Raw genomic sequence first — 57,671 nt, forward strand, 5'->3', positions numbered from 1 at the left:
TTTTTAAATTTTTCATGATTTAATTATACCATGAGAGGTGCTTTTTTGTCTCTTTTTAGCATTTTCTTTTCAAATAAAAAGCGAGTGAGATACATATTAATGATATCGCGCAACTGGCTCAGCTGCTTTGGCCGGATGAAGATAAACGCGTTTTACAAAAGGAAATGCAGCACTATCAATCAGATAGCACAGCTGAATTGTTTGTATGTGAGGCAGGCAATCAATTAGTCGGTTTTGCACATGTTCAGTTGCGCTATGATTACGTTGAGGGAACATCCACTTCCCCCTGCGGATATTTAGAAGGCATTTATGTCAAAGAAAGTCACCGTCAATTCGGCATTGGTAAAAAACTTTTAGAAGTATGTGAAGATTGGTCCCGTTTTATGAACGCCACGGAATTCGGGAGTGATGTAGAACTTGATAACGAAACCAGTGCTCACTTTCACGAAAGTTTAGGTTTTAAGGAAGTCAATCGAATCATCTGTTATGCGAAAAAATTGTGATGTATAAATATACATTTGGCCCTTAAAAGCAAGTTGTCCATATATATGAAAATCTGCTTTCTTCTGTTACCGAAGAGTAATGTTTCTGTAATATTCGACACCTGTGTGTTATAATAAAGTGCGGAAACCACGCACAATCGGTGGCACTCCTCGTATTTACCTTCATGAGAAAAGAGGTGAATCAAAATGTATAGAAAAAGAAGCCGGTCGCTTATTGGACGCTTTATTCTATTAGTCGTGGGATTGTTACTCGCTTTTTCAACATTATCGGTATCCTCAGCTTTTGCCGCTCCTGCCCGATCAATCAGCAGAGGGAATACGACTGAAAAAGTTGTCGCCTTAACCTTTGACGATGGAGCAGATGGGACAAATATTACGCCTATTCTCAATACCTTGTCCTCTCACAATGTAAAAGCTACTTTCTTTTTGACTGGACAAGGAACTGCCAATCACCCTCAACGGATTAGAGATATTGTGAACCGTGGACACGACATCGGGAACCACTCCTACTCCCATCCTGACTTTACTAAAATTTCGTCTTCTGAAATAAGAAGTCAGCTACAGAGAACGGAAAGCCTCATTCAATCAGTCACAGGTCGAACAACGAAACCTTTCTTCAGACCACCATACGGCGCTTATAACTCTACCGTTTTAAACTATGTTGGAGATGCAGGCTACACTTATTCATTCATGTGGACGATTGACACCGTTGACTGGACTGGTAATTCCTCATCTGACATTGTTAATAGAGTCATGAGAAACATTACTCCAGGTGCTATCATTCTTATGCATACTGGTGCAGGTGCTTCAGGAACACCTCAAGCTATAGGCACTATGATTACCCGTTTGAAAAATTCAGGCTACCGATTTGTTACTCTATCTCAATTGATGAATCTTTCTCCTACTCCAACCGGTAGACAATACACTGTCCGGTCCGGTGACACCCTCTATTCTATCGCTTTAAGACATGGAACCACCGTGCAGAGATTAGCTTCTGCTAATGGCATCATTAATCCGAATCTTATTCGAGTCGGTCAAGTGCTTATTATCCCAGGAACTTCGTCTTCGCCAGCTCCTTCACCTTCGCCGTCGCCATCACCAACCCCTTCCGCTCAGACCTATGTTGTCCGAGCAGGAGATACGCTCTATTCAATCGCCCGACGCTATAATACAACTGTTCAACGATTAGTTTCACTAAACTCTCTCTCCAACCCGAATCTCATTCGCGTGGGTCAACGATTAACCATTAGTCGTACCACATCGACACCGACACCACCGCCTACAACCACTCAACGCTATACTGTCAGATCAGGGGACACTCTTTATTCAATTGCTCGACGGTACAATACAACTGTTCAACGACTCGTGTCCGCTAACCGTCTTTCCAATCCCAATCTCATTCGTGTAGGTCAAGTACTCTTTATCCGATAGTTCAAAAATAAAATCGATAAAGAGAGCCTGATTTATAGACTTTCTTTATCGATTTATTTTTTATATTGAAGAATCTTGTAAAACAGTAAGAGCTAGATTAGCAAAAAACTCACTGGCTACTTTAATGGCTCCTTCGTCCAGTGTAAACTTGGGGTCATGCCATTGATACGGACTATTACTCCCCATCCAGACAAAAAATCCGGGAATCGTTTGCTGATAGTAGGCAAAATCCTCCCCACCCGCTACAGGCTGAGCTTCTACAACTGAATAACCTAACTCTTCAGTCGTCTGCTTTACACTCTTTTCAAATCGAGAGTCATTATAGACCGTCGGCATTCTTTCGTCCCAATCTATATCCACTTCTCCTCCTTGACTCTCTGAAAGTAAACGTGCTTGTTTTCTCATTTCTTCCTTTATTTTATCCCTTGCTTCCGGTTGAAAGGTGCGTACTGTCCCTTCAACCATGACAGACCCTGGAATAACGTTCCACGTCCTTCCACCTCTGATATGAGTGATGCTAATCACTGCATTATGGAACAAATCAATCTTACGGGATATAATCGACTGAACACTTAGGACAAACTGGCTGGCAATTATGATAGGATCAATCGCTTCATGAGGGATGCCGGCATGACCTCCTATTCCTTTGAAAGTAAATTTAAATCGATCGACACTGGCCATGAGAGTGCCACTTTTGATACCAATGGTTCCAACTGGCAAGTCTGGTTTATTGTGCATACCAAATATGGCTGAAACACCTTCTAATACCCCTTTTTCAGTTAGCCATTCCGCCCCTTCAGCTATTTCTTCTGCTGGCTGAAAAATCAGGCGAACCGTTCCGTTTATCTTGTCTTTATTTTCATTCAATAAACGAGCTGCGCCAAAAATAGAAGCCGTATGAAAGTCATGACCACACGCATGCATTTTCCCTTTGACCGTTGATTTAAAAGGGACTTCCGCTTCTTCTTCAATAGGCAAGGCGTCAATATCCGCTCTTAAAGCAATGGTAGGACCTGGTTTATCTCCTTTCACTTCTGCAACGATACCTGTCTCTAAATCATAGGGTAAAACAGATAGCCCCTCTGTCTCTAACCATTTTTTTTTCCGCGCTGTTGTTTCGTACTCTTCAAAAGCTGTTTCTGGATACGCATGTAAGATACGCCTTTTTTCTATTAGTTCACTGATTAGTTCTTCATTTGCTTTTAACATAGACTCATCATTCCATTTCTTATTCTTATTCTTATTCTTAATAAAGTTTAACCGTTTTTCACTAACGTCTGGCAGTGAATGGATTTTCTGTTCAATTCCTACATACACAAATATAACTTAAACAGTAGTGAAAAGAAAAGGACATGCCCAAAAGTTGGTCGATACAATTCGTACGCCCTCTTTATTGGTGACTTGTGACTACCTTTTGCAAATGAGATTACTTTATGCTTTATCACACAACAGAGATGGGTTAATCACACATACCAACCTGTCTGTTTTTAAAACTTTTAATATTAAGTGTTTACAACTCATTTTTTTATGATAAATTAAACAGCAATTAGAAAATGAATAGAAATACATAAGCTTTGAAAAGAAAAAGTAGCTATACATTGTTTCTCAGAGAGTGTGCGGGTGGTGAGAGCACATGAACAAATTATAGTGAACACACCTTTAAGCTAATCGGCGAAACGTTAAGGAGTAGTTGGATTCGGGAAAAGCACCCGTTACAGTGCAAAAGTATGATAGTACTTTTTGAGGTTGTTACTGTGAAGTATCAGCAAATTGAGGTGGAACCACGTGAGGAAACTCCCGTCCTTTTAGCCATATGGCTAGAGGACGGGAGTTTTTTTGTATTTAAAGCTATGGCATTTCACATTTTAGGAGGAAAAACAATGAAAAATAGAAAACGTTTATGGTGGATAGCTGTTTTAATGTTAGGGACTTTCTTTTTAAAGGGGTGCGGTACTGAAGCAAGTACTCCTGCCGCTGATCAAACCAATCGTTTAGAGGATATTCTAGAAAGAGGCTATATTGAAGTCGCTACAGAACCTTACTTTGCCCCTAATCAATTCATTGATCCGAGTAAAGACGGGGACGAACAGTATGTCGGGAGTGATATCGAATTATCTCAGTATATTGCAGATGAATTGGGTGTGGAATTAAGAGTTGTGCCTTTAGAATTTTCAGCTGTATTGAGCAGTATTACCGAAGGAAAATATGATTTAGCTATATCTGCTTTAGCCTATACACCTGCCAGAGCAGAAGCCATGTTGTTGTCTGATGGCTATTATTTTTCAGAAAACTCACCTGGTTATGGCTTATTAATCCGAGAAGAACATCTAGAAGACATCTATGGACCTGAAGATTTAGATGACAAAACGGTAGTAGTCCAAAGCGGGTCTATTCAAGAGGCTTTAGCGATGGAACAAATTCCAGAGTATCAGGAGATGAAGCGAGTCTCTTCTACAAATGACGGCATGCTGATGGTGCAAGAAAACAAAGCGGATGCAGCCGTGATATCTGTATCAATGGCCCAGTTAAACATTGATGCGAATAAGAACAGTGGATTAACTATTGTAGAAGATTTTGAATTTGAAGTAGATGACGAGCTGGGTGGTACTCGAATAGGCATGTCATTAGGTGAAGAAGAACTGGCTGAAAAAATCAATACCATCATCGATGACGTTGTCAGTTCTGGGATTTATGAAGAATGGTATGAAGAGTATGCAGAATACGCAAAAAGTTTAGGTTTATAAACATTTATAAAATGAGGTGGCACTTTTGGGAAATACAATTTTTGAATTATGGTCAAAGTACGGTTATGTCTATATAGATGGCCTAATAGGCACACTGGCATTGTCTGCCATCACTGTAAGTGTCGTAACAGTGGTTGGGACTATACTAGCTATAATGAAATTATCTCGGATTAAAGTACTGGATTTATTGACAACGGCATACATTAGCCTGATTAGAGGAACACCGATTTTATTACAGCTCTACTTCTTCTGGCTTGTTCTCCCGCGACTATTGCCGATTACTATTAGTGATACGGCCTCTATTATTTTTGCTTTAATCATTCATGCCAGTGCCTATATCGCAGAAGTGATTAGAGCAGGCATTCAGGCGGTGGACAAAGGACAGATTGAAGCAGCAAGAAGTCTGGGACTGTCCCAATTCAATACGACTAGGAAAATTATTCTTCCTCAAGCGGTCAAGAATATCCTTCCTGCATTAGGCAATGAATACATCTCGACTTTAAAACAAACGTCTTTAGCTTCTGTCTTCTTTGTTCAGGAGTTGATGACCTCTTATCGAACCGTTCAATCGGCCACATTTTTAGCCGTTCCTTCTTTAATTATCGTTGGCGTTATTTATTTAATGGTCACAACTGTTTTTGCTAAAGATATTGATGTGTTTGAAAGGAGATTGGATTTAAATGAACGGTAATAGCCTGATTGAAGTCAAGAACCTCAATAAATCCTTTGGTGACTTCCCTGTTTTAAAGAATATCAATGAAACGATCAACGAAGGAGAAGTTGTCTCCATCATCGGGCCCTCAGGAAGTGGGAAGAGTACCTTTTTAAGGTGTTTGAACTTATTAGAACAGCCCTCAAGCGGAAAAGTTCTTTTTGAAGGAGTGAATCTGACGGACAAAAGAGTCCATTTGGATAAGCATAGGCAAAAAATAGGCATGGTTTTTCAACTGTTTAATATGTTTACGCATCTAAAAGTCATTGACAATATTACATTAACTCCGATATTACAGAAAAAAGTTCCGAAGAAAGAAGCAGAGAAAAAAGCCTGTGAGTTACTTGAACGGGTCGGACTTCTAGACAAAAAAGACAGTTACCCAGGCACCTTATCTGGGGGCCAAAAACAAAGATTAGCTATCGTCCGTGCCCTAGCTATGGAACCAAAAGTCATGCTGTTTGATGAGCCAACAAGTGCCTTAGATCCGGAAATGGTGAAAGAAGTTCTGGATGTCATTAAAGATTTAGCTGATAGGGGGATGACTATTGTTATCGTCACTCATGAAATGAATTTCGCCAAAGAAGTCAGCGACCGCGTGCTCTTCATGGCAGACGGTGTTATTCAAGAGAAAGGATCAGCAAGGGATTTCTTTAACAACCCTACTCATCCTCGAACAATCGAATTTTTAAGCAAGGTCTTATAAAAAGAAAGAGGTAGAAAAATGTCTGAATTAAAAGCGATTGAAGCTATTTTAAAAAAGAGAAAAAACCTTATATTAGGTGTCAGTGAAAAAATATGGAACTACGCTGAATTATCTTACGAAGAGTACCAATCTGCGAAACTCCTATCATCAGTCCTTGAGAAAGAAAATTTTACGATTGATAGGGGGGTAGCGGATATTCCTACTGCCTTTACAGCTCGTTTTACTTCAGGAAAAGGCACACCCGTTTTCGGTTTTCTCGGAGAATATGATGCCTTGGATGGTCTGAGCCAGGAAGCCGGTAATCCCAAACAAGCCCCTATTGAAAAGGGTCAAAGTGGACATGGGTGTGGCCATAATGCCTTAGGTTCGGCTTCTCTCGGTGCAGCCTTAGCTGTAAAAGATTATTTAGTTAAAAACAATTTAGATGGAACGGTTCTGTTTTTTGGTTGTCCCGGAGAAGAAGGTGCTGGTTCAAAACAATTCATGGCAAGAGCAGGCGTCTTTGATGATGTTGATTTTGTCTACACCTGGCATCCCAGCACGACTAACGAAGTACAGTCCCATCGTTCAGTTGCCATCATGGGAGCTAATTTTCACTTTAAAGGAATCAGTTCTCACGCTGGCTCAGCTCCTCATTTAGGCAGAAGTGCATTGGATGCAGCTGAACTCATGAGTGTAGGGAGTAACTACTTAAGAGAGCACATGATTAATCAGGCTCGCATCCACTATGCCTACTCTGATGTCGGAGGTTCGGCACCCAATGTCGTTCAGGACCGGAGTACTGTAAAATATGAAGTTCGTGCACCGAAAATGACTCAAGTTTATGACTTATTCGACCGAGTGGTGAATGTAGCCAAAGGGGCTGCCTTAATGACAGAAACCGAAATGGATTATGAGATTACGATGGCTTTCTCTGACTATATTCCAAATAATGCTTTAGCAGAGGTAGCCTATGAAGCTCTCAACGAGGTCGGTGCTCCTGAATGGAGTGAAGAAGACTATCAGTTAGCCAGTCAATACCTTTCTAGCTATAACGAGGCTACTTTAAATCAGATAAAAGAAAAAATAGCTGAGGAATACGGTGAAGAAAAGGTGGAGGCCGTTTTAAAAAGACCTCTGGATTCCATGGTTCGTCCTTATACTGGACATATTGTTCAGTATGAATCGGGATCCACTGATGTAGGAGATGTCAGTTATACTGTTCCGACTATTAACTTCCTCATTGCGACAGCCTGTATTGGAAATATTGGACACACGTGGCAGATGACAGGGCAAGCGTGTAGTCCCATTGCCCATAAAGGCTTGATGACAGCGGCAAAGGTTATGGCTTTAGCTGCTATTAAAACGATGCAGAGACCGGAGACGATTCAAAAAGCTAAGAAGAGTGTCCTTCAGCAAAATGGAGGATCGTATCAGTGTCCTCTCCCCGATGATGTCAAACCGCCAATCGGAACGTATTAAAAATTTTAGAGCCTTTTAGCAAGCTAAAAATTTACTTTTAATTTTTATGAGTGATAAAATATAGGCATTAAGTAGACGGAGGGTGTAACAATGACGGATCATATGGAAAAAAGTCAGCCGAAACAAGACTATCTCATAGAAGACGAGTCCAAGAACGTGGAAGACCCTATCTTAACAGAGAACGATGACTATAAGCCTGCAGATAAACTAAAAGGCAAAGTCGCACTGATTACGGGTGCAGACAGCGGGATTGGTCAGGCAGTCGCCATTGCTTTTGCTAAAGAGGGCGCCAAGGTCGCTTTTATTGATATAGCTGATAAAGAAGATGCCGAATACACTCAAAAGCGTATAAAGGAATTAGGAAGCGACGTTCTCTTTTTCCAAGGGGATGCGGGTGATGAAGAAGTCGCCAAACAGGTCGTGAAGGACGTTGTTGATAAATGGGGTCAGATTGATATTCTTGTTAATAATGCCGCAGAACGGCATACTCAAGAATCCATTAAAGGAATAACGGTAGACTCTTTAGACCGAACATTTAGAACCAATATCTTCAGTTTCTTCTATTTTGTAAAAGCCGCATTAGATCACTTGTCAGAAGGAGCCAGCATCATTAATACCTCTTCTGACACAGCATATGAGGGCGCTCCAGATGGTTTAGATTACGCCGCTACAAATGGGGCAATTGTTTCTTTCACGCGTTCTCTTGCTCAAAACAAAGAAATCTTAGATAAAAAAATCCGAGTCAATAGTGTGTCTCCTGGCCCGATATGGACTCCTTTTGTCCCAGCTGTTGAACCAGGTGCTACAAAAGAGTCTTTCGGAGAAGGGTCTCCATTGGAAAGACCGGGAGAGGCTTACGAATTGGCTCCAGCCTATGTGTATCTCGCAAGCGAAGATTCCAGTTATGTTACCGGCCAAGTCATTCATGTCAATGGTGGCGGAGTCGTCAGCACTTAAATTTAGATAGAATAAAAGGACTTTGCTAGTTTATTAGCGAAGTCCTTTTGTTTAACTTAACAAGGTGTATTCTAAGCAGTCTAACAAGGGGGTATTAACAGCTTTCTCAACGGTTAGCAGGGCTTTCTCACATTTTTTTCTAGCTTTATTTAACCATTCTAAAGCTTTTTCTTTATCCTTGTCTTTATACCAAGCAAGAGTAGCCTGAATACGGTAACTATCTGTCTGACTGGATTGTATATAATTTGAAAAGAAGGGATTGTTTAATGCTTCATCAATAACAAAGGCATTATTTTCTTCGTCCTCACCAAGGAGTAAGTGGCAAAAAACATACTCTCGAATAATTTCAATCTGATACGGTCCAACGATGTCTTCTTTCTCGTCCCATAAAGGTTGTAAAAGACCCTTTGCTTCTTTTAAATATCCTTTTTCAAGATAACTATTTATTTCTATTAATTTCCCGTATACATTGGATTGCTCCGTTAGAGGAGCGTGTGGATTATAAATAATCTCTTCTTTATCAAATTCTCTATACGTTGCGCCCGTTGTAAATTTACCTGTCCATTCTAACTGCTGCATCAGTTGATCTCTTACTATGCTATTGGCGCGAATTTTCTTAATCGTCATACCGTCATTAAATCCTGACGGAATCCCATTAATAGCACAACTTATGAAACCCATCATGGCAAAAATAATGAGAATAGAGGATGGCCACCACCAGACATAAATAATGATAGCCAAACCAGCGGTTAAGGCATTCGCTAAAACCCCACCTATGAGATAGAAAAAATAAGGGGGATGAGGGGTGTCTTGAGGTGGCAGCATCAAACACTGGCCTCCTGTTCCAGCTATGGATATGTGAGTCCAAGTCAGTTTGTCATCTTTTTTCAATATAGTCCATTTAAATAGTCGGAAAAATAAAAACCGGTAACCGGATAATTTGCCTGCGATTAAATGACCGCATTCGTGGATGACTATTTGCCCGATAAAGGAAACAATCAGGGCAATAAAGAGAGATAATATATTTAATAGAGTGAAGGACGAGGTTCTTACCTCTTCTTCTCCAAGAGTCACTCCTTCTCTAAAGCCAATGACAAATACGCCTACTGCTAAAATGAATAGAATAAGAGCATAAAGAAGTCCTGTTTTGTTATTTTTTTTTTCCATACTTGTCCCCTTCTAGTTTAGACGCGCCCTTTTTCTTTAATCATAGCTTTTGTTATCTAAATTTCAAGCTATATTCATCTATTTCTTTAAAAATCTGGTATAGTTAAGCTAAAGTATGGATGAAAAAGGACTGTCGAATAATGAATAAATTTCAAGAAATATATTTAGATATCGAATCAGAGATATTGAATCAAAAGTATAAGCCAGGAGATTTGCTGCCTAGTGAAAATAAGCTCGCTCATATGTATAATGTTTCGCGTGAAACAATTCGAAAGGCCTTGACCCTTCTCCTAGAAAGCGGGTATATACAGAAACAGCAAGGAAAAGGCTCCATTGTTTTAGATATTAAGCGTTTTGACTTTCCTATTTCAGGTTTGACGAGTTACAAAGAACTGCAAGAAGCTCAAAACATCGAAAGTGAAACGATTTTAATTGAAAATAAAGTAATCACTATTCCCGAATACATTGCTGATTTCGTTAAAGTGTCTAAAGACACACGCGTTCATTGCGTCATTCGTGCACGTAAGGTAGAAGGTGAAGTCATTATTCTGGATAAGGACTATTTGTTTACGTCGGTTATAGATACTATCCCCAATAAAGAAGCCGAGCACTCTCTTTATCACTATATAGAAAAAAAATTAGGACTGACCATTGGTTTTGCCCGAAAAGAATTCATAGTCGAACACGCGACAAAAGAAGATAAAGAATGGATGGATCTACACGGAGACACTCATGTAGTCGTGACCCGTAGTGAAGTGCATCTAGAAGATACAACCTTGTTTCAGTATACGGAATCCAGACACCGACTCGACAAGTTCCGATTTGTAGACTTTGCCAGACGTCGGGGACCAAATTAATTTACAAGAGGCATTCAGACATTAATCTGAATGCCTCTTTCACTTTAATAATAATAGCTTTTAAAGGGTTAGAATGTGATTATATACTTGGCTTCTGGCATGTGTTCAAATAATGCTGAGTCTTAAGTCGCTTAATAAGGAAACGGACGGATATCTTCGTAGTTCAAAATCCAACCTGAGTCTTTAGGAAAACCTGACTGAACCCTGCCATCCTTTGTCCCTGCAGCCATTAAGCTAAGGGCTAAAAGGAGTGATCCGTTTCCTGGCAAGTAAACAGGTAAGTCTTTTCTTGTTTTTTGATAGTTATGACCATTGGTAGAATAGTGATTTTTCGATGCATCCATCAATAATATGTCAATGGCTTGAGATGGATTGTTTAAACGGGTAGCAGTCATAGCCATCATGGCAAAATCCCATCCCCACATGGTATCCATTTCCCAGCACTCAAGTATCTTATCAATCGTGTCAGCCATGACTTGACTATCTATGCGGTCATTAGGAATTAAACCATACATGCCTGTCATCGATGGGTGGTCATGATTGTACGTTTCGTACGTATCTTTAGCCTGTTCGTGCCCTAAATACACTCCCTTGTGAATGGTTGGTTTAGCTATGTGGTCATAAACGTCTTTCCATTTATCTTGTGAAACCTGTTTTCTGTCTGCCCATTTGATGGCTAATCCAAGTGTAAATCGCCAGTATTCCAATTCGAATGTGGGGTTTTTCACGTCCATTGATTCATACACTTCCTGTGAAGGAATAATAGGACCTGTCAGATGATAGGTCTGCGTTTCTTCATCGTAAACAAAGAAGTCACAAACAAATCCGATCGTTTCTTCTACCACTTCAAAATAGTCATCGATTAATTGATTGTCCTTCGACGCTTGATATACCAATTCCAGCATATAAATGATATGAGTTTGCTGCCAAATGAGTAAGGTGGCTATCGTTGATGGACTATCGATAGCATCAAAACCAATCATTTTCGGCCACCTTGCCCCTTTGTATCCATTTCTTTTTGCATTTTCAATGGCTTGATTTAAATGATTTTTATACCATCTTAAACTGGGCATGATTAACTCTTCGTGACCCCATAAAGGTAAAAAGGCATTATGCCATAAATGCATTTCCAAATGGAATTTACCGTACCAACTGTTCATCGTCAATCCGGTTTCTTGAGGTGGAAGCGACCCTGTCCCTTGAGCAGCAATCAAATATAGAGATAAAACCATTCGCCTTTCTAGTTCATTGGCTCTGGGATCGGTGGATGATGAAAAATCAATCATACCGCCTTTATTCCAAAACGCTGTCCATTTCTCTTTTGATTCTGTTTTATTCTTTTCAAAGGAATGAACCGAGCTCGCTTCTTCTTGAGAAAAGAGACTGGTTAACTCTAACGTTGTTTCCTCTGTTTGAATAACAAAGTCGTGTGTGTCCACTTGGGTTAAGGTCATCTGGTTGTCGGATAAGAGACTGACAAAGTAGCTGGTATCATCCATCGTCCGTTTAATGACATAAGAATCTTCTGTCGTATTTAGTTCCGATTGATGACGGTCTTGACTTTGCCAATCTGAAGCAGATTTTTTATGCGAGCCGTACGGGAAAGCCAAGGAAATCGATAAATCTCCATTTTTTAACGCTTCACTCTCAATGCGAAAGCTCACACTGTCTTGACTTTGCCCCACTACTGTCGTGACACTCACAGGAACACCCTCAATGTTAAACTGACTGTTTATTTTCCCTTCCAGTAAAATGAGTTCCTGATTGATTGAAGAGAGCTGAACAGGTTTCAGCGGTTGATTTTTCCATAATAATGCCAGCCGACCTAAATTGTATTTATGTGGATTTTTTCTCATCCAGTTATAGGCGTCTTCATTTCCCTCTTGCATGGTTACGGCATAAGAGACTTCTTTATCTTCATGAGTGTAGGACGTTAATTCAACATCTTCAAAAGTAAACCTATGAGGCTGTTCTAATCGAGGGGATGAGTGCCACCCCCACTGGCTCATGGTCACTAACGGCACGTCTTTTTCTTCGTAATAATGAGATAAAGACTGGAGTCCAGTGACATCCGTATTAAATGCAAATTCCCCATTGCCTACCGTTAAAATCGATTCGTGGTCAATAGACGTCAATTGGGGATTGTGGCGAGAAATAACTGTTTCTTTATTAATGGTTCTTCCTCCTCATTATTCTTATTGTCTGTAACTGAATTATGTTTCAATTAATCACTTTAGTCAATCATTCGGAAGGAAATAGGCTAAATGTTATATTCTAATAAACAAGTATGTAAATTATACAGATCATTTGATAGTAAAAAAGCTGCCCATTTTGTTAACTGGCAGCTTTTTCTCTGTTATTTCAAATTATTATTTTAACAAAAACGCGATTGTTTCGTAAGGTCCCATTTTAAAAGAAGATTCTAATTGTCTTTCGCCACTATTGCCAATCAGGTAAGTGGCATTCATTTCAGCTAATTCATCTGGTATAGTAATGGAATCCTCTTCGGCATAGAAATGATTCAATACTAACAATTTTTCATTATCTAACGTTCTCACGTAGGCAAAAATACTCGGGTGGTCCAATTCTAAAGCCTCATAATCGCCTTCTTGTATGATGGGGTATTCTTTTCTCAAGCGAATAAGCTCTTTATAGTAATTATATATTTTGCGACTGTTTTCTTCATTTTCTGTATTGATTGTTTTATAATTCTCAGCTACTTTCAACCAAGGTTCGCCGTCTGTAAAACCAGCATGTTTAGAGTCATCCCACTGCATTGGCGTACGAGAAGTGTCTCTAGACTTTGCTTTAATAATATCCATGATTTCATCTTCAGATAAGCCTTTTTCTTTTAACTCTTTGTAGGCATTGTGCGTTTCGACATCAACATAGTCATCAATGTCATCAAAATCAGGATTAGTCATTCCAATTTCTTCACCTTGATAAATATAAGGTGTGCCACGCAGGAAATGAATCGTCTGAGCCAGCATGGTTGACGTTTCAACAGGATAATTTTCTGGATCACCAAATCGGCTGTTTGCACGTGGCTGGTCATGGTTATTTAAGAATAAAGCGTTCCAGCCGCCCCCTTCATCCATTCCCACTTGCCATTCGTCTAAAATACGTTTCAGTTCTAAAAAGTCAAACGGCATGGTTGTCCATTTTTCACCCTCTTTATAATCCACTTTTAAGTGGTGGAAACTGAATATCATAGACATTTCTTCTCTGTCTGGATTAGAGTATTTTATACCGTGTTCAACCGTTGTCGAACTCATTTCACCGACTGTAATGATGTCATCGTATTGGCCATACGTTCTTTGGTTGAGTTCATGGATATACTCATGAACGATAGGGGTATCCGTGTAGTGTGACTTCCCTACTCCGTCATCAGCATCTTTCAATTCTTCATCTTTCCCGATAACATTAATCACATCAAAGCGGAATCCTTTGACTCCTTTTTCCAGCCAGAAATTAACGACTTTATATAATTCTTCTCGGACTTCCGGATTGCGCCAGTCTAAATCCGCTTGAGTCACGTCATATAAATGGAGATAATACTTGTCTGTATCCCCAAATTTGGACCATGCTTTCCCGCCAAATTTAGATTCCCAGTTTGTTGGCAAGCTTCCGTCTTCTTGTAGCTCTCTTAAAATGTAATAATCCTGGTACTTTTCCTCTCCTGCTAAAGCCTTCTGAAACCATTCGTGTTCCGTAGAAGTATGGTTGAGCACCATATCTAACATTAAATCAATTCCGTGTTTATTGGCTTCTTCCACTAAAGAATCGAAATCTTCCCATGTTCCAAATAGGGGGTCAATAGACGTATAGTCCGCCACATCGTATCCATTGTCATTTTGAGGAGAAATGTAGAATGGATTCAACCAGAGCATATCTACCCCTAAGTCAGCTAGATACGGCAGTTTCTCTTTTACTCCTTTTAAATCTCCTACCCCGTTTCCATCCGTGTCTTTAAAAGATTTCGGATAAGCTTGATACACAACTTTATCGTGAAAATTTGCCATTGTATTCTTCCTTTCTAATCAATAAAGAAAAGGGCATTCCAAAAATTGATTTATTTTCCAGTCACTGCTGTCTAGAAATATACAATTTACAGGAAATACCCTTTTCAAAAACTCTAAAAATTCATAACGTCTGTCTCATTTAAAGAATAGCGTGTGAGCCGCTTATTCTTATTGACCTAACTTCGGAATCGGTAAGTGGTCATTTTCCCATTTAGTTAAGATACCACGTTTTTCGAATAAGATAGTCAAGGCAATTGGAACAACTATAGCAACGGCCATAGCAATAAGGAATCCAATGTAGTGTTCAGGAATAATAGATAGAATTCCTGGTAATCCCCCTACTCCAATGTTAAAGGCTGCCACATCCATCGCAACGGATATCATACCTGCTAAAGCAGATCCGATCATACCAGCCACAAATGGGTAGACATATTTAATATTGATACCAAACATCGCTGGTTCGGTTACTCCAAGGTAAGCAGAAATCATGGAAGGAATAGAAACAGCCTGTTCCTTTTCATCTCCACGGTGCAACCAGATAATAGCAACAACCGCTGATCCTTGAGCAATATTAGATAAAGCAATCATTGGCCATAAAATGGTTTGTTCGTATTCAGCGACCAGTGATAAGTCTATGGCGTTGGTCATGTGGTGCAATCCTGTAATAACAAGAGGAGCGTAGAGTCCACCAAATATAAAGCCAAATACCCAATTGAATGTTCCAGTTAATCCCCACTGAACGCCTTGTGATAACCACGTGCTTAGCTGCCATCCAATCGGTCCAATAATCGCATGAGAAACAAAAATAGTTGGGATAAGTGCGAATAACGGGACGAATATCATGGCTATGGCTTCAGGTATCACTCTTCTCAGCCATTTTTCAAGATAGACTAGTAAGAAGGCCGCCATCATGGCCGGAATAACTTGTGCCTGATACCCAATCATATCCATTTGGAAGAAACCGAAGTTCCAAGTAGGCACTTCTCCAGCAATAATATCCTCTACTCCATAAGCATTGAGTAGTTGACCAGATACTAATGTTAAACCTAATATAATACCTAAAATTTGAGTGGTTCCCATTTTTCTGGTTACACTCCACGTAATTCCAACTGGTAACATGTGGAAGATAGCTTCCCCAGGCAACCATAAAAAGTGATTGACTCCATCCCAGAATTGAGAGGTTTCGACAATCGTTTGTCCACCTAGCATACCGAATTCTACTTGTTCTAATATATTCCTAAACCCTAAAATCAAACCCCCGATAATAATTGCAGGTATTAATGGGGTAAATATTTCTGCCAATGCGGCCATTAAGCGCTGTAACCAGTGCATGTTTTGCGTGCCCGCTTTTTTCACGTCATCTTTTGAGACGCCTTCTACGCCTGAGACAGCTGAGAATTCATTATAGAAGTCTCCTACTCTATTTCCGACAATAACCTGAAACTGTCCAGCCTGTGTGAACGTTCCTTTTACAGATTCGATGTCTTCTATTCTATCTACATCAGCAGCTGAAGGATCATTCAATACAAATCGCATACGTGTTGCACAGTGAGTCACGGCATTGACGTTATCTTTTCCGCCTATGGCATCCAGTAGCTCTTGTGCATCTTTATTAAAATCTGCCACTTTCTTCTCCTCCTTATTTATTAACTTGTATATACAAGTTCTTTGTTCGATTTAACTATACTCCACCTTTTTTGAAAATGCAAGCGGTTTTATTCCTTTAACTCCTTTCTTATTTCTTTATTATTCAATTTTAACATTCTATCTTATTTACGTGTATTAAAAACCCTTCACAGCATTAAATACTGTAAAGGGTTTCGGATATTTGCTTCCATTTTTCTCTAAATTCTCCAATTAAATATAGAGACCCGAACACAATAATTTTGTCTGAATCATCGGATTCATTTTTCAGGGTATCTATAACAGAATCAACTGATTCACATGATTTGGACTCTATGCCTTTCTCTCTTATCCAGTCAGAGACTGATTTTGCATCGAAGCCTCTATATTCATCTGGAGAAACAGTGTACATTCTATCCGCAAAAGGAAGCATGGTTTCAATCATATCGTGGTACTTTTTGTCTTTCATCATTCCAACAACAAAGGTTAGTTTTTCATTTTTAAACAATGTTTCAATGGTTTCTTTCAGTGAGTGAACACCAGCTGGATTATGAGCCCCATCCAAAATAATGAGAGGCTCATCTGAAATTTTTTCCATTCTTCCAGCCCATCTAGCCTCATCCAAGCCTTTGTGAATAGCTGAGTCATTAATAGGATATCCTTTAGTCTGCAGTATCTCAATCGCTTCTATTGCGAGACAAGCATTCATAACCTGATGCATTCCAATTAAATGAATCCTTACCTGTTTGAAGCATTTATATGAAAAGACAGATGTATTTTCTGTTAGAACCAAGTTCCTTACATCAGCCGCTTTTACTTTTATGGCTTTAGCTCGGCGTTCTCTTGCTTTTTCATAAAAAATAGTTTCAAGGTTTTCTTCCATTTCCGAAAAGACTAAAGCCCCGTTTTCCTTAATGATTCCTGCCTTTTCTCGTGCAATCGATTCTTTGGAATCCCCTAATACTTTCATATGATCGAGCCCTATTGACGTGATGACTGCAACTTCTGGAGTAGGGATAGTATTTGTCGCATCCAGTCGTCCACCGATACCGGCTTCTAAAATAACCAGTTCACACTTATTTTCTGCAAAATACAAAAACGCAACAGCCGTTAAGATTTCAAAAGAATAGAGTTTTTCATTTAATTCATTTTCCACTTCATCAACGAAAGGAGCGACTGTTTCAGTTATTCGAATAAAGTCCTGATCCGTTATATTTATTTGATTAACACGAATACGTTCATTTATCTTTTCTAGATGAGGAGATGTAAACACACCGGTTTTAATAGTGGTTTGTTCTAAAATAGCTGATAGGAAACTTGCGGTAGAGCCTTTTCCATTTGTTCCTGCAATATGAATGAACTGGAGCTTATTTTGGGGATTTCCCAGTTTATCAAGCAAGGCCTTCATTCTGTTTAAACTTTCCTTTTTACCGTTACCTCTATTGGTGTTGACGAGACTAATAACATCTGTCATATCCATACAAGGCCCCCCTTTAATCAATATTTCAACTCATACTAGTATACAATACTTTTCCTAAATAGTAAGAATTTTCAGAGGATTAAACTCTTTTAAATATTTTTATAGATAAGTGTTGACATTCTTAAAAGTATAAATTATACTCTACTCAATCGAAGTATATTTATACATAACACACAACCCTTACTTATTTTTCTCCCCCCCAAACACTATTCAAAGTGTCTGTTCCAACAATCCATGTATTCTTTTAGATATGCTCATCCGTCCCTTCTATTTTTCATGCCTTTTTTTACTCAAACCCCATCATTATTATTCTTTAACACTTCTATCATAAATCTTACCTTATTCCTTTACTTCCCTTTTAAAATCCTGAATAATCTTTTCAAAACCTATACCCTTATTTCCCATACCTTATTTCTATCCTTTTTTAACCATGTGCCGACCTTTAAGGAGGTGAGGACTTCTGCCCAACATAATTGAATATGTCCCTCAGCCGTCATCAGTACACTAGTTACGGAGGTGTAAATAATGTGAATAATCAACATAAACCCTTGCACACACATATCATCACACTCTTGTTCGTTCTTTTCCAATTCATCCAATTTGTTCCTTCGAGTTTAGTTTCCTCCTTAAATGCATCAGCTGAGACCAACAATGCAATGACTCTGTTTTCGGATGCGTCCGGCTCAGGAAAAGCAACATGGTCTTTAAGTGAAGACGGAAAACTCGTTACTTGGAATGTAAGCATCACACAAAATGAATCGGAAACAGAAGCCGCATCAAGCGTGGAAGTGGTCTTACCAGCCAATGTTGGTCCCCCACAGATTGTGTCTGCAACACCGTCTGGCGTGTTCACACCGTCAGGTAATCGTTATCGTTTCAATTCCCCTTCTTCAACCACAGCAGAAACTCTCCACCTCAAATTTACGACCTCAGTCAGTGACTCTACCTCTCAAAGCCTTGAATTCAAAATAGGTGCTTCCATACATGCTGAAGATGAGACAGCAGCCGCTTCACTTCATTCAGTATCCATCCCTAACAAACTGGCTCAGATAGAAGCTCAACGACTCTCAGAAGAAAAAGTTGAGGCTGAAAGATTAGCTGCTGAGAAAGCTGAAGCCGAACGAATCGCTGAAGAAGAACATCTGGCAGCGGAAAAAGAAGTTAAGAACACCGAGGATAAAGAAGAAAAGTCTAAGACAGAAAAACTAGAGAACCAAAGTCTTGAAGACGAGACTTCTCAAAATAATTCTTCCAAAGAAAAGAAAGAGTTTGCTGAAGAAGAGATAGAATACTCTATACCATCCTCAATAGAAGAGGAAAAAGAAGAAAAGACTTCAGATTCTGAACGGGAAGAGGACGTGGAAATCGAAGTTGAGGCTGAGTTTGTCGAAGAAGAATACGATCCAGGCGATATGCTGGATGGTTTCCAAGCGACTAGCCACCCAGCTAACCCCACTCCTATCACTCATTTTGCTCCAGGTAGTTTGGGTGCCGCAAAGACTCCTCAGAAAAACACAAGAGCTTTGATGATCCAACAGACGACCGACTTACAACCGGGTGAAGTCAGAACAAATAAAACGGCATCACCAGTGGATGGAATGGTCAATACCTGGGATATAATTGTTCGTATAGAAGGAAGGGACGCTCAGGAAGTTGAAACGACTGATGTTGTCTTAGTCATTGACCGTTCTGGAAGTATGGCAGATAATAATCGGATGCAAAATGCTAAATCTGCAGCCATCAATTTTATAAATACCATGATTCCAGCCGATCCTTATTTACGTATTGCAGTCGTATCTTATTCCAGTAATCATGATGGCGCCCAATTAATCACTATTAATAGTCAGTTTTCTAATAATACACAAACATTAAGAAATGCTGTTAACTCTTTAACTGCTGCAGGAGGAACCCATACACAAGCTGGGATTATTCAAGGTCAATCTTTATTAAATGGTTCAAGTGCAGACAATAAATTTATGGTCCTGCTATCCGATGGAGAACCAACTTTTAGTTATGAACCAAGCAGCTGGTCAACTGGTCTTCCTTCATGGGGAACCTCTGGCGGGATTCAAGCTAACAGACAACAAACCGGTATATATGACGGCAATTTTAACACTAATACAGTTGTCGGAACGGGTAGTGATTTGACAGAAAGCTATACCTACTCAGTCGGATGGTTATTCCCTACAAGATACAGAAGACACGTTCACAATGGGTTCGCTGCTATAAAAGCAGGTGAAGATGCTCGAGCTGGTTTTGATGGCTTATTTACCATCGCTGTTGAAGCAGGAACAACTGGAACAAGTATATTAAATAGCATTTCCTCTCCAGGTATGTCTTATTCAACAGATAACCCTGAAGAATTAGCTGAAATTTACGAGAGGATTGGAGCTCAAATCTCCACTCAGTATGCCCTTCGAAACGTCAAATTGACGGATCAAATGGGTGATGGCTTTAGTTTAGTGGAAGGAACGATTCACACTTCAGAAGGAACGACTTCTGTCGAAAGCACTGATACAATCACCTGGACGATTAATCCAGCTGTAGATAAGCTCGTCGAAGGAACAGAAGATGTCCGTTATGCAGAGTTGACTTATCGTGTAGATATCAATGACGACATTTTAAATCTGGATGGGGCAAAAACAGATGAACATCGACTATTCGATACGAATAAAATCACCCGTTTAACCTATACAGATTCGAACAATCAAAATAAGACGGTGAATATTGCATCACCAAAAGTCGATCCAGTTCTTCTGAAAGTAGCTAAACGAATAGAAGGTTCAGAGCTAGATGACAGGCAATTTGTTGTGGAAGTGTCCAATGACGCTGTTGGTTACACTCATAGTGAACAACTCATTCCAAACCATGACTATACTTGGGTCACCACTTTACGTCACGAAGGCCTCTATAGCGTAGAAGAAACAGGAATCACCGGACTAGGAGAAACGGATTTAGACCGATTTATCATCTCTTACCAAGTGGATGGCGAGGACACATCAACATTTGAAGTCAATCATATTAAGGGTATTCCACGAGGAGATATCACCGTTGAGGTCACAAACCAAGAAATAACTTTCATTGATTTAACCGCAGTTAAAGTTTGGGAAGGTGGTCCGGAAGAAAATAAAAATCCTGTCGAATTGACATTATGGCGTACAACAGACGGAACAACTCTTACTGAGGTAGGAGTAAATCCTGAGGTCACCCCTGCAGAAGGGCCCGCAGATGAGTTTACCTATACTTGGTCTGAATTGCCTAGTCGAATGTCTGATGGTACAGACTATACGTACTACTTCACTGAGTTGGAAGTAGAAGGGTACACTCGAGTGTATGAAAATTATACAACTATAAGTGGAGAATTATATGGTGTATTTGACGCTAACTATAAAGGAATGGTCACTAATACCTTCCAAATTCCTAGAGATACCATTCAAGCAACTAAAAAATGGGTAAACGGAAAAACCGTTCGACCTGATTTATGGTTCCAATTACGACGAACTGTAGAACATCTTGAAATAGATGAAGCAGTGGATATCATGAAACTGCCTGCTGCCACTGAATCAGTAGAGACAGTATCTGTCAGCTTTGAAAATATTGAACAGACAGACAGCGAAGGGAATGATTATTCATTTTATGTTGTGGAAGGATTCTACGATGAGGATAAAGATGAGTTTACTCCTGGAGTACCTGAAAACTTTGTACAGTCAGGAGAAGGGCTAGCCCTATTAAATACGTACATCATCCCTCAATTAGAAATCTCAGGTACAAAAACATGGATTAACGACACTGCAATGCACAGACCAAGCGTTTTAAAGATAGCGTTGAATCGAATAACTGAAGAAGATAGCTTGGAACTTGTAGCGGAAGTAGATGTCACTCCAGACGAAGACGGTATATGGTTCTATGACTTTGGTGAACAGGACAAGACAGATAGTAACGGAAACGCTTACGTTTACTCTATCACAGAATCTGTTCCTCAAAACTATAACGAGACATATGCTGATGGGTACTATGTTGATGACGTTCTCCATCTTGATGTCAGAAATTCATTAGTCATGGGCGACCTCTACATCCAGAAAACAGACAGAGATGGCTCCCCTATCCTAGATAACCCTGCAGAATTTAGATTAACTCGAATAGATCCGGAAGAAGCCAATCCTTTTACGATGACTTTATCGACAGATGCTGAAGGCAAACTCGTCTTTACAGACCTGCTTGCTGGAACTTATCTCTTGGAAGAAACAAAAGCACCGCTAGGATTTAATCTGTATCCTGACGATTTTGTCGTCGTTGTCGAAAAAGGAGAAAATGGTGAAACAATTGTTAGAGTTGACAAGATTCTCATCACGGAAGAGCATCCATTAGTCATCAGAAATCACCCCTCACAATCCCTGCCTGATACGGGAAGCATGGGAACGACAGTCTTTACACTACTCGGCCTTGCCTTAATGGGAGGAACAGTTTACGGTTTCAAGAAATCTAAAAACAAAAAACATAATCAAAGGAGCGAGTAAAATGACAAAACGAACACGACGCTTAGCGGGATTACTCATGGGATTATTAATGGTCCTTTCCATTATTTTACCCACTGTAGCGATGGCCGCAAGTCCAAGACCGGATAAAGGAAACCTGCATATCCACAAAGTACAGACGAACTATGACCCATTCAATGACGCATTAATCACTAACGATGGATTATCCCAGGATTTACCAGCTGATGCTACTTTCCTAGAAGGAGCTGAATTCAGTGTCTATAGAGTAGCCGATGATGCTGATATAACTGTAGATGTTTCAGAATTAACGCCAATTGTGAAACAAACTGACGAAAATGGTTTAGCTTTGTTTAACAATCTACCTAAAGGCCGATACTACGTTGTAGAAACAGACACACCTAAAGGGGTCGAAGAATTCAGCGGTCCATTCCTAGTGGATGTCCCTATGATGAACCCAGATGGTCGGGAATGGAATAAAAACGTCCATGTGTATCCTAAAAACCAATTAATTCTTGGCGCCGTTGAATTAATTAAATGGGCTGAAGACGGTAAAACCGGCCTACCTGGTGCGGAATTCAGTCTCTTCAAAGTAGGTAAGCACGCTGACGAAGAAATCGCTTCTGAACTAACCACCGGTACAGATGGTAAAATTTTCGTTGGAGATTTAGTTGTTGGGAATTACTATTTCGTTGAAACACGTGCTCCTGAAGGATACGGTTTGAACAAAACGCCTATTCCTTTTGAAGTTACAAAAAGTGATCATGCTTACGGTGTAGGTAATAACTTAGGAAACTTAGTAGATGACAAAGTTATTCGCGAAGGAGTCGCACTTGTCAACTACGACTTACCTGAAATTAACAAGTACGTGACGTCCATGGAACAGTTATATGACTCAGCCGATTTCTTTGAAACCGTCACATGGATTATTCGAGCTGATGTTCCAGGAGACATTAAAGATGCTGAAAGCTTTGTTATTACTGATACATTCGGAAAGGCCCTTACCTATGATGGTAACTTAACGGTTCTAGCTGATAACCAAGCCTTTTCCAATTTCAGTGTATCTGGTGTTACTTTAGGATCTGAGGGTGGCTCTCTCGTCCTTGATTTTGACGTAGACGCACTTGATGGTGTAGATGAGCTCATTATTAGCTTTGATACGTTCATCAATGAGAATGCCATCATGGGACTAGACTATGAAAACGAAGTAAAACTTGATTTCAATAACGGTCACCATGTCTATACTTCTCGCCCTGAAGAAAATCCTTTCGTCCATACTGGAGGGAAAGCATTCATAAAAATTAATACAGCTCATGAAGCGCTTGAAGGTGCCGAGTTCGTCATCCATAATGGAAACGGTAAATACCTTCAATCTGATTATACTTGGGGATCTAAAGGCACTGCCAGAGTATTTAAATCAAAAGCAGATGGCACCTTTGATGTGAAAGGTCTAGCTTATGGCGATTACTACCTTGAAGAAACCAAAGCTCCTAATGTAGGCGGTGTACAGTACCGACTCTTAGAAAAAGACTTCAAATTTACTGTCAATGCGAATAGCTACTACACTGACCCATCTGCCATCACTTCCGCTACTGCTGATCCTACTGCAGAATCAGCAAAAATCAAAAACAGCCCTGAAATGAAGTTACCTCAAACAGGTGGCATGGGCACTCTCGTATTCAGCCTTTTGGGTATAGGTTTAATGGGTACATCCGCTAAACTATACAAAAAAGTTGAAAAAAAATAATAGTTCATTAATTAACCTCGAAAGGGATGGGGTCTATCCCATCCCTTTCCTATAAATACCTCGTCATACCAGCTATCCTCGAGAGAAGGGAGGGATTTCATGAAAAAACTCCGGGCTACTCTATCTAACTTCTCCAAGTCCAGTATCCTTTTAAGTTTAGGATTCTTAACAGGTTTAATGATTTTCTTGTATCCCGTTGTCACTCAAATCTATTCTCAGTTCACTCAAACACGCGTAATAGACACCTTTCAAGAATCCCTCTCTTCTTTATCTGAACAGGAAATAGATGAATATAAAAACCAGCTTACCGCTTACAATGAATCTTTAGCAGGTGAAGAGTCTACTATTACCGATCCTTTTGCAGAAACCGATGACAGCAGTCAACCGGTCTCTGCTTCAGGTGGTGTCAGCTCATATAATGTCTTTACAGAGCAATTAGGCGCTGTCATCGGTCAAATTGACTTGCCTACTATCAACGCTTCCCTTCCCATATATGAGGGAACAAGTGAGGCTATTCTTCAAAAAGGCATTGGATGGTTGGATAACACCTCTTTCCCCATAGGCGGAACAGGCACGCACTCGGTCTTAACCGGTCACAGAGGACTTCCTACCTCTCGCCTGTTTACTGACCTCCCTAATATGGAAATGGGAGATGTGTTTTACCTTCACACATTAGATGAGACATTAGCTTATGAGGTGTCAGAGATTCTTGTCGTTCTTCCTCACGAGACTCAACACATTTCTGTCAGAGAAGACGAAGATTTAGTCACTCTTATTACCTGCACACCTTATATGATTAATACCCACCGATTATTGGTAACAGGTGTACGTATCCCATATGTAGAAGAATCTACAGAAAACTCTCGTGAAGAAAGGATAACACCCTATTCACCTTCTTCTCATATGAGTACCCTGTTTTTCGGACTTGTCGTACTCATTCTTATTGCTTTATTTGTCTATAAAAGAAGAAAGGAGTCGGCTTCATGAAGAAAAAGTTAGTTCCCTTCTTTCTTTTTATATTAGGCTTATCTCTCTTTCTATACCCCCATATCGCCCATTATATCAATGATTATGGCATCCAGCAGGACATTAATCGGTTTCAAATGGCCTCTGCGCACCCTTTAGATTCCAATCAGAAAGACGAACTGTATGATGACATGCTGAAATATAATCAGTCACTAAACGAAAACAGCGAGACTACAATTACTGACGTTTTCACCGATGATATTGTAGCCTCTAATCCCTTTTATCAATCGGACGGCACCGGCAAGATGTCTGGTAGTGAGGGGTTAGCACACTCTCATTTATTTGGATCCTCATTTTACTTTTATATTCACATTCCAAAAATAAATGTTGAACTGCCCATCTATGTCGGGGAATCTGAAAATAATCTATTAAAAGGTGCTGTAGTCGTATCCGGGTCTTCTCTTCCACTGGGTGGTTCAGGAACACATGCTGTTCTCGCTGCCCATAGAGGAGCCATTCAGCATCGGATGTTTCTGCATTTGGATCGTTTAGATAAGGGAGATATATTTGAAGTCCATACAATGGAAGGCCCTTTAGTCTACCAAGTGACGGGGACAAAAGTGGTTTATCCCAATGAAGTAGACACGTTAAGTATAAAAAAAGACAAGGACCTCGTTACATTGGTCACCTGTCTTAAATACCCGATGAATGATAGACGTTTACTTGTTTATGGCGAACGGGTTCACTAAAGAATCCATTCTTACTCACTCATGACATAGTGAAGAAAGAGCCTGCGTATGGGACCGCAGGCTCTTTTTAAATTCTTATTTAAATATTAAAATCGTCTTTATCTGCCGGTTCCACTACTAGATAACGGTGCGGTTCTTTTCCTTCAGAATGGGTTTCGACTCCCCCATAATGATTTAAGAAGCGATGAATTTGTTTTCTTTCGTGAGAAGGCATAGGCTCTAATATAACGGGTCTTTTTGTCCGTTTGACTTTATCAGCTGTACGCTTGGCTAGTTGTTCAACTGTTTTTTGACGGCGCTCCCGGTAATTTTCTGCATCCACTCGCGCATATAATTTGTTATCCGCTTCTTGATGCAATTGAATTTGAGCGAGGGTCTGTAAACTGTTTAATACTTTTCCGTGGCGGCCAATAATCAGACCAGCATCTTCTGTCTCAATAGAAAAATGCACTCTTCTATCAGATTGAGACACGGAAACAGTCACATCTTCTACTCCCATTTTTTGAGAAATGCGTTCCAAGTATTTCGCTACATCTTGAATCGCTTGTTCATCTTTTTCATTTGTTTTACTCGGTTCTCTCGTTTCTTTTTCTTCTTTTGGTTCTTCTATTGCTTCTTCTTTTGACTTTACTTCAACCTTATTTTCTCTTTTCGGCTTTTCAGAAGGATTTTTAGGCTCCTCTTTTGGTTCAGTCTTTTCTTCTGGTTTAACAGATGGTTTATCATCGTCCATTTGAATACGCGTTGAAACTAAATCTTCTACTACACTTTTTTGTTCTTTTCTTGTAACGACTACAACAGCATCTCTTTGACCTATACCAAGAAATCCTTTTTTCGATTCTTGAGTCACATCAATAATGGCTTCTTCTTTTGAAATACCTAGAGCATTCAGCGCTTTTTCAATCGCTTCTTCTGTTGTCGGCGCTTGTGCTGTATATTTTTCTTTCATTTAGCTATCCCCCGTTCCCAATCTATTCTCTCCTATAGTTTACCAAATTAAAGTACTGGTGTCAGAACTTTCTATTTTTTTATATTTCTTCCTAACTTCTTCGCTCGTTTAAGCGCTCGTCTTCTTTGACGTTCGGCTTCTCTTTCCTGCTCTAATTTTTCTTCTCGCTCTTTTCTTATTTTGAAAGGATTTTGGAATAAAAGAGTTTGTAGAACTGAAAACCCGTTAGACACTGTGAAATATAAAGCTAAAGCACTAGAAAGACGGAATGTAATGAAGACAATAAATAAAGGCATAACATATGTCATCACTTTCCCACCTGCTTGCTCTCTTCCCATATTCATTAAAACTGAGTTAGCTAATGTAAATATACCCGCTAAAATCGGTAGAATAAAGTAAGGATCCGGCTCCCCTAAGTTAACCCATAAGAAACTTCCTGTTGCTAAGATAGGTGTTCGGTTGACAGCACCGTAGAGAGCAATAAAGACGGGCATTTGTATAAGCATAGGTAAACAGCCCATATAAGGGTTAACTCCCGCTTCACTGTAAAGACGCTGTTGCTCTTCTTTTAACTTTTCTTGCGTTTCTGTATCTCGAGCAGAATATTTCTCTCTTAATTCTTCTAATTGAGGATTCAGCTCATTCATTTGCTGCATATTCTTTTGCTGATAATGTGTAAAGGGAATCATTAAAGCTCTAATGATTATCGTAAATATAATAATACCAATTCCGTAATTACCACCAAATACCTCAGATAACCAGATAATGGCTCTAGCAAAGTTATAGATGACTATGCCATCCCAGAAACCCGTACTGTCTTCTGTAACAGGACCTGTTCCACATGCACTTAAAAAGACGACTAGCCCCAACATTACTAGTACTAGAAGCAATCGCTTACGCTTTTTTAAAAATTCCACATTTTGTTCCTCTTTTCTTTTCACGTTTTCTATTAATGAAGTAATTGAGCTTTACCCAACACATGGATGAGACTTTTCTTTATTTGATGAAAATCCATTTGCTTGACAGGATTTCTCGCAATGACAATAAAATCAAATGACTCTTTCACTTTATCTTCTTGATCCAGTTCGATGAGCACATGTCTGATTTTTCGCTTGATAGCATTTCTCTGAACCGCATTCCCCATTTTTTTCCCTACAGAAAGTCCCACTCTAAAATGAGACTGCTCTTCTTTTTTTAAAGCATAGATGACAAATTGTCTATTTGCCATAGACTCACCCTGATGAAAAACTTTTTGAAAGTCTGATTCTGTTTTAACCCGATAAGCTTTTCTCATCTATGTCCCATCTTTCTGTTTTTGCTAAGTAATAAAAAAAAGGCAACGTGCTCTCACTATAGCTATCAGTAAGATGCTTCCGTCGCCTATCGTCATTAAGCTGAAATTCTTTTTCTTCCTTTACGACGTCTGTTTTGTAATACTCTACGTCCGTTTTTTGTACTCATACGTTTGCGGAATCCATGTACTCTTTGACGTTTACGTTTTTTTGGTTGATATGTTTGTCCTTGTGCCATTCAAAAAACACCTCCTGAATCTTTCCTTTGTCCTCTGTATCTCTCATGCAAATAATAAAATAATAGAGTTTAATTTACTATAGATAGACAGACTATGTCATTTTAGAAAAAAAAAGTGCAAATGTCAAGTAGTATCCGTTGCATTAACTTATTTTGTTCATACTTTTTATATCTAAGACTCGGATAATTATCCCAAATGGTTATCCACAAGCTGTGAAAGAGAAAAGATTCATTTTATTCTATCCCCAATGATATACCCGTCATATCCACAACTCCACACCTGTTAAACAAAGTTATCCACAACCCAATATATTTTGTTAACAACTCTTATTATCCTTGCTACGTTAAGGTTTAAACTCCACTAGTTATCCACATAACCTGTTGAATTATTCTCTCGTTGAATATTCATACACATCTCTGTTACAGTTGTTGATAACTTTTTGGACAGTCTGTTAAAACTTTATCAACAATTAAAGCTGTTGTGGAAAACTGAATCTATACGTGATAAAATAAAAAGTGCATATTAATGGCGAGGAGGAAAAAAATGGAAGATTTACATTCAATATGGAGTTACTTAACAGAAAAGTTCAAAGAAACCTTGTCTAAAGTCAGTTATGATACATGGATTCAAAGTGCCAACCTCGTCAGCCTATCAGAAAATACAATCACTATAGAAGTTCCTTCTACTTTACATAAGGAGTACTGGAAAAATAACTTATCCACTAGAGTAGTTGAATATTTATATGAATTTGTCGGGAGAGAAATAGCTCCCTTATTTGTAACTTCTGAGGAACAGGCTGCAGAAGAAGCCGTTGGAAATAACATGCAGACATTCGAGTCACCTGCTGTATCGAGTACACTAAACAGCAAATACACATTCGATACTTTTGTTATTGGTAAAGGAAATCAAATGGCACACGCAGCTGCTTTAGTGGTTTCAGAAGAGCCTGGAACAATCTATAACCCATTATTCTTTTATGGGGGAGTAGGTTTAGGGAAGACACACTTGATGCATGCCATTGGCCATCAGTACTTGCAGATTAACCCCAATGCAAACATTAAATATGTAACGAGTGAAAATTTTGCGAATGATTTTATCAATTCAATTCAGAATCGAACGCAGGAGAAATTTAGACAAAAATACCGAAATGTCGATTTGTTGTTAGTCGATGATATCCAGTTCTTTGCTGACAAAGAGGGAACCCAGGAGGAGTTTTTCCATACATTTAATGCTTTGTATGATCAGCGTAAGCAAATTGTTCTAACAAGTGATCGCTTGCCAAATGAAATTCCTAAACTGCAGGAACGCTTGGTATCACGCTTTGCGTGGGGCTTATCTGTAGATATCACCCCTCCGGATTTAGAGACGCGTATTGCCATATTAAGAAAGAAAGCAAACGCTGAAGGGCTTGAAATTCCAAACGATGCACTCAGCTATATTGCTGGGCAGATTGATTCGAATATTCGAGAGTTAGAAGGGGCTTTAGTCCGTGTTCAGGCTTATTCCGCCATCCAGCGCAGTGACATCACGACAAGTTTAGCTGCTGATGCATTAAAAAGCATGGTAAAAAATGATTCGAAACAAAATGTATCCATCGCCTCTATTCAGCAAAAAGTTTCTAAGTATTACGATATAACACTAGCGGATTTAAAAGGAAAAAAACGTGTCAGGCAAATTGTTCTGCCCCGACAAATAGCTATGTATCTATCTAGAGAGCTGACAAGTACCTCTTTACCGAAAATTGGAAAAGAATTTGGCGGAAAAGATCATACAACAGTCATTCATGCTCATGAAAAAATAAAAAAACTAGTCGATAGTAATGAGGAAATAAAAGCCGAAGTAGACGAAATCAGAAAAAGTCTGTAAAAAGGGGCTGTGGATAAAACAAAGAGTTAAACACATTCTTATGCACAGGTTATCCACAAGTGGAAAACATTGCTATTGTTGCTCAAAATGAGTTATCCACACTATACACAGGGCCTACTACTATTACTATATTATTTATATACTATATAATATTAAGACACACTATAAAACTATTGGAGGATGCATATGAAATTCACCGTTAACCGATCAGCTTTCTTAAAGAAATTAAAAGATGTGCAATTAGCTGTTTCAGTTCGATCCACTATACCTATATTAACTGGTATTAAATTAATAGCTGATTCTCAAGGAATAAAAATGACAGGGAGTAATTCAGATATTTCTATTGAGACGCTTTTAAGTGCTCATGATGAAAAAGCCAGCTTAGAAATAGAAGAAGAAGGTCAAATTGTTTTACAACCGGCTCGATTCTTTAGCGACATCGTAAATAAATTACCGGATGATCAATTTACTGTTGAAGTAAAAGATAGAGAACAAACGTCTATCACTTCTGCTTCATCATCCTTTGTGATTAATGGGTTAGATGCAGACAATTATCCTCATCTTCCTGAAATTGATACTACTCAATCTTTTACTTTACCTGTCAACTTACTTAAAAAAGTTATCAGACAAACGGTTATAGCTGTCTCTATTCATGAAACACGACCAATTTTGACTGGTGTCCGTTTGATGATTCAAGAGGGTAAATTAAAAGCAGTCGCTACGGATAGCCATCGACTCAGTCAACGAGTTATTCCGATAGAAGGAATGGAAGGCTTATCCCATGATTTAGTTATTCCAGGTAAAAGCTTACAAGAATTAACACGTTTACTTGACGACACTCTTGAAGAAATTGAAGTCGCTATTGCAGAGAATCAGATTTTATTTAAAACTGAAGACACGTATTTTTACTCTCGCTTACTTGAAGGAAATTACCCTGAAACTGATCGTTTAATTCCTGAAACGTCCACAACGAATGTCACTTTAGATGCTCAAGTCCTTCTTGGAGCAGTAGAAAGAGCTTCCTTACTGTCTCATGAAGGAAAAAACAACGTGGTGAAGTTATCTGTAAAAGATAACAGTGTAGAAATTACAGGAAATTCACCAGAAGTTGGTCGAGTCAATGAACAAGTTGCTTACAATGATATTAATGGGGAAGAGATGGAAATTTCTTTCAACCCAGATTATTTAAAACAAGCCCTTGCTACTTTCGGACCGGTAGAAATAACAGTTAAATTGATTTCCACTCTTCGTCCGTTTGTTTTAGTTCCAACGGAGGATACAAACGATTTTATTCAGCTCATTACACCAATCAGAACATCAACTTAATAGCTACAGATAAAATCCGGATATATTCCGGATTTTTAATTTATAAAGGGTGTTAGAGAAGTCTTGTGAAAGTTCGTGTCCTATGCAAAAAAGGAATACTTCTATCAAACCATCGTTTAACATTTTTTCGACCTCTAAAAAAATCTGTCTTGAATCATTTTTTGATACAGAAATCCATAAAAGAGTAAAAAAATTCGTTTTTGAGGCCATTTGATATAAAATGCTGATTTCTTTAAAAGGACAGTAAAATGGATGAGAGAGCTTATTTACCTATATAAATTTGTTTTAACTGGCCATTTAAGGTATAATTAAAGATGAGAAATCAAGTAAACGTGGATTATTTCAATCCACGTCTTTATTTTGTGAGGAGCCGATTAATGTGAAAGAAACCATTCGTATAGAAGGGGAAACTATTACACTCGGTCAATTTCTGAAACACGCAACTATCATTTCAAGTGGAGGGATGGCTAAGCCATTTTTAGCTGAATATGATGTTTGGGTAAACGGAGAACGTGAAAACAGGCGTGGAAAGAAGTTACGCCACGGGGATACCGTTGAAGTAGAAGAAGTAGGCCAATTCATTGTTGAATCTAACCAAAGCGGAGAAAAATAATGTATCTGAAGGATTTAAAACTAAAAGGCTATAGAAATTACGAAGAGGCGACAGCCTTATTTTCTAAAAGTATTAATGTCTTTTTAGGAGAAAATGCTCAAGGTAAAACGAATATGATGGAAAGTATTTATTTACTGGCTATGGCCAGAAGCCACCGAACGGCTAATGACAGGGAATTAATTGGTTGGAATCAGGAATTTGCAAAGGTATATGGAACAGTCGAAAAAAAGAACAACTCTTTTCCACTAGAAATTGTCTTGTCAAAAAAAGGAAAAAAAGCCAAATTAAATCATTTAGAACAGAAAAAGCTGAGTAGCTATATTGGTCATTTGAATGTGATTTTATTTGCCCCTGAAGACTTATCTTTAGTTAAAGGCTCTCCATCTGTGAGAAGAAAATTCTTAGATATGGAGATGGGACAAATGAGTTCTATTTACTTGTACCATCTAGTGGAATATCAAAAAGTTTTAAAACAAAGAAATGCTTATTTGAAACAGCATAAATATAACGGGTCTTTAGATGAAACCTATCTGACTATTTTGAATGAACAATTAGCAGCTGAAGGATCTGAAGTGTTGGCTGAACGCTTTTCCTTTGTAAAACGTCTTGAAAAATGGGCCCAGCCTATCCATTCTGACATTTCTCAGGGAAAAGAAAAGCTGACTTTAGATTACGCTTCATCTGTTTTAACAACTTCCCAAACCGAAAAATCTCAAATTATGACTGATTTACTTCAACAGTATGAGAAAAATAAAAAAAGAGAACGTGAACAAGGAACGACACTTATCGGTCCACACCGAGACGATATTCGTTTTTATGTGAATGACAAAAACGTTCAGACTTACGGATCACAGGGACAACAACGGACGGCTGCTTTGAGTTTAAAATTAGCTGAGATTGAACTGATGAAAGAAATGACGGGGGAGTACCCCGTTTTATTATTGGATGATGTTTTAAGCGAATTGGATGACGACAGGCAAACGCATTTATTAAGAACGATTCAGGACAAAGTTCAAACCTTCTTGACGACAACAAGTCTGGATGGCGTAAAAAAGGAACTATTAGAGAATCCTCGTATTTTTAGAGTGCACAGTGGACAGATAGAAAGAGAGAGTGAGTAAAAAAGTGGCAGAAGAAAAATTGACACCTAAACAAGTAGAAGAATTAAGAGAAGAGTACAATGCCAGTCAAATTCAAGTTCTAGAAGGACTTGAAGCGGTTCGAAAACGTCCCGGAATGTACATCGGTTCTACAGGTCCATCAGGATTACACCATTTAGTATGGGAAATCGTAGATAACTCCATTGATGAAGCCATGGCTGGGCATGCGGACACTATTGAGATTATCATTGAACCGGATAATATTATTTCGGTTAAAGACAATGGTCGTGGGATTCCTATTGATATTCAGGAAAAAACAGGACGTCCTGCTGTTGAAACGATTTTTACCGTTTTACACGCAGGAGGTAAATTCGGTGGAGGCGGTTATAAAGTTTCTGGAGGCCTGCACGGAGTGGGATCTTCTGTAGTTAATGCCTTATCAGAATTCTTAGAAGTGTACGTTCATCGTGACGGAATAATATATAACCAGCGTTATGAACGTGGAGCAGTCATGTATGACGTGAAAGAATCAGGGGAAACAGATACACGCGGAACAGTAGTTAGATTTAAGGCGGATTCAGATATATTTACAGAATCTACGGAATATGATTTCAACAAATTAGCTACTCGTGTGCGTGAATTAGCTTTCTTAAATCGTGGTTTGACTATATCGATTGAAGATCAGCGTTCTGAGGAAGAAGAACCGAACCGTTTAGAATATAAATACGATGGCGGTATTAAAAGTTATGTTGAATACCTGAATCAGAGTCGAACCGTATTGTACGATGAGCCTATTTATTTGGAAGATGAACAAGAAGGCATATCAGTAGAGGTTGCTTTGCAGCATACAGATGGCTACCACATGAATATTATGAGTTTTGCTAATAATATTCACACCTATGAAGGGGGTATGCATGAATCTGGATTTAAAACAGCCCTCACTCGTATTATTAATGATTACGCGAGAAAGAATAAATTTTTGAAAGAAAATGATGATAATTTAAGTGGAGAAGATGTAAGAGAAGGGTTAACAGTTGTATTAAGTATCAAACACCCTGATCCTCAGTTTGAAGGACAAACTAAAACTAAATTGGGTAATTCAGAAGTAAGAACCATCACGGATCGTCTCTTCAGCTTACACTTTGACCGATTCTTAATGGAAAACCCTCAGACGAGTAAAAAAATTATAGACAAAGCTCTTTTAGCTGCCAAAGCCCGTTTAGCCGCTAAGCGAGCACGAGAAGTGACACGCAAGAAGAATGGGTTAGAAATCAGTAATTTGCCAGGTAAATTAGCAGACTGTTCTTCAAAAGATCCTGAACAATCAGAAATATTTATTGTTGAGGGAGACTCTGCTGGAGGATCGGCTAAACAAGGACGATCCCGATTGTTTCAAGCTATCTTACCTATCAGAGGTAAAATTTTAAACGTGGAAAAAGCATCTATTGACAGAATTTTAGCGAATGAAGAAATCCGTGCCTTGTTTACTGCAATGGGCACTGGTTTTGGAGAAGAATTCGATATTGAAAAGGCCCGTTACCATAAGTTGATTATTATGACGGATGCCGATGTGGATGGCGCTCATATTCGTACCTTGCTTCTTACGTTATTTTACCGCTATATGCGTCCTGTAGTAGAAGCCGGCTTTGTTTATATTGCTCAGCCCCCTTTATATCAAGTAAAACAGGGTAAAAAAGAGGTCTACCTGGATACTGACAGAGAACTGGAAGAATACCTTAAAGAGATACCTGCGTCTCCTAAGCCCTCTATTCAGCGTTATAAAGGGTTAGGTGAAATGGATGCGGAACAGTTATGGGAAACCACAATGAACCCGGCCAATCGTCGCCTACTTCAAGTGACAGTAGATGATGCGATTGATGCTGACTTAGTCTTTGATATGCTGATGGGTGAAAGAGTAGAACCTAGAAGAGATTTTATTGAAGAAAATGCTATGTATGTTCAGAATATCGATGTTTAGAGCAACAGGACAATTAGGAACACGGCTTAAGGAGGAAGAACTACTTGACTGAAGAAAAAGACTCACGTATTGAACAGATAAATGTGTCAAGTGAAATGCGAACATCATTTTTAGATTATGCAATGAGTGTTATTGTATCACGTGCTTTACCAGATGTAAGAGATGGTCTGAAACCTGTTCACCGCCGTATTTTATACGGAATGAATGAATTAGGAATGACACCAGATAAAGCTTTTAAAAAATCGGCCCGTATTGTTGGGGATGTTATGGGTAAATATCACCCACACGGAGACTCAGCTATTTATGAATCAATGGTGCGTATGGCTCAGAACTTCAGTTACCGTAATCCTTTAATTGAAGGACACGGTAACTTCGGTTCAATTGATGGTGACAGTGCGGCGGCTATGCGTTATACAGAAGCTCGTATGAGCAAAGTATCATTAGAGTTACTAAGAGATATTAATAAAGACACCATCGATTACCATGATAACTACGATGGAAGTGAAAGAGAGCCAGATGTTTTACCTGCTCGATTTCCGAATTTACTCGTAAATGGTGCTTCTGGTATTGCGGTAGGAATGGCAACCAATATTCCTCCACATAACTTGAGGGAAGTCATTGATGCTTGTCGTATTATGATGCATAATGACGACGCTACTATAGCTGAATTAATGGAAGTTATGCCAGGTCCTGATTTTCCTACTGGAGCTATGGTTATGGGGAAATCTGGTATTAGAAAAGCATACGAATCAGGTAGAGGATCTATAAAAATTCGTGCTAAAGCAAGAATCGAAGTGCAACCCAATGGAAAAGAACGCATATTGGTGGATGAAATCCCTTATTTAGTGAATAAAGCGAAGCTAATTGAACGCATTGCTGATTTAGCTAGGGATAAACGTATTGAAGGTATCACAGATTTGAATGACGAGTCCGATAGAGACGGAATGCGTATTGTTATTGATGTGAGAAGAGATGTCTCTGCTAGTATCGTCTTGAATAACTTATATAAAATGACACCTATGCAGACCTCATTTGGCTTTAATATGCTAGCCATTGTCAATGGTGTGCCAAAAACATTAGGTATCAGAGAAATTTTAAGAGAGTACTTAAAACACCAGCGAGAAGTTATTCGACGTCGTACGGAGTATGATAAACGAAAAGCAGAAGCGCGGGCCCATATTTTAGAAGGTTTACGTATAGCTTTAGATCATATTGATGAAATTATATCTATTATTCGAGGATCGCAGACAGGTGAATTAGCCAAAAATGCTTTAATAGAGCGTTTTGGCCTAAGTGATCGTCAAGCACAAGCTATTTTAGATATGCGCATGGTTCGATTGACAGGTCTGGAAAGGGAAAAAATTGAAGGGGAATACGAAGATCTTATTCAATTAATTCAAGATTTAAATGATATCTTATCCAGTCCAGAACGTATAAATGAGATTATCGAAACAGAATTGGAAGAAATAGCCGATAAACATGGGGATGACAGACGAACTGAATTGCTTGTAGGTGAATCTCTAAGTATTGAAGATGAGGATTTAATCGAAGAAGAAGAAATTGCGATTACTTTATCACATAATGGGTACATGAAACGTATGGCAATAACAGAATTTAAAGCTCAAAACCGTGGAGGTAGAGGCGTTAAAGGAATGGGAACCAATACAGATGACTTTGTTGAAACCATGGTTACCTGTTCCACTCATGATTTGCTTTTATTCTTTACAAATACGGGCAAAGTCTATAAAGCCAAGGGATATGAAATACCGGAATATGGTAGAACAGCTAAAGGTATTCCAGCTATAAACTTCCTGGGTATTGATAACAATGAAAAGATTGAAGCTATTGTTAAAACAAGAGGCGAACACGATGAAACGGAACATCTGTTCTTTACGACGCGTTATGGAACTGTCAAGAGAACATCTACGGATGAATTTAAAAATATTCGAACTAGTGGATTGAAAGCTATTGTCTTAAAAGAAGGCGATGAGCTTATTGACGTTACTTTGACTAATGGATCAGACCACATCATTATTGCGACTAGACAAGGGTATGCTGTTAGCTTCCACGAAGAAGACGTTAGAAGTATGGGAAGAGCTGCTTCTGGGGTACGTGGAGTTAAATTAAGAGAAGATGATTATGTCGTTGGAATGGATAAATTAAATTCAGACTCTGAAGTACTTGTCATTTCTGAAAAAGGTTACGGAAAACGTACACCTGCCTCAGAATATGCCATTCGCGGTCGCGGTGGTAAAGGAGTCAAAACAATTAATATCACTGATAAAAACGGACCACTTATTGGTATGAAAACAGTAACTGGAGAAGAAGATATCATGTTGATTACTAAAACGGGAGTCATTATTCGTTTCCATGCGAAAAATATTTCTCAAACAGGTCGAGCCACACAAGGTGTCAGATTAATGAAGTTAGAAGAAGACAACTATGTTTCCACTTTAGCTAAAGTGGAATCTGAAGAAGATGTAGAAGAAATGGAAACGGACATACCTTTGGATGAAATCTCTGAAGATGAGCAAGACTAAGATTAGTAAATGGAATCAAGGCGATCACATTATAAAAATGTGAAACGCCTTGATTTTTTGCATTTATAGAAAGATGAAATACTCTAAAAATACTTGTGCTGACTATTGTATTATGCTATAATACTTCGGAGTGAGTACTCTTAAAAAGAATACTCTCCTTGCTCTTTCAAAAGAAAGGGCCAAAGACCATAAGGAGGTGCAGTCAAAGATGAGTCAATCAGCTAAATATGAAATTTTATATATTATCCGTCCTGATCTTGATGAAGATGGAAAGAAAGCTTTAGTAGAGCGTTTCGATACTATCCTAACAGATAATGGCGCTGAAGTTACTGAATCAAAAGACTGGGCGAAACGTCGTTTTGCATACGAAATTCAAGGTTACCGTGAAGGAACATATCACTTAGTTAACCTAGAAGCTTCAGATGCAGCGGCTATCAATGAATTTGAACGCCTAGCACGTATCAATGACGATATTTTACGTCATATGATTGTTCGTTTAGAAAAATAATGTTTCACGTGAAACATTATATTTAGTGTCTGTTATGAAAGGAGCATATTGATTGATTAATAATGTTGTATTAGTAGGTAGATTAACCAGAGATGCTGAACTTCGTTATACAGGTAGTGGTATTGCTGTGGCTACGTTTTCTATAGCTGTTGAACGCCCTTATACAAATGCACAAGGGGAAAGAGAAACAGACTTTGTTAATGTGGTTGCATGGAGAAAAACTGCTGAGATCATATCTAACTTCACTCGTAAAGGGTCGTTAGTTGGTGTCACAGGAAGAATCCAAACTAGAAATTATACAAACAATGAAGGGCGTAAAGTTTACGTTACAGAAGTTGTCTGTGATAATTTCCAAATGCTTGAACCTAAATCGGTCACTGAAAGACGTGCCCAAAACGATGGTTCTAGCAATAGTGGTGGTTACTCTAATTCGAATAGCTCGAATAATAACTATTCACAACAAAGTAATCAAAATCAGGCTTCGAGTAATAACAACAATAAGCAGAATAATTATGCGAATTTCGATGAAGACCCATTTGAAAGCAATGACTCTATCGATATTTCCGATGATGATTTACCATTTTGATTCAAGAATAAAAGGAGGATTATAACATGGCTGGACGTAGAGGCGGAAGAAAGCGCCGTAAAGTAGATTTCTTTGCAGCTAATCATATTGAATATATTGATTATAAAGACATCGATTTATTAAAACGATTCATCTCAGAACGTGGTAAAATTTTACCTCGTCGAGTAACTGGGACATATGCAAAAAACCAACGTAAATTAACGAAAGCAATTAAACGCGCTCGTATTATGGGGTTACTACCATTTGTTACAGAAGAAAACTAAATTAAATTTTAAATGGGCTGTGACATTTGATGTCACAGCCTTTTGAATTCATGTAGTAAATGTTTCACGTGAAACACTTTTTATTAAAAATAGAACCTTATATAGAATGATAAGGGAAAAAATGATAAACTTATAAAAAGTGAAGCGTTAAAAGGAGACAATATGAATAATAAAAAGAAGGAAAAACAATTTCCTGAATTTATGAATCACCCTTCATTAAGATTTTCAATTTTAATAGTGGTGATTACCCAAATCATAATGGTTGTGCTGAGTTTCACAGCCTACATTTGGCTTGGCTTTTTAATGTTGATTTTATTTGTCATTATAATATTAATAGCTTGGAAGTTCGGAAGCGACTACTTAAGAGAGTTGAACTCATATATTTTAAATCTCTCTTACCGAATAAAAAGAGGAGAACAAGAAGCATTAATAAAAATGCCTATTGGTATTATACTCTTAAATGATGAAAATGAGATTGAATGGGTAAATCCATATTTGCAAACTCAACTCTCAGATGAAGAAAATGTGCTAAATGAGCCATTGGATAAGGTTAATGAAGAGTTAGCCATTTATCTCATGGATTCTGAAAGAAATGATAAACAAATAGTGGAATGGAACGGTAAAAAGTATCAAGTGACCGTTCAAACAGATTTAAATGCCCTATACTTGTTGGATATAACCGAATACGCAACGGTTAAAGAAGAATACGAGGAAAACAGACCGGTTATCGGATGGTTATTCCTTGATAACTATGATGAAATAACGCAAGGGTTAGATGATCGAGGGGTTTCCGGATTTAATAGTATGTTAACTACTTATTTTTCGAATTGGGGTAGGCAACATGGAATATTTTATAAAAGAACATCCGATGATCGCTATTTTCTGTTATTAAGTAGAAAAGAATTAAGAAGAATCGAGAACGAAAAATTTAATATTATTGACAATATCAGAGAAAGAACGTCAAAACGAAATCTACCTTTAACTATTAGTATGGGGATTGCCTATGGTGAAGACTCATTTGATAAATTATCTGAATTAGCACAGAGCAATCTTGATTTAGCTTTAGGTCGTGGTGGCGATCAGGCTATAGTTAAAGCAGTTAATGAAGAACCTCGATATTATGGTGGAAAAACTAATCCAATGGAAAAGAGGACAAGAGTCCGTTCACGTATGATTAGTCAGGCGATGCAGAAAATTATGACTGATAGTGATCAGATTTTTGTTATGGGCCATAAAAATCCAGATATGGATTCTATAGGATCTGGATTAGGAGTCGCTAGAATTGCTAAAATGCTAAAAAAATCAGTTTATGTTGTTGTAGACAACGAAGATTTGGGCAGTGACGTCACAAAGCTCATGGATGAAATAAAAAAACATGAACAGGTGCATTCTAATATTGTCTCACCAAATAAAGCAGAAGAGATGATAACAGAAGGAGACCTGGTCATATTAGTAGACCATCATAAGCCTGTCTTATCCATAGCTCCTAATCTATTAAAGAAAACAAATCGCAATATTGTAATAGATCATCATAGAAGAGGAGAAGACTTTACAGAAAATCCTCTATTGGTTTATATTGAACCCTATGCTTCATCAACAGCTGAATTAGTAACTGAGTTATTTGAATATGTGACGAGTGATGGTGATCCAATTAATCGAATTGAAGCCACAGCCTTACTTGGAGGCATTGTCGTCGATACTAACAACTTCAGTCTGCGAACAGGGTCTAGAACGTTTGATGCGGCTAGCTACCTGCAGTCAGTTGGTGCCAACTCTACTATGATTCAGCGTTTATTAAAAGAAGACCCTGAGAATTATTTACAAAGAAGTCGTATAATTGAAAATCTAGAATTTGTAAGAGATGGGGTAGCAATAGCCGCTGGTGAAGATAATGATGTGTATCCACCGGTCACTTCTGCTCAAACTGCTGATACTATGTTAAGTATGTCAGGTGTGGAAGCTGCCTTTGTTGTGACCAGACGATCAGATGATATGGTTGGAATAAGTGCGCGCAGTTTGGGTAAAATAAATGTTCAAATAATTATGGAAAAAATGGGTGGCGGTGGTCATTTATCAAATGCGGCTACTCAAATAGATGGTAAAAGTGTTTCTGAAACAATAGAAGAATTAAAAGAAGTTATTCATTCTGAACTAAACTAATTTAGAGAGGAAGTATTACTATGGAAGTCATTCTATTAAAAGATGTTAAAGGAACTGGAAAAAAGGGAGAAGTTAAAACTGTTTCTCCGGGATATGCGAACAACTTTTTACTGAAAAAAGGATTAGCTAAAGAAGCCACAGCAGGAGCTAAAAAAGAATTAGCTATGAAAGAAAAAGCTCAGGAAAGAGAAGAAGCAGAAATTCTAGAGGAAGCAAAGAAAGATAAAGAAACGATTGAAAAGAACCCACTTGAAATTAAAGAGAAAGCTGCAGAAGATGGACGTCTCTTTGGTTCTGTTACAACTAAGCAAATTGCTAAAGAATTAGAAAAACAGTTAGATATAAAAGTAGATAAAAGAAAGATTATTCAAAAAATGCCTATGCGTTCATTAGGTAGCCAAAAACTGGAAGTCAAGTTACACCGTGAAGTGTCTGCTGAACTTACAGTGCGTGTTTTACCTATAGAAGAATAATAACAGATGAAAGTTGCCAATCCTTTAATTGGCAACTTTTTTTATCTTAATTAAGATATGACCACTGAATAAAACGAAAATGTTTCACGTGAAACATTTCATTGCAAACGCATGTTCCTTTATATACTTTTTAATTGGGATACTGTACAATAAATAGACAGATTAGAAGATGAAAGAAAGTAGGATTGTGCAATGGAAGCTTTAGGAGACCGTTTACCCCCTCAAAATATAGAAGCAGAACAATCGGTATTAGGGTCTGTTTTACTTGACCCGGAAGCTCTAATTCCTGCTATGGAATACGTAGAAGTCGATGACTTTTATAGAAGAGCTCATCAGCTTATATTTCAAGCAATGACAGAGTTAAATGAGAGAAATGAAGCAATAGACGTCGTTACCATTGCTAACTCATTAGAATCAAAAGGAATACTTGAGGATGTTGGAGGCACCCCATATTTAGCGGAAATCGCTACCACGGTACCTACAGCGTCTAACGTAGAGTATTATTCGAAAATAGTTGAAGAACGTTCCATTCTTCGAAAATTAATTCAAACAGCGACTGATATAGCTAGTAGAGGATACCAGGAAGCAGATGATGTACCTAACTTACTAGATGAAGCAGAAAGAAAAATCTTAGAAGTATCAGAAAAAAGAAGCCGAAGTGGTTTCGTAGATATTGAAACAGTTTTAAGAGAAACAATCAATAATATAGATGAACTTTTTCAAAATGATGATGATATAACAGGTTTATCAACTGGATATAAGGCATTAGATCAGATGACAGCCGGTTTGCATCAAGACGAGCTGATTATATTGGCAGCCAGACCAGGTGTAGGAAAGACTGCATTTGCCTTAAATGTGGCTCAAAACATTGGAACTAAAACAGATGAAACTGTGGCCATTTTTAGTTTAGAGATGGGTGCAGAACAACTGGTCAATCGTATGTTATGTGCAGAAGGAACAATTAATGCATCTAATTTGCGTACGGGTCAATTGACTGAAGAAGAATTCACAAAATTATTTGTAGCAATGGGGAGTTTATCTAAAGCAAATATTTATATAGATGATACTCCTGGTATTAGAACAGCAGAAATCCGAGCAAAATGTCGTCGTTTGAAGCAGGAAAAAGGAAACCTCGGTTTAATAGTTATTGATTACCTTCAGTTAATTGAAGGATCTGGTAAAGAAAGCCGACAACAAGAAGTGTCGGAGATATCTAGACAGCTTAAAAAGCTGGCAAAAGAGCTCTCTGTGCCCGTTATTGCCCTGTCACAGCTATCCCGTAGTGTTGAGCAGAGACAGGATAAAAGGCCGATTCTGAGTGATTTAAGAGAGTCTGGTTCTATAGAGCAGGATGCAGATATTGTTGCGTTCTTATACAGAGAAGATTATTACCGTAATGAGGATGAAGAAGAGGAAGAACAGGGAGACGAGAATATCGTAGAAGTTATTCTTGAAAAGAACCGTTCGGGTGCTAGGGGAACTGTTAAGTTATTATTTATAAAAGAATACAATAAGTTTTCATCTTTGTCTTATTATCCTGAAAATCAAATTGCTAATTAATATTCACTTCAGAGTTTTTTACTAATAAAAGGAATAAAAAAAGGAGCTCAAAATCATATTGATATGAGCTCCTTTTTTTAATTAATTCTCTTATTATAGACGATCAGTATAATCTAAGTGTTCAAACATATCTGGCTTGCCGATTGCTATAATTATATTGCCGGTCTCAATTTTTTGATTAGGGGGAACATTTATGGATAAGCTATCTTCTTTTCTTGATTTTATACCAATGACGTTGATTTCATATTCCTTTCGTAAATCCAGCTCTCTTAATGTTTTACCGATCCATCTTTTTGGTGCATTAAATTCAATAATCGAATTTTCTTCATCCAAGTCGATCACATCAAGTATATGATTACGCATGATATTGCGAGCCACTTTATCGCCCATCTCTTTTTCAGGACGGATAACTTCGTGAGCCCCGATTTCAAGCAGCACTTCCATATAAGTTCTGTTAATTGCTTTAGCAATAATATGTTCAATACCTAATTTTTTACAGTTTATGATGGCTAAAACACTTGCTTCCAAACTAGCCCCTGTTCCGATAACGGCCACATCACAGTTTTCAAATCCAATACTCTTCAGTAATTCAAGATCTGAAATATTTCCTTGAACCGCTTGAACAACATAGGGTTCCACACGGTCAACATCTTCTAAATCTTCATCAACAGCGATGACATCAAAATTTTGTTCACCTAATCGTTTGGCTATAGCTGATCCGAACACACCTAAACCTAAAACTCCAACAGTTTTTCTCATGTATACTACTCCTTTAACCGATTAAAATTTCACCAGTTGCATATTTAACATCTTTTTTCTTTTTATCTTGATTGGCTAATGCTGTAAATATAGTAATTGGACCTAATCTTCCTATAAACATGGCAAACATTATAACTGTCTGACTATAACGGGACAAAGTAGGGGTTAAATCTGCTGAGAGTCCAACCGTTCCAAAAGCCGAAATAGATTCAAAGAAAATGAATTGTAAAGGAACATGGCCATCAAAAATAGTTATTATAGAAATAGCTACAAAGTTAAGCAGCACAAACATTACCACAATAACTAAAGCACGTTTAACAATTTCAGTTTTTAAGGTATGATGCTTATAATTAACATTCGATAGTCCTCTAATTTCAGAGCTTAGTAAGATAACAGCCAAGGCGACTGTAGATGTTTTAGCTCCACCAGCTGTACCACCAGGAGATCCTCCAATGAACATGAAGACTGTAAAGACCATGAGAGTAAACATGTGCAGCTCTGCATAGTTTACAGTACCAAAGCCTGCCGTTCGTAAAGTAACAGCCTGAAAAAAGCTGACTTGGAATTTGTCAATGAGTGATAAAGTGCCGATAGTTTCTGGATGATTCCATTCTGATAGCATAAATAAAAACATGGCTCCAATGATTAGCCAGAAGGTCCATTTTATCACTAGGCGAGAGTGTAAATTTAAATGACGGTAATTTCTTTTTAAACTTCTCCAATCTTTCCAATCTTTATATAATAGAAGTGATTTGAACCTCTTTCCTATATCAAACCAAACTGAAAAGCCGAGTCCACCGAGTATAATTAAGACAGGTATAACAGTATTGATAATAGGATTAGTCATATAAGGTTGTAAACTTGCCGTACCCAAATTGTCAAAACCTGCATTATTAAAGGCTGATATAGTTAAAAAAACGGATGTAAATAAGCCATCACGCCAACCAAAGGCAGGAACAAAGTGGATAGACATGATTGAAGCTCCAATGAGTTCTATCAAAGTAGTATACTTAACTATTGATAGAATATAATACTTGAAATCTGTTCTATCTTTCCTATTTAAAGCTTGTTGGAGAGTGACTTCACCTTGAATGCTTACACGTCTTCCAAATTGAAGGACCACTGCAGATACGATAGTGATTAAACCTAATCCTCCAAGCTTGATTAAGAGGAGGACAAAGACTTGACCGATAAATGAGTAGGTGTGCGCAACGGGCTGAGTGAACAGGCCTGTAACGGCTACCATTGAAACAGCTCCAAATAAGTGATCAAAATAATTAGCTTCAGAACTATCCAGCTGACTGAATGGCATAGACAGTAAAATAGAACCTAAGAAAATAACAAGGGCAAAACTCAAGATAATTTTTATTGGAATAGGCCAGTCATTAAATCGTCGAATAATAGTAGTCATTAAATAAAGCTTCCCTTCGTAAGCACTAAAAAAATATATGAATAGATAAAGTTTACTGGAATAATCCTATAAATACAATAATAGTTTATTGAAAACTTACTTGATTCTGCTATTATGAAGAAGGAGTAAACACATTTAATAAAAGGAGATAGTCGCGTGAATATAGTTATTGCCGGTGGGGGAAAAGTGGGGGAAGTTCTAGTCAGAGAACTTTCATTAGAAGGAAATGATATTCTCCTCATTGAAAAGAACGAACGTGTTCTTGAACGTATTATAAATAAAAATGATATAACAGGACTTGTTGGAAATTCAGCAAGTTATGAAGCTCAAGTAGAAGCAGATGTAGAAACGTGTGATATTTTTATCGCTGTTACTCCAGAAGATGAAGTCAATATCATCTCTGCTATTATTGCGCGAAAACTCGGTGCCAAACACACCATTGCACGAGTGAGAAATCCAGAATATGCCGGATATATGGACTTCATGCGTGAAGGATTAGGTATCACCATGATGATTAATCCTGAAATGGAAGCCGCTAAAGACATTGCTCGTGTGATTCGTTATACGGAAGCGCTCAGTGTAGAGCAGTTTGCAGATGGAAAAGTCAGTATCATTGAAATTGAAGTAAGCGGTGAAAGTAAGCTAGCAGACACAAAAATTGAGGATTTCAGAAATAATTATGGAAATGTCTTAATCTGTGCCATTTTAAGAGAGGATTATGTATTTATTCCTAGTGGGGAGACTCAATTAGAAAAAGGAGATCATATTTTCATAACAGGTAGTCGAAAAGATTTGACTAGAAGTTATCGAAAAATAGGATTAAAACAAGAAAAGTTACGTTCCGCTCTTATTGTTGGAGGGGGAAGAGTGACTCAGTATTTACTTGATATGTTAGCTGAAATGCGTATGGAATTAAAAGTTATTGAAAATAGATCGGATATTGCAAAAGAGTTAAGTGAACAGTATCCTAAAGCGGTTGTCATTGAAGGGGATGGAACCGATCAAGAATTTCTAAGAGAAGAAAGAATCGAATTATATGATACGGTTATAAGCTTAACAGGGGTAGATGAAGAAAATTTACTCATCTCATTATTTGCACTTAATCAAGGTGCCAAGAAGACAATAACAAAGGTTAACCGTACGGATTTATTAAAAATACTCGGGCCTATTGGCTTACAATCGATTATTACCCCAAAAAGACTCATAGCCAATGAGATTATTAGATTTGTTCGTTCGCTGCACACACATGATGGTTCAGATGTGGAGGCTTTATTCAGAATAGCGGATAACCAAGTCGAAGCCTTACAATTTAGAGTACCGAACCATTCCAGAGTTGTTAATCAACAACTGCAGGATATGAATATGAAAGATAATTTACTGGTTGCTTATATTGTGAGAAATAAAAAACTGATCTTTCCCACTGGTCAAGACGTTATTAAACCAGGGGATCAGGTCATTATAGTGACTACAAAAAGAACGTTAGAAAATATTGAAGATATTTTAGCATAGGATGGTTATTTGTGAACAAAAGAATAGTAGCATATATCTTAGGTAGATTGCTTCAAATAGAAGCTATTTTGTTATTGATACCTATAGTAATCAGTATTATATACCAGGAGCCCTTAAGATACTCTCTTAGTTTTTTGTTAGTCGCTTTAGTTACCGGAATCATAGGGCATTTATTTACAAAAAAAATGCCTAAAAACAGGAGTTTGTACGCTAAAGAGGGCTTTGTGATTGTTTCTTTATCATGGATATTATTATCCCTTTTCGGATCTATTCCCTTTGTATTAAACGGAGATATCCCTTCATTAGTAGATGCTTTTTTTGAAACCAGCAGTGGCTTTACAACGACTGGTGCTAGCATCCTAGATAATGTTGAAAATTTAGCCCATTCCTCGCTATTTTGGAGAAGCTTCACTCACTTAATCGGGGGGATGGGGGTCCTTGTATTTGCATTAGCTGTATTACCGCATATGGAATCTGAAACAGTTCATATAATGAAAGCAGAAGTTCCAGGGCCGACCTTTGGAAAAATAGTGGCCAAGTTATCCAATTCAGCCCGTATCCTTTATGTTATTTATCTAGTTATGACTGCTTTAACCGTACTATTTCTTATTTTTGCAGGCATGCCAGTATTTGATTCATTCATTCATGCTTTTGGGGCAGCAGGAACAGGCGGCTTTGGTATGAAAAATGGAAGTGTAGCCCCATATGATAGTGTATCAATCGAGATTATTTTAGGTGTAGCGATGATTTTATTTGGAATGAACTTCAATCTCTATTTTTTCCTTATAACGAAGCATTTTAAAGAAGTCTTTAAAAGTGAGGAACTTAGATGGTACTTAGGGTTTATTATAGGTTCTACCGCACTCATTACTATTCACTTGAGTACAACCACACATTCCATTTTACAAGCTTTGAGAGACAGCTTTTTTAGTGTCTCATCGATTATCACAACGACAGGATTTTCGACCGACAATTTCGATAACTGGCCCTTATTTTCTCAGATGATCTTACTTGGACTTATGTTTGTAGGAGCCATGGCTGGGTCGACTGGTGGGGGAATAAAAGTATCGAGAGTCGCTATCCTTATAAAGACAGCCTTAACAGAGTTGAAAAGAAATACTTATCCTAACAGAATTGTGAGTATTCGTTTTGAAAACAAACCAGTCAAAGGGAAAATGATTCAAGCGATTAGCAATTATTTTATTCTTTATGTCGTCATCTTTGTCGCACTCGTTCTTATTGTCGGATTAGAAACATCAGATTTCACCTCCGCATTTAGTGCTGTAGCAGCAACCATTAATAATATTGGACCAGGATTGGGTATAGTTGGACCACATGCTAACTACTCTCTCTTTAGTCCTTTTATAAAAATACTGTTATCCCTAGTTATGATTATGGGGCGTTTAGAAATTTTTCCAATACTCATCCTCTTTTCACCCGGAGTTTGGAGAAGAAGTGCCTAGATAAAATAGACAGTCTTTCTTAAAGCATGTGTGTGCTTAAAAGAAGGGCTGTTTTTATATTATCTACAGCAATAACTGTGATTAACAGCTTCATATAAAGCAATTTAATTGTTTATTGATGGGTAGAACTGTAAAATAAGGAAGACTATAGAAAAAGGAGTAAGCTGGAGGTTAGTTTAATGTCAATGAATGGAACGATGATGCAGTATTTTGAATGGGACTTACCAAATGATGGCAAACACTGGGTACGTTTAAAAGAAGATGCCCCACATTTGAAAGAAATAGGTATTACTTCTGTCTGGATTCCTCCCTGCTTTAAAAGTGTTGGTCAAGGGGATGTCGGTTATGGAATATATGATTTATATGACTTAGGAGAATTTGATCAAAAAGGAACCGTACGAACTAAATATGGAACCAAAGAAGAGTTACTCGAGGCAATAGAAGCCCTTCACGAACAGGGAATTCATGTCTATGCAGATCTTGTCCTCAACCATAAGGGAGGAGCAGATAAGACCGAAACCTTTTATGCCACACCTGTGAAAGAAGAGGACAGACATGAAGAATTAGGAGAAGCAAGAGAAATTGAGGCGTGGACTCATTTTAGTTTCCCGGGAAGGGCTGGGAAGTATTCGGACTTCGAATGGCATTGGTACCATTTCAGTGGTGTTTCTGAAGACGTTAAGACAGGAGAACAAGGCATTTTTAGAATAGAAGGGGAAGGAAAAGACTGGGCACCTGATGAAAATGTATCAGATGAGTTTGGTAACTTTGATTACTTAATGTTTGCAGACATTGATTACCAACACCCGGAAGTGATAGAAGAAACAAAGAAATGGATTAAATGGTTCATTAATGAAACGCAAATTGATGGTATTCGTTTAGATGCTGTTAAACATATAGACAGTGAATTTATTAAGAATTTGATGGATTATGTAAGAGCAGAATTTGGAGAAGACTTTTTCTTTGTCGGAGAATACTGGCATCAAGGGTATGAATATTTGGAAGATTATTTAGAAGATCAAGACTATGCTATGTCGTTAATGGATGTTCGATTCCATTATGCCCTGCATGAGGCCTCTAAACAAAGAGGAGACTTCGATTTAAGACGGTTGTTAGACGGGACACTTTATAAAGCGAATGCTGAACAAGCCGTGACCTTTGTTGAAAATCATGACTCTCAGCCAGGTCAATCCCTGGAGTCTTACGTTGAACCTTGGTTCAAACCATTGGCTTATGGTTTTATCCTGTTAAGCTCTTACGGCTACCCATGTGTCTTCTATAGTGATTATTATGGGTATCAAAGTGAAGAAGTGGACTACGATGGGTGCAGAGATATTATTGATAAACTGCTTTACGCTCGAAGAGAGTATGCGTATGGAAATCAAAACAATTACCTAGATTATGGCAGCTGTATTGGATTCACACGTACTGGGGATGAAGAGCACCCAGAGGGGTATGCGGTTATCATGTCTAATGGAGAAGAAGGATTCAAAGAAATGAAAGTCGGGGAATGGCACGCTGGAGCAGTATACGTTGACTTGATGGGCAATAGAGAAGAAGAAATAACTATTAATGAAGAAGGCAGTGCAGTCTTTCCGGTTAATGCAGACTCCATATCCGTATGGATTCGAAAAAAAGACTAAAATATCTTATATAAACACGATAATGCGTTAAATGACTGACGCTTATCGTGTTTTTTTACAAAGAAAAACCCACTTAAGGACAATCACTTAAGTGAGTCACTATCATGTTAGTCGTTCGGATTTACCTTCAAGGAAGCATCTTCTTCATTGTCTAACTGACTTTCATCTAAATTAAAGTCGTCGTCATTAGACAAATAGTTATCATGTAAGGCTTCATCTACTTCATCTTTTGGAATAGCCTGATCTTTTTCCGGCTCTAAAGGCGTGTCTTTAACATCCCCAACGCGTTCATCCGTATACATCGCGTGACTAGCTCTAGCTGCGTCAACGTCTGTCGTACCTTGTCTTTCGGCCTCACTTAAAGCCAAGTCTTTTTCGATTTCTTCAATCGTTTGACTTAAACGGGCTTGTTTAGCATCTAGTTTAGCTTGTTCTGATTCTAATTCTCTTTCGGCTTCCATGTAAGAAGCTTTAAAGTCATCAACTAATTCAGAAGCTTTTTCGCTTCCGTCTTCTTTCATGCGTACCGCTTCGTCTTTCAAATCTTTTCTAAATTCCTTACCTGATTTTGGTGCAAACAGTAAAGCAGTAAATGCAGCTGCAGCACTCATTAAGACGGCTTTCGTATAACTAACTTTTGGCATAACTATTCTCCTACCTTCCACTCATTTGTATTATAATTAAAACACGAGCGACCGTATTATCTATATCGCTCTTTTTGTTTATCGATTGTTTTTTGAACAGCTAATTTAAAGGTTTTAGCTAACCGTGGACCATCTGTTTTCAGTTCTGTATAGGTATTTTCTGCGATACCTTTAGAGTAATCCCCACCATGCTCCTTCAAATACGTGAGGTTGTCTCCAAAATCAGCAGCTATAACAGATAGTTCTTCAAAACGCTGAGCTTTCATTTCAGCCACAGATTTCGTGTAATCCACACGGGCCATTAAATCTTCGACTCGTCCTTGGATAACCTCACCTTCATGGGTAAAATGTTCCTTGTGACTTTCCATTGTCTTTTTAGTCTCTTCAATATTTTTAAGTGTTGGTTTCATTTTCTTCATTGCCATAAAGCCCACGACAATTAGAATGACCAGAGAAACACCTAAAATGATGAGAGAAATAATATATCCAAGATTCATCCTGTCCCTCCTTCTTTACATCTCACTCAGTTATTCTGTTTCTTATTATAACACTAGAATACCATGAAGAAGTATGTATGACCAACTAATACGCTACTGTAGAAACATATTGCTTGAAACGGCTTTAATTGTTAGAATAATAGCTACAAAGTACGATTTTTCAAGAAAAAAGGAGACAGTTATGCCTAATCAATCAAATGAGTTCGGAGATCAAGCTAAAGAGTCAGAACATTCCCATTCTGTTCTTACTTTAACAGCTGTAACTGATGGAGAAGTTTTACCTATAGAAGAAGTTCCTGATGACTTATTTTCAAAAAAAATGATAGGAAATGGCTTTGCTATGCGTCCATCTTCAGAAACTGTTTATTCTCCTATAAATGGTAAATTAGTTGAAGTAGCAGAAACGAAACACGCTTATTATATTGAATCAGAAGAAGGGATAAAGATATTAATTCATATTGGCATTGATACTTTGTTCCTTAATGGAGAAGGATTCAGCACATCAGTAGAAAAAAATATGAGTGTGAAGCAGGGCGATAAGCTGGCGGTGTTTGATAAAGACTTAATTATAGAAAAAGGCTTTGATCCGATTATTTCGATTATCGTATTGGATCATCCCTCAATCCTATCCCTTGAAGTTCGTCCAAATAGTGAAGCAAAAGCACAGAAGACTGAAGCTCTAAACATCTCACTATTAGAAGAAAATAAATAATATTTAAGTGAAATTGCTACCATCTCTTAGGTAGGGTATAATTAAGTGGAATCGCAGATTGTAATAGAAAATAGAATGGAACAGTAGAATATGTTCTGAGGAGGAAAACTCTTGAAAAAGATATTAGTAGTAGATGATGAAAAGCCGATTTCCGATATAGTAAAATTTAACCTTGAAAAAGAAGGCTTTGAGGTAGTGACAGCCTACGATGGTGAGGAAGCTCTTGAAAAAGTAGAAGAAGAAAACCCGGATTTGATTGTTCTTGATTTAATGCTTCCTAAAATAGATGGACTAGAAGTGTGTCGAGAAGTACGTAAAACGAAAGACACACCTATTATTATGGTGACAGCTAAAGATCAAGAGATTGATAAAGTATTAGGATTAGAACTAGGAGCAGACGATTACGTCACAAAACCTTTCTCAAATAGAGAATTGGTCGCTCGTGTAAAAGCCAATGTTAGAAGACAGACTTCTAATCAAAATGTCGAACCAGCCAAAGAAGAGACAAATGATATTGAAGTAGGCGATTTAATTGTTCATCCGGATGCTTATATCGTATCCAAGCGTGGGGAAACCATTGAACTGACTCATCGTGAATTTGAATTGCTTCACTATTTGGCACAGCACATTGGACAAGTCATGACAAGAGAACATCTGCTTGAGACCGTATGGGGTTATGATTATTTTGGAGATGTCCGTACAGTCGATGTGACAGTCAGACGTTTACGAGAAAAAATTGAAGATAGTCCAAGTCATCCAAACTTTCTAGTTACTAGACGAGGAGTAGGCTATTACCTAAGAAGTCCTGAACAACAGGAGAAGTAGTGATTTATGAAAAAGAAGATACGTTTTTACCAATCCATTAATACAAAAATTGTTTTTGTGATTGTCTTATTACTTGTATTCGCCCTGCAGTTAATCGGGGCGAATTTTATTACTCAAATTGAAAGGCAATTAGTGGCTAATTTTCAAGAAGATCGTCAAGTTCAGATGAATTTCTTGGAGAGCACACTATTGCCTTATATTGAAATGGAAGCGTCTGATGAAGAAACGGAGATGGATTCGGCTCAAGAAATAAACAGTCTATTGGCTGACTTTTCGGGTAATGGGATAACACAATTAGAAGTAGTGAATGAAGATTTAATTATTATAGGAACGAGTGATGGCACACAACAAAACGTTGTGGGACAGCTATCGAGTGATCAAGACCTCAGACAAGCTCAAGTCACAGAGTCCTCCATCCCTAGACAAGTAGTGGATCCGGTCACTGGTGATAGACGGTGGAAAATTGTAGAGCCTGTATTTTCATCGAACCAGGATAATCAATTTATCGGCGCCATTTTAATGGAGAGTAATATTGAAACAGTGTACTCTCAGATTTCCCAAATTACTCGGATATTTTTACAATCCAGTTTTGTCGCTATTATTTTGTCCTTATTTTTAGCCAATATGGTTTCTCGAGCTTTAACTAAACCGATTAAAGAAATGCAGAAGCAAACAAGGCAAATCGCAGAAGGAAATTACTCTGGCACGTTAAAAGTATACGGAGAAGACGAATTGGGACAGCTAGCGGGATCGATTAATGATTTATCCGATGACGTAGCAGAAGCTCAGGAATCTACAGAAGCTGAAAGAAGACGATTAGACAGTGTTTTAACCCATATGACAGATGGAGTTATAGCAACAGATAGAAGAGGGAAAATTATCATTCTTAATGAAATGGCTCAATCTATGCTTGATATAAGTAGCGAGGAAGCCTTGAAAAAGAATCTATTAACAGTATTAAATATCGAAGAAGAGCTATCACTGAGAAAAATACTAGAAAATCAGGAAGATATTCTCTTGAATGGTACTCAAAATGGAGCACCAACTATTTTGCGTGCATCTTTCTCTCTCATCCAAAGAGAATCAGGTTTCATCAGCGGGATTGTCTGCGTGCTTCATGATGTCACAGAACAAGAACGAATAGACGAAGAGAGAAAACAATTCGTATCGAACGTGTCTCATGAACTACGTACACCACTGACAAGTATGCGCAGCTATATCGAAGCCTTGGCAGACGGAGCATGGGAAGATCCGGAACTGGCTCCGCGATTTCTAGAAGTCACTCAGAACGAAACGGACCGAATGATTCGAATGATTCAAGATTTACTGCACTTGTCCCGCATAGATTCTGGAAAAAGTGTGCTGGAACTTGAGATTGTAGATATCACGGAAATGTTGGATCATGTTTTAAACCGTTTTGAAATGCTTATACATTCAGCAGAATATGAAGGGAAAAATTACCAAATCAAAAAAGTTTTAGAAAATGAATCTATTTTTGTAGAAGTCGATCCTGACCGAATTATTCAAGTGCTGGATAATATAATGAACAACGCCATTAAGTACTCTCCCGATGGGGGAACGATTACTGGAAGAATGGTGAAAAGAGAACAGACCGTGATTATAAGCATCACGGACGAAGGTATGGGTATTCCTAAAGCCGATTTAGGGAAAATATTCTCTCGTTTTTATCGAGTGGATAGAGCGCGCTCAAGAGCAATGGGCGGTAGCGGTTTAGGTTTAGCCATATCTAAAGAAGTAGTCGAGCAACATGGAGGAAATATTTGGGCAGAAAGTACTGAAGGAAAAGGCACTACTTTCTATCTATCCCTTCCATATGTCCCTTATGAAGAGGAGGAATGGGAATGAGCTGGTCCAGAATAAAACATTTCTTATTAGCGTTTTTAATAGTATTAAGTTTATTTTTGAGTTTTCAAATATGGACGGCAGGCGGACAGTACCGACAGCCTTCTTCAACACGAAGTACGACTGTCACCACTTCATTAGCTGACCGAACAATGGCAGAGGTTTTTTCAGCCGACAGAATTATTTGGCACAGAAATTCAATTGGGCGAACAGTAGGCAGTAATGCTTATCATATGAGAGACTGGTTGAGTACTGTGATGGAAACGATGGAATTCGGAGAAGTAGATACTCCGGAAATAATAACTTACGAAGAGTACGAAGAATTCATTAGTACAGGGAACTGGGTCGAGTTCTTATTTGACGCTCCCATCCCATTTGGCTTGTTTTCGGATACCTTTGAAAACTTGCCTACCGATTATGAAAATAGAACCTTTACGCGTGTGTATATAAATACAGATGAGCCACTGGAAATAGGTTTCTATGATTCGATAAATGAGGTTCGTTATAGTGTGGACGAATCTAATTTTACTCAAGATATTATCTATGACTTGTTGTATTCACCTGACAATGAGTTTAGAGAAGTCGAACGTTTTGAAATAGGGGACAAAGCGATTTATCTCCCGGTAGATGAAGTGGAAATGGAATACCGTGATTATTTAGTCGAACGTCTGCCTAATAATCTTTACATTAATCATTTCTTCGAAGACCGTTCTGAGGTGGATGGCAGACGAACGGGGAATACAATGCGTTATATTGACTTAACAACTGAAGTAAGAATTAATGACATGACAAATACATTAACCTACCTTAGACAGAGAACGGATTTAGGACAGATGACCTTCAGTGACCGCCTATTAAGTAGTTTTAGAGAATTGCAGATGGTTGAGAACTGGACAGAAACCATTCAGTATCATGATTATTTACCCGAAAACCAGCAAGTGATATTTCAACGTCATATTCAAGGGTATCCGGTTTTCAGTTACCAGCAGCTGGAATCAACTATTGCCATTACTGTGGTTGAAAGTGGACTAACGGATTTAATCCTGCCCATCCGTGTGGTGCAAACACCTATTACATTAACCGGATCGAGCTATAAAACACTCCCTAGCGGCTCGGATGTCATAAGCCTGATTGAAAGTACAGAATTAGGATTAGATGCTATTCAAGATATCCGCCTCGGCCTCACATGGGTTGAAAGCGAAGAAGATGAGCGGGTAGTTCACTATGAACCAAACTGGTATATTCAAACTCAAGATGCCTGGTATGAGATAAATCGCTATATTGAGTTACAGGAGGCGACAATAAATGGACTTTAGAAAAGTAGAAAACATTTTCTTAATTACCTTTTTATTGCTTAATATCTATTTACTGATTAGTTACCTTAATCGGACAGATATCCAGCAAGCCTCCACGGCTCCGGGACAGGTTAATCTCATAAGAGAAATGGAACAACTAGGTATTAACTTACCCAATTTAACGGAAGAACAACCAGAAGTGTACTATATTCAAGCTGATTCTCATCAATTGCTTGAGGAAAATGCGAATCAATTGGAAAATCAAGCAGGTTCGATTGACCAAGAAGGAACCCTCTACACGAGTATTTTATCTGCTCCTATTGAATTAGACGGAGATTTAGATGAAGGCTTTACAGCAGAAGATTTTGATACATTGGATGCTTTTGTCAATAGTGATGCCATTTTGTTTGGGGAAGAGTATGCATTTTTACGTTTTGACAGAGACCAGAATCGCTTTATCTATGCTCAAGAAGTACAGGGTATGCCGATAGCGGATGGGACATCTCAAATATCACTGTTTTACGGAAGTGATGGGGAAATTATCTCCTATCAGCAAACGTATGCCGGACCAACGATTACTCAAGGATCGCCTCAAGCTGTTTTATCCAATCGCCGAGCTGTAGAAATTTTATATGAAAATCACGAAATCAGTTCAAACTCAACGGTAAATCAGCCTGTACTGACGTATCACCGAACACTCTATTTAGAAGATTTAAGCATGTATGGTCCGGTATGGTATGTCCCTGTAAGTGATGCAAGTGGAGAAAGAGTCCTTCGCGTAGATGCCTTTGAAGGAACCATCATCTCTCAGCCGACCGCTCCAACCACCCCACAAGAACCAGAAGATGTTGAAGACGAGCCGGATGATGAGGATAATTAAGACAAGTTTTTGTCGAACCCACTCGTAACCTTGCTTATATACCAGTGAATGGTGTAAGATGAACCATGAGTATTTGCAGGGAGAGGAATCGTTTTATGATGGAAATGGATCAAGCCGGATTACGTGTCAGTGTGCTGGCCAGTGGAAGTACTGGCAATATCACTTACGTTGAATCTGATAAAATTAAATTACTAGTCGATTGTGGGTTCAGTGGTAAAAAAACGATTGAGCTCTTAAACAAAATTGATCGTAAACCAGAAGATTTAAATGCCATTTTAGTAACTCATGAACACAGTGATCACATTAAAGGTGTGGGCATTTTAGCCCGTAAATTTGGTTTAGATATTTATGCCAATGAGAAAACATGGGAAATGATGGAACCTAAATTAGGCAAGCTAAAAACAGAGCAGAAGCACCATTTTTCTAAAGAGAAAACACTCACTTTAGGTGACATTGATGTATCGAGTTTTGGTGTATCCCATGATGCCATCGATCCTCAATTCTATACATTTCAAAAAAATAATAAACGGTTTGTCATGCTAACAGATACGGGATACGTCAGTGACCGAATGCGCGGTTTGGTCAAAGACGCGGATGCTTACCTGTTTGAGAGCAACCATGACTTGAGTATGCTTCGTATGGGGCGTTATCCGTGGTCTTTAAAACAGCGCATTTTAGGTGATAAAGGCCATTTATCCAATGAGGATGGTGCCTTAGCCTTATCTGAAATTGTGGGTGACAATACAAAGCGTGTATATCTAGGTCATTTAAGTAAAGAGAACAATATAAAAGAAATTGCCCATTCAACCGTTGAAGAGATTCTTATCAAGAAAGAAACAGGAGTCAATGAAACATTCAAACTCTTTGATACGGATCCCGAAGAGCCGTGTGCTCTGTTTACACTATAATTGCAAGACAGCTTACTCGTTCCTTAAATGATTTGAGGAATGAGTAGGCTTTTTTTTTACGAGCTATATTAATGAGCTCTCAGTCATTTTAGCTGAGTTAAGATAAAAGAAAGAGAAAAGCTCTTTAAGCAATTAAAATGCCTTGTAATGGGGAAAAAATGTATATTATGATACAATTTAATCATAGAATC

General features: G+C 38.3%; 47 protein-coding genes and 1 other annotated feature. Of the genes, 33 read left to right on the forward strand and 14 right to left on the reverse strand.

Annotation, left to right across the window (positions count from 1 at the left end; all coding sequences use genetic code 11):
* Positions 1 to 95 precede the first annotated feature (95 nt).
* Complete coding sequence (gene aac(6') / locus ABDZ53_RS10820; RefSeq protein ID WP_343756528.1) at positions 96 to 503, forward strand: aminoglycoside 6'-N-acetyltransferase; 408 nt, start codon at positions 96 to 98, stop codon at positions 501 to 503.
* 186 nt (positions 504 to 689) lie between these two features.
* Complete coding sequence (locus ABDZ53_RS10825) at positions 690 to 1,934, forward strand: LysM peptidoglycan-binding domain-containing protein (protein ID WP_343756435.1); 1,245 nt, start codon at positions 690 to 692, stop codon at positions 1,932 to 1,934.
* Between the two features lie 60 nt (positions 1,935 to 1,994).
* On the opposite strand, the gene ABDZ53_RS10830 is transcribed toward ABDZ53_RS10825, so the two are convergent.
* The gene (locus ABDZ53_RS10830) at positions 1,995 to 3,143 is read right to left on the reverse strand and encodes an amidohydrolase (protein ID WP_343756437.1); all 1,149 of its coding nucleotides are present in this window, start codon (positions 3,141 to 3,143) and stop codon (positions 1,995 to 1,997) included.
* Positions 3,144 to 3,499: 356 nt separating this feature from the next.
* Positions 3,500 to 3,742, forward strand: a binding site (T-box leader).
* Between the two features lie 72 nt (positions 3,743 to 3,814).
* On the opposite strand from ABDZ53_RS10830, the gene ABDZ53_RS10835 reads away from it, so the two are divergent.
* The 5 genes from ABDZ53_RS10835 to ABDZ53_RS10855 all read left to right on the forward strand — a co-directional run bounded on the left by ABDZ53_RS10835 (position 3,815) and on the right by ABDZ53_RS10855 (position 8,514).
* On the forward strand, positions 3,815 to 4,678 hold the full coding sequence (locus ABDZ53_RS10835) for a transporter substrate-binding domain-containing protein (RefSeq protein WP_343756439.1): 864 nt from the start codon (positions 3,815 to 3,817) through the stop codon (positions 4,676 to 4,678).
* A 25-nt stretch (positions 4,679 to 4,703) separates the two neighbouring features.
* On the forward strand, positions 4,704 to 5,369 hold the full coding sequence (locus ABDZ53_RS10840) for an amino acid ABC transporter permease (protein WP_343756441.1): 666 nt from the start codon (positions 4,704 to 4,706) through the stop codon (positions 5,367 to 5,369).
* On the forward strand, positions 5,359 to 6,096 hold the full coding sequence (locus tag ABDZ53_RS10845) for an amino acid ABC transporter ATP-binding protein (RefSeq protein ID WP_343756443.1): 738 nt from the start codon (positions 5,359 to 5,361) through the stop codon (positions 6,094 to 6,096). The genes ABDZ53_RS10840 and ABDZ53_RS10845 overlap by 11 nt, the downstream gene beginning before the upstream one ends.
* A gap of 18 nt (positions 6,097 to 6,114) precedes the next feature.
* Positions 6,115 to 7,557, forward strand: coding sequence for an amidohydrolase (locus ABDZ53_RS10850; protein WP_343756445.1), 1,443 nt, complete (start codon positions 6,115 to 6,117; stop codon positions 7,555 to 7,557).
* A gap of 90 nt (positions 7,558 to 7,647) precedes the next feature.
* Positions 7,648 to 8,514: an SDR family oxidoreductase gene (locus ABDZ53_RS10855; protein WP_343756456.1), complete on the forward strand. Its 867-nt coding sequence runs from the start codon at positions 7,648 to 7,650 to the stop codon at positions 8,512 to 8,514.
* Between the two features lie 51 nt (positions 8,515 to 8,565).
* Here the strand turns inward: ABDZ53_RS10855 and ABDZ53_RS10860 are convergent, their stop codons facing one another.
* Positions 8,566 to 9,681, reverse strand: coding sequence for a M50 family metallopeptidase (locus ABDZ53_RS10860; protein WP_343756458.1), 1,116 nt, complete (start codon positions 9,679 to 9,681; stop codon positions 8,566 to 8,568).
* A 140-nt stretch (positions 9,682 to 9,821) separates the two neighbouring features.
* Here ABDZ53_RS10860 and treR point away from each other — a divergent pair, with 140 nt between their 5' ends.
* Positions 9,822 to 10,538: a trehalose operon repressor gene (gene treR / locus ABDZ53_RS10865; protein ID WP_343756460.1), complete on the forward strand. Its 717-nt coding sequence runs from the start codon at positions 9,822 to 9,824 to the stop codon at positions 10,536 to 10,538.
* Between the two features lie 131 nt (positions 10,539 to 10,669).
* On the opposite strand, the gene ABDZ53_RS10870 is transcribed toward treR, so the two are convergent.
* From ABDZ53_RS10870 to ABDZ53_RS10885, 4 genes are all read right to left on the reverse strand, one after another.
* The gene (locus ABDZ53_RS10870) at positions 10,670 to 12,673 is read right to left on the reverse strand and encodes a hypothetical protein (protein WP_343756462.1); all 2,004 of its coding nucleotides are present in this window, start codon (positions 12,671 to 12,673) and stop codon (positions 10,670 to 10,672) included.
* Between the two features lie 234 nt (positions 12,674 to 12,907).
* Positions 12,908 to 14,560 carry an alpha,alpha-phosphotrehalase gene (gene treC, locus ABDZ53_RS10875; protein WP_343756464.1) on the reverse strand — a complete coding sequence of 551 codons (1,653 nt, stop codon included), beginning with the start codon at positions 14,558 to 14,560 and terminating at the stop codon, positions 12,908 to 12,910.
* Positions 14,561 to 14,728: 168 nt separating this feature from the next.
* A complete protein-coding gene (treP, locus tag ABDZ53_RS10880; protein WP_343756466.1) occupies positions 14,729 to 16,186 on the reverse strand; it encodes a PTS system trehalose-specific EIIBC component in 1,458 nt (485 codons plus the stop codon).
* A gap of 175 nt (positions 16,187 to 16,361) precedes the next feature.
* Positions 16,362 to 17,663, reverse strand: coding sequence for a bifunctional folylpolyglutamate synthase/dihydrofolate synthase (locus ABDZ53_RS10885; RefSeq protein ID WP_343756467.1), 1,302 nt, complete (start codon positions 17,661 to 17,663; stop codon positions 16,362 to 16,364).
* Positions 17,664 to 18,190: 527 nt separating this feature from the next.
* On the opposite strand from ABDZ53_RS10885, the gene ABDZ53_RS10890 reads away from it, so the two are divergent.
* From ABDZ53_RS10890 to ABDZ53_RS10905, 4 genes are all read left to right on the forward strand, one after another.
* Entirely contained in the window at positions 18,191 to 22,180 is a 3,990-nt protein-coding gene (locus ABDZ53_RS10890) for a Cna B-type domain-containing protein (protein WP_343756469.1), read from the forward strand.
* A 1-nt stretch (position 22,181) separates the two neighbouring features.
* Positions 22,182 to 23,903 carry a SpaA isopeptide-forming pilin-related protein gene (locus ABDZ53_RS10895; RefSeq protein ID WP_343756471.1) on the forward strand — a complete coding sequence of 574 codons (1,722 nt, stop codon included), beginning with the start codon at positions 22,182 to 22,184 and terminating at the stop codon, positions 23,901 to 23,903.
* Positions 23,904 to 24,002: 99 nt separating this feature from the next.
* Entirely contained in the window at positions 24,003 to 24,890 is an 888-nt protein-coding gene (locus ABDZ53_RS10900) for a class C sortase (protein WP_343756473.1), read from the forward strand.
* Positions 24,887 to 25,618: a class C sortase gene (locus ABDZ53_RS10905; protein WP_343756475.1), complete on the forward strand. Its 732-nt coding sequence runs from the start codon at positions 24,887 to 24,889 to the stop codon at positions 25,616 to 25,618. The genes ABDZ53_RS10900 and ABDZ53_RS10905 overlap by 4 nt, the downstream gene beginning before the upstream one ends.
* Positions 25,619 to 25,697: 79 nt before the next feature.
* Here ABDZ53_RS10905 and jag read toward each other — a convergent pair whose 3' ends face one another.
* From jag to rpmH, 4 genes are all read right to left on the reverse strand, one after another.
* Positions 25,698 to 26,567, reverse strand: a complete 870-nt coding sequence (gene jag, locus ABDZ53_RS10910; protein WP_343756477.1) for an RNA-binding cell elongation regulator Jag/EloR — start codon at positions 26,565 to 26,567, stop codon at positions 25,698 to 25,700.
* 71 nt (positions 26,568 to 26,638) lie between these two features.
* The gene (locus ABDZ53_RS10915; RefSeq protein ID WP_343756529.1) at positions 26,639 to 27,439 is read right to left on the reverse strand and encodes a YidC/Oxa1 family membrane protein insertase; all 801 of its coding nucleotides are present in this window, start codon (positions 27,437 to 27,439) and stop codon (positions 26,639 to 26,641) included.
* A gap of 77 nt (positions 27,440 to 27,516) precedes the next feature.
* Entirely contained in the window at positions 27,517 to 27,861 is a 345-nt protein-coding gene (rnpA, locus tag ABDZ53_RS10920; protein ID WP_343756479.1) for a ribonuclease P protein component, read from the reverse strand.
* 95 nt (positions 27,862 to 27,956) lie between these two features.
* The gene (gene rpmH, locus ABDZ53_RS10925; RefSeq protein WP_343756481.1) at positions 27,957 to 28,097 is read right to left on the reverse strand and encodes a 50S ribosomal protein L34; all 141 of its coding nucleotides are present in this window, start codon (positions 28,095 to 28,097) and stop codon (positions 27,957 to 27,959) included.
* Between the two features lie 544 nt (positions 28,098 to 28,641).
* On the opposite strand from rpmH, the gene dnaA reads away from it, so the two are divergent.
* The 12 genes from dnaA (at position 28,642) to dnaB (ending at position 43,071) form a co-directional block, all read left to right on the forward strand.
* Positions 28,642 to 29,964, forward strand: a complete 1,323-nt coding sequence (dnaA, locus tag ABDZ53_RS10930; RefSeq protein WP_343756483.1) for a chromosomal replication initiator protein DnaA — start codon at positions 28,642 to 28,644, stop codon at positions 29,962 to 29,964.
* A 186-nt stretch (positions 29,965 to 30,150) separates the two neighbouring features.
* Positions 30,151 to 31,290, forward strand: coding sequence for a DNA polymerase III subunit beta (dnaN, locus tag ABDZ53_RS10935; protein ID WP_343756485.1), 1,140 nt, complete (start codon positions 30,151 to 30,153; stop codon positions 31,288 to 31,290).
* Positions 31,291 to 31,669: 379 nt separating this feature from the next.
* A complete protein-coding gene (gene yaaA / locus ABDZ53_RS10940; protein WP_343756487.1) occupies positions 31,670 to 31,903 on the forward strand; it encodes a S4 domain-containing protein YaaA in 234 nt (77 codons plus the stop codon).
* Positions 31,903 to 33,024, forward strand: coding sequence for a DNA replication/repair protein RecF (gene recF / locus ABDZ53_RS10945; protein WP_343756489.1), 1,122 nt, complete (start codon positions 31,903 to 31,905; stop codon positions 33,022 to 33,024). Before yaaA ends, recF begins: the two co-directional genes overlap by 1 nt.
* A gap of 19 nt (positions 33,025 to 33,043) precedes the next feature.
* Complete coding sequence (gene gyrB / locus ABDZ53_RS10950; RefSeq protein ID WP_425541709.1) at positions 33,044 to 34,981, forward strand: DNA topoisomerase (ATP-hydrolyzing) subunit B; 1,938 nt, start codon at positions 33,044 to 33,046, stop codon at positions 34,979 to 34,981.
* A 44-nt stretch (positions 34,982 to 35,025) separates the two neighbouring features.
* Positions 35,026 to 37,521: a DNA gyrase subunit A gene (gene gyrA, locus ABDZ53_RS10955; RefSeq protein ID WP_343756491.1), complete on the forward strand. Its 2,496-nt coding sequence runs from the start codon at positions 35,026 to 35,028 to the stop codon at positions 37,519 to 37,521.
* A 208-nt stretch (positions 37,522 to 37,729) separates the two neighbouring features.
* Positions 37,730 to 38,029: a 30S ribosomal protein S6 gene (rpsF, locus tag ABDZ53_RS10960; protein ID WP_343756493.1), complete on the forward strand. Its 300-nt coding sequence runs from the start codon at positions 37,730 to 37,732 to the stop codon at positions 38,027 to 38,029.
* A 52-nt stretch (positions 38,030 to 38,081) separates the two neighbouring features.
* The gene (ssb, locus tag ABDZ53_RS10965) at positions 38,082 to 38,615 is read left to right on the forward strand and encodes a single-stranded DNA-binding protein (protein ID WP_343756495.1); all 534 of its coding nucleotides are present in this window, start codon (positions 38,082 to 38,084) and stop codon (positions 38,613 to 38,615) included.
* Between the two features lie 26 nt (positions 38,616 to 38,641).
* Positions 38,642 to 38,878 carry a 30S ribosomal protein S18 gene (gene rpsR, locus ABDZ53_RS10970; RefSeq protein WP_343756497.1) on the forward strand — a complete coding sequence of 79 codons (237 nt, stop codon included), beginning with the start codon at positions 38,642 to 38,644 and terminating at the stop codon, positions 38,876 to 38,878.
* Positions 38,879 to 39,040: 162 nt separating this feature from the next.
* A complete protein-coding gene (locus ABDZ53_RS10975) occupies positions 39,041 to 41,038 on the forward strand; it encodes a DHH family phosphoesterase (protein ID WP_343756499.1) in 1,998 nt (665 codons plus the stop codon).
* 20 nt (positions 41,039 to 41,058) lie between these two features.
* A complete protein-coding gene (gene rplI, locus ABDZ53_RS10980) occupies positions 41,059 to 41,511 on the forward strand; it encodes a 50S ribosomal protein L9 (protein ID WP_343756501.1) in 453 nt (150 codons plus the stop codon).
* Between the two features lie 192 nt (positions 41,512 to 41,703).
* The gene (gene dnaB / locus ABDZ53_RS10985; RefSeq protein WP_343756503.1) at positions 41,704 to 43,071 is read left to right on the forward strand and encodes a replicative DNA helicase; all 1,368 of its coding nucleotides are present in this window, start codon (positions 41,704 to 41,706) and stop codon (positions 43,069 to 43,071) included.
* Between the two features lie 93 nt (positions 43,072 to 43,164).
* Here dnaB and ABDZ53_RS10990 read toward each other — a convergent pair whose 3' ends face one another.
* Positions 43,165 to 43,830 (reverse strand): potassium channel family protein, encoded by a 666-nt coding sequence (locus ABDZ53_RS10990; RefSeq protein WP_343756505.1) that lies wholly within the window; start codon positions 43,828 to 43,830, stop codon positions 43,165 to 43,167.
* Between the two features lie 13 nt (positions 43,831 to 43,843).
* Entirely contained in the window at positions 43,844 to 45,241 is a 1,398-nt protein-coding gene (locus ABDZ53_RS10995; protein ID WP_343756507.1) for a TrkH family potassium uptake protein, read from the reverse strand.
* Between the two features lie 156 nt (positions 45,242 to 45,397).
* Between ABDZ53_RS10995 and trkA the strand changes: the two genes are divergently transcribed.
* The 3 genes from trkA (at position 45,398) to ABDZ53_RS11010 (ending at position 49,856) form a co-directional block, all read left to right on the forward strand.
* Positions 45,398 to 46,750 (forward strand): Trk system potassium transporter TrkA, encoded by a 1,353-nt coding sequence (trkA, locus tag ABDZ53_RS11000; protein ID WP_343756509.1) that lies wholly within the window; start codon positions 45,398 to 45,400, stop codon positions 46,748 to 46,750.
* A gap of 11 nt (positions 46,751 to 46,761) precedes the next feature.
* On the forward strand, positions 46,762 to 48,213 hold the full coding sequence (locus ABDZ53_RS11005; protein ID WP_343756511.1) for a TrkH family potassium uptake protein: 1,452 nt from the start codon (positions 46,762 to 46,764) through the stop codon (positions 48,211 to 48,213).
* A 179-nt stretch (positions 48,214 to 48,392) separates the two neighbouring features.
* Entirely contained in the window at positions 48,393 to 49,856 is a 1,464-nt protein-coding gene (locus ABDZ53_RS11010) for an alpha-amylase (protein ID WP_343756513.1), read from the forward strand.
* A 107-nt stretch (positions 49,857 to 49,963) separates the two neighbouring features.
* Here the strand turns inward: ABDZ53_RS11010 and ABDZ53_RS11015 are convergent, their stop codons facing one another.
* Together ABDZ53_RS11015 and ABDZ53_RS11020 are read right to left on the reverse strand one after the other, a co-directional pair.
* Complete coding sequence (locus ABDZ53_RS11015) at positions 49,964 to 50,500, reverse strand: YtxH domain-containing protein (protein WP_343756515.1); 537 nt, start codon at positions 50,498 to 50,500, stop codon at positions 49,964 to 49,966.
* Between the two features lie 56 nt (positions 50,501 to 50,556).
* On the reverse strand, positions 50,557 to 50,997 hold the full coding sequence (locus ABDZ53_RS11020) for a DUF948 domain-containing protein (RefSeq protein WP_343756517.1): 441 nt from the start codon (positions 50,995 to 50,997) through the stop codon (positions 50,557 to 50,559).
* A 181-nt stretch (positions 50,998 to 51,178) separates the two neighbouring features.
* Between ABDZ53_RS11020 and ABDZ53_RS11025 the strand changes: the two genes are divergently transcribed.
* From ABDZ53_RS11025 to ABDZ53_RS11050, 6 genes are all read left to right on the forward strand, one after another.
* Positions 51,179 to 51,709, forward strand: a complete 531-nt coding sequence (locus ABDZ53_RS11025) for a PTS sugar transporter subunit IIA (RefSeq protein WP_343756519.1) — start codon at positions 51,179 to 51,181, stop codon at positions 51,707 to 51,709.
* A 111-nt stretch (positions 51,710 to 51,820) separates the two neighbouring features.
* Positions 51,821 to 52,534, forward strand: a complete 714-nt coding sequence (gene yycF / locus ABDZ53_RS11030; protein WP_343756521.1) for a response regulator YycF — start codon at positions 51,821 to 51,823, stop codon at positions 52,532 to 52,534.
* Between the two features lie 6 nt (positions 52,535 to 52,540).
* Complete coding sequence (gene walK / locus ABDZ53_RS11035) at positions 52,541 to 54,400, forward strand: cell wall metabolism sensor histidine kinase WalK (RefSeq protein ID WP_343756522.1); 1,860 nt, start codon at positions 52,541 to 52,543, stop codon at positions 54,398 to 54,400.
* Complete coding sequence (locus tag ABDZ53_RS11040; RefSeq protein ID WP_343756523.1) at positions 54,397 to 55,713, forward strand: YycH family regulatory protein; 1,317 nt, start codon at positions 54,397 to 54,399, stop codon at positions 55,711 to 55,713. Before walK ends, ABDZ53_RS11040 begins: the two co-directional genes overlap by 4 nt.
* Positions 55,703 to 56,572, forward strand: coding sequence for a two-component system regulatory protein YycI (locus ABDZ53_RS11045; protein WP_343756524.1), 870 nt, complete (start codon positions 55,703 to 55,705; stop codon positions 56,570 to 56,572). The genes ABDZ53_RS11040 and ABDZ53_RS11045 overlap by 11 nt, the downstream gene beginning before the upstream one ends.
* A gap of 95 nt (positions 56,573 to 56,667) precedes the next feature.
* On the forward strand, positions 56,668 to 57,480 hold the full coding sequence (locus ABDZ53_RS11050) for an MBL fold metallo-hydrolase (protein ID WP_425541708.1): 813 nt from the start codon (positions 56,668 to 56,670) through the stop codon (positions 57,478 to 57,480).
* Positions 57,481 to 57,671: the final 191 nt, after the last annotated feature.

It is taken from the genome of Alkalibacterium iburiense (genome assembly GCF_039521845.1).
GTDB lineage: Bacteria > Bacillota > Bacilli > Lactobacillales > Carnobacteriaceae_A > Alkalibacterium > Alkalibacterium iburiense.

Coding starts and splice junctions, on each gene's coding strand:
- rpmH (WP_343756481.1), bottom strand. CDS start 28,097: ATGGCACAAGGACAAACATATCAACCAAAAAAACGTAAACGTCAAAGA.
- walK (WP_343756522.1), top strand. CDS start 52,541: ATGAAAAAGAAGATACGTTTTTACCAATCCATTAATACAAAAATTGTT.
- ABDZ53_RS10850 (WP_343756445.1), top strand. CDS start 6,115: ATGTCTGAATTAAAAGCGATTGAAGCTATTTTAAAAAAGAGAAAAAAC.
- jag (WP_343756477.1), bottom strand. CDS start 26,567: ATGAAAGAAAAATATACAGCACAAGCGCCGACAACAGAAGAAGCGATT.
- rnpA (WP_343756479.1), bottom strand. CDS start 27,861: ATGAGAAAAGCTTATCGGGTTAAAACAGAATCAGACTTTCAAAAAGTT.
- dnaN (WP_343756485.1), top strand. CDS start 30,151: ATGAAATTCACCGTTAACCGATCAGCTTTCTTAAAGAAATTAAAAGAT.
- treR (WP_343756460.1), top strand. CDS start 9,822: ATGAATAAATTTCAAGAAATATATTTAGATATCGAATCAGAGATATTG.
- ABDZ53_RS10885 (WP_343756467.1), bottom strand. CDS start 17,663: ATGGATATGACAGATGTTATTAGTCTCGTCAACACCAATAGAGGTAAC.
- ABDZ53_RS10995 (WP_343756507.1), bottom strand. CDS start 45,241: ATGACTACTATTATTCGACGATTTAATGACTGGCCTATTCCAATAAAA.
- ABDZ53_RS11050 (WP_425541708.1), top strand. CDS start 56,668: ATGATGGAAATGGATCAAGCCGGATTACGTGTCAGTGTGCTGGCCAGT.
- ABDZ53_RS10905 (WP_343756475.1), top strand. CDS start 24,887: ATGAAGAAAAAGTTAGTTCCCTTCTTTCTTTTTATATTAGGCTTATCT.
- ABDZ53_RS11015 (WP_343756515.1), bottom strand. CDS start 50,500: ATGCCAAAAGTTAGTTATACGAAAGCCGTCTTAATGAGTGCTGCAGCT.
- recF (WP_343756489.1), top strand. CDS start 31,903: ATGTATCTGAAGGATTTAAAACTAAAAGGCTATAGAAATTACGAAGAG.
- dnaB (WP_343756503.1), top strand. CDS start 41,704: ATGGAAGCTTTAGGAGACCGTTTACCCCCTCAAAATATAGAAGCAGAA.
- ABDZ53_RS10990 (WP_343756505.1), bottom strand. CDS start 43,830: ATGAGAAAAACTGTTGGAGTTTTAGGTTTAGGTGTGTTCGGATCAGCT.
- ABDZ53_RS11040 (WP_343756523.1), top strand. CDS start 54,397: ATGAGCTGGTCCAGAATAAAACATTTCTTATTAGCGTTTTTAATAGTA.
- ABDZ53_RS11010 (WP_343756513.1), top strand. CDS start 48,393: ATGTCAATGAATGGAACGATGATGCAGTATTTTGAATGGGACTTACCA.
- ABDZ53_RS10975 (WP_343756499.1), top strand. CDS start 39,041: ATGAATAATAAAAAGAAGGAAAAACAATTTCCTGAATTTATGAATCAC.
- ABDZ53_RS10830 (WP_343756437.1), bottom strand. CDS start 3,143: ATGTTAAAAGCAAATGAAGAACTAATCAGTGAACTAATAGAAAAAAGG.
- ABDZ53_RS11045 (WP_343756524.1), top strand. CDS start 55,703: ATGGACTTTAGAAAAGTAGAAAACATTTTCTTAATTACCTTTTTATTG.
- ABDZ53_RS10900 (WP_343756473.1), top strand. CDS start 24,003: ATGAAAAAACTCCGGGCTACTCTATCTAACTTCTCCAAGTCCAGTATC.
- ABDZ53_RS10855 (WP_343756456.1), top strand. CDS start 7,648: ATGACGGATCATATGGAAAAAAGTCAGCCGAAACAAGACTATCTCATA.
- treC (WP_343756464.1), bottom strand. CDS start 14,560: ATGGCAAATTTTCACGATAAAGTTGTGTATCAAGCTTATCCGAAATCT.
- ABDZ53_RS10835 (WP_343756439.1), top strand. CDS start 3,815: ATGAAAAATAGAAAACGTTTATGGTGGATAGCTGTTTTAATGTTAGGG.
- ABDZ53_RS10915 (WP_343756529.1), bottom strand. CDS start 27,439: ATGTTGGGGCTAGTCGTCTTTTTAAGTGCATGTGGAACAGGTCCTGTT.
- dnaA (WP_343756483.1), top strand. CDS start 28,642: ATGGAAGATTTACATTCAATATGGAGTTACTTAACAGAAAAGTTCAAA.
- ABDZ53_RS10895 (WP_343756471.1), top strand. CDS start 22,182: ATGACAAAACGAACACGACGCTTAGCGGGATTACTCATGGGATTATTA.
- ABDZ53_RS10825 (WP_343756435.1), top strand. CDS start 690: ATGTATAGAAAAAGAAGCCGGTCGCTTATTGGACGCTTTATTCTATTA.
- rpsF (WP_343756493.1), top strand. CDS start 37,730: ATGAGTCAATCAGCTAAATATGAAATTTTATATATTATCCGTCCTGAT.
- rpsR (WP_343756497.1), top strand. CDS start 38,642: ATGGCTGGACGTAGAGGCGGAAGAAAGCGCCGTAAAGTAGATTTCTTT.
- ABDZ53_RS10845 (WP_343756443.1), top strand. CDS start 5,359: ATGAACGGTAATAGCCTGATTGAAGTCAAGAACCTCAATAAATCCTTT.
- ABDZ53_RS11020 (WP_343756517.1), bottom strand. CDS start 50,997: ATGAATCTTGGATATATTATTTCTCTCATCATTTTAGGTGTTTCTCTG.
- ABDZ53_RS10860 (WP_343756458.1), bottom strand. CDS start 9,681: ATGGAAAAAAAAAATAACAAAACAGGACTTCTTTATGCTCTTATTCTA.
- rplI (WP_343756501.1), top strand. CDS start 41,059: ATGGAAGTCATTCTATTAAAAGATGTTAAAGGAACTGGAAAAAAGGGA.
- ABDZ53_RS11025 (WP_343756519.1), top strand. CDS start 51,179: ATGCCTAATCAATCAAATGAGTTCGGAGATCAAGCTAAAGAGTCAGAA.